The organism is Caldinitratiruptor microaerophilus (assembly GCF_025999835.1).
GTDB lineage: Bacteria > Bacillota > Sulfobacillia > Symbiobacteriales > ZC4RG38 > Caldinitratiruptor > Caldinitratiruptor microaerophilus.
On the sequence record NZ_AP025628.1, the window covers coordinates 3551348 to 3599694 of the forward strand.

55 protein-coding genes and 1 riboswitch (1 of these 56 cut by a window edge) are annotated in these 48347 nt (G+C 72.0%); of the genes, 39 read left to right on the plus strand and 16 right to left on the minus strand.

The genetic code is table 11. The features are described from left to right. From caldi_RS17325 to alr, 3 genes are all read left to right on the plus strand, one after another. Positions 1-107: the final stretch of a holo-ACP synthase gene (locus caldi_RS17325; RefSeq protein WP_264842988.1), read on the plus strand. The gene continues 274 nt to the left of window position 1, outside the view; the window shows 107 of its 381 coding nt (coding positions 275-381); its start codon lies off the left edge, out of view; its stop codon occupies positions 105-107. A gap of 384 nt (positions 108-491) precedes the next feature. Beyond that, positions 492-2216: an NAD(P)H-hydrate dehydratase gene (locus caldi_RS17330; protein WP_264842989.1), complete on the plus strand. Its 1725-nt coding sequence runs from the start codon at positions 492-494 to the stop codon at positions 2214-2216. Beyond that, entirely contained in the window at positions 2213-3394 is a 1182-nt protein-coding gene (gene alr / locus caldi_RS17335) for an alanine racemase (protein ID WP_319951829.1), read from the plus strand. Before caldi_RS17330 ends, alr begins: the two co-directional genes overlap by 4 nt. Positions 3395-3396: 2 nt before the next feature. On the opposite strand, the gene caldi_RS17340 is transcribed toward alr, so the two are convergent. Next, positions 3397-3993 (minus strand): Uma2 family endonuclease, encoded by a 597-nt coding sequence (locus caldi_RS17340; RefSeq protein WP_264842991.1) that lies wholly within the window; start codon positions 3991-3993, stop codon positions 3397-3399. A gap of 111 nt (positions 3994-4104) precedes the next feature. Beyond that, on the minus strand, positions 4105-5178 hold the full coding sequence (locus tag caldi_RS17345; protein ID WP_264842992.1) for a YkvA family protein: 1074 nt from the start codon (positions 5176-5178) through the stop codon (positions 4105-4107). Between the two features lie 174 nt (positions 5179-5352). Between caldi_RS17345 and caldi_RS17350 the strand changes: the two genes are divergently transcribed. Then, positions 5353-5718 carry a type II toxin-antitoxin system PemK/MazF family toxin gene (locus caldi_RS17350; protein ID WP_264842993.1) on the plus strand — a complete coding sequence of 122 codons (366 nt, stop codon included), beginning with the start codon at positions 5353-5355 and terminating at the stop codon, positions 5716-5718. Between the two features lie 63 nt (positions 5719-5781). Here caldi_RS17350 and gerQ read toward each other — a convergent pair whose 3' ends face one another. The 3 genes from gerQ to caldi_RS17365 all read right to left on the minus strand — a co-directional run bounded on the left by gerQ (position 5782) and on the right by caldi_RS17365 (position 7703). Continuing rightward, positions 5782-6156, minus strand: coding sequence for a spore coat protein GerQ (gerQ, locus tag caldi_RS17355; RefSeq protein ID WP_264842994.1), 375 nt, complete (start codon positions 6154-6156; stop codon positions 5782-5784). Positions 6157-6168: 12 nt separating this feature from the next. Continuing rightward, positions 6169-6600, minus strand: coding sequence for a cell wall hydrolase (locus caldi_RS17360; RefSeq protein ID WP_264842995.1), 432 nt, complete (start codon positions 6598-6600; stop codon positions 6169-6171). 95 nt (positions 6601-6695) lie between these two features. Then, positions 6696-7703 (minus strand): MBL fold metallo-hydrolase, encoded by a 1008-nt coding sequence (locus caldi_RS17365; protein ID WP_264842996.1) that lies wholly within the window; start codon positions 7701-7703, stop codon positions 6696-6698. A gap of 332 nt (positions 7704-8035) precedes the next feature. Between caldi_RS17365 and caldi_RS17370 the strand changes: the two genes are divergently transcribed. The 8 genes from caldi_RS17370 to caldi_RS17405 all read left to right on the plus strand — a co-directional run bounded on the left by caldi_RS17370 (position 8036) and on the right by caldi_RS17405 (position 15341). Continuing rightward, positions 8036-8551, plus strand: coding sequence for a type 1 glutamine amidotransferase domain-containing protein (locus caldi_RS17370; RefSeq protein WP_264842997.1), 516 nt, complete (start codon positions 8036-8038; stop codon positions 8549-8551). A gap of 69 nt (positions 8552-8620) precedes the next feature. After that, positions 8621-9709, plus strand: coding sequence for an NADH:flavin oxidoreductase/NADH oxidase (locus caldi_RS17375; protein ID WP_264842998.1), 1089 nt, complete (start codon positions 8621-8623; stop codon positions 9707-9709). Between the two features lie 32 nt (positions 9710-9741). Next, positions 9742-10692, plus strand: coding sequence for a P1 family peptidase (locus caldi_RS17380; protein ID WP_264842999.1), 951 nt, complete (start codon positions 9742-9744; stop codon positions 10690-10692). A gap of 96 nt (positions 10693-10788) precedes the next feature. Then, complete coding sequence (locus tag caldi_RS17385; RefSeq protein ID WP_264843000.1) at positions 10789-11955, plus strand: ABC transporter substrate-binding protein; 1167 nt, start codon at positions 10789-10791, stop codon at positions 11953-11955. A gap of 69 nt (positions 11956-12024) precedes the next feature. Continuing rightward, positions 12025-12903 carry a branched-chain amino acid ABC transporter permease gene (locus caldi_RS17390; protein ID WP_264843001.1) on the plus strand — a complete coding sequence of 293 codons (879 nt, stop codon included), beginning with the start codon at positions 12025-12027 and terminating at the stop codon, positions 12901-12903. A gap of 17 nt (positions 12904-12920) precedes the next feature. Further along, the gene (locus caldi_RS17395; protein ID WP_264843002.1) at positions 12921-13871 is read left to right on the plus strand and encodes a branched-chain amino acid ABC transporter permease; all 951 of its coding nucleotides are present in this window, start codon (positions 12921-12923) and stop codon (positions 13869-13871) included. Continuing rightward, positions 13858-14631: an ABC transporter ATP-binding protein gene (locus caldi_RS17400; RefSeq protein WP_264843003.1), complete on the plus strand. Its 774-nt coding sequence runs from the start codon at positions 13858-13860 to the stop codon at positions 14629-14631. The genes caldi_RS17395 and caldi_RS17400 overlap by 14 nt, the downstream gene beginning before the upstream one ends. Next, positions 14631-15341, plus strand: coding sequence for an ABC transporter ATP-binding protein (locus caldi_RS17405; protein WP_264843004.1), 711 nt, complete (start codon positions 14631-14633; stop codon positions 15339-15341). The genes caldi_RS17400 and caldi_RS17405 overlap by 1 nt, the downstream gene beginning before the upstream one ends. 136 nt (positions 15342-15477) lie before the next feature. On the opposite strand, the gene caldi_RS17410 is transcribed toward caldi_RS17405, so the two are convergent. Together caldi_RS17410 and caldi_RS17415 are read right to left on the minus strand one after the other, a co-directional pair. After that, the gene (locus tag caldi_RS17410; protein WP_264843005.1) at positions 15478-16119 is read right to left on the minus strand and encodes a ferredoxin-thioredoxin reductase catalytic domain-containing protein; all 642 of its coding nucleotides are present in this window, start codon (positions 16117-16119) and stop codon (positions 15478-15480) included. A 242-nt stretch (positions 16120-16361) separates the two neighbouring features. Next, positions 16362-16553, minus strand: a complete 192-nt coding sequence (locus tag caldi_RS17415; protein ID WP_264843006.1) for a hypothetical protein — start codon at positions 16551-16553, stop codon at positions 16362-16364. A gap of 240 nt (positions 16554-16793) precedes the next feature. Here caldi_RS17415 and caldi_RS17420 point away from each other — a divergent pair, with 240 nt between their 5' ends. The 12 genes from caldi_RS17420 to caldi_RS17480 all read left to right on the plus strand — a co-directional run bounded on the left by caldi_RS17420 (position 16794) and on the right by caldi_RS17480 (position 29536). Then, the gene (locus tag caldi_RS17420; RefSeq protein ID WP_264843007.1) at positions 16794-17036 is read left to right on the plus strand and encodes a MoaD/ThiS family protein; all 243 of its coding nucleotides are present in this window, start codon (positions 16794-16796) and stop codon (positions 17034-17036) included. An 83-nt stretch (positions 17037-17119) separates the two neighbouring features. Beyond that, positions 17120-18175: an ABC transporter ATP-binding protein gene (locus caldi_RS17425; protein WP_264843008.1), complete on the plus strand. Its 1056-nt coding sequence runs from the start codon at positions 17120-17122 to the stop codon at positions 18173-18175. Next, positions 18172-19044 (plus strand): ABC transporter permease, encoded by an 873-nt coding sequence (locus caldi_RS17430; RefSeq protein WP_264843009.1) that lies wholly within the window; start codon positions 18172-18174, stop codon positions 19042-19044. Before caldi_RS17425 ends, caldi_RS17430 begins: the two co-directional genes overlap by 4 nt. Beyond that, the gene (locus caldi_RS17435) at positions 19041-19868 is read left to right on the plus strand and encodes an ABC transporter permease (protein WP_264843010.1); all 828 of its coding nucleotides are present in this window, start codon (positions 19041-19043) and stop codon (positions 19866-19868) included. The genes caldi_RS17430 and caldi_RS17435 overlap by 4 nt, the downstream gene beginning before the upstream one ends. 49 nt (positions 19869-19917) lie before the next feature. Continuing rightward, positions 19918-21075 carry a polyamine ABC transporter substrate-binding protein gene (locus caldi_RS17440; protein WP_264843011.1) on the plus strand — a complete coding sequence of 386 codons (1158 nt, stop codon included), beginning with the start codon at positions 19918-19920 and terminating at the stop codon, positions 21073-21075. A gap of 110 nt (positions 21076-21185) precedes the next feature. Continuing rightward, on the plus strand, positions 21186-21980 hold the full coding sequence (locus caldi_RS17445; RefSeq protein WP_264843012.1) for a GNAT family N-acetyltransferase: 795 nt from the start codon (positions 21186-21188) through the stop codon (positions 21978-21980). Beyond that, positions 21977-23158: an NAD(P)/FAD-dependent oxidoreductase gene (locus tag caldi_RS17450; RefSeq protein WP_264843013.1), complete on the plus strand. Its 1182-nt coding sequence runs from the start codon at positions 21977-21979 to the stop codon at positions 23156-23158. Before caldi_RS17445 ends, caldi_RS17450 begins: the two co-directional genes overlap by 4 nt. A gap of 119 nt (positions 23159-23277) precedes the next feature. Further along, entirely contained in the window at positions 23278-24753 is a 1476-nt protein-coding gene (locus caldi_RS17690) for a sigma-54 interaction domain-containing protein (RefSeq protein ID WP_319951778.1), read from the plus strand. Between the two features lie 207 nt (positions 24754-24960). Further along, positions 24961-25716, plus strand: a complete 756-nt coding sequence (locus tag caldi_RS17465; protein ID WP_264843014.1) for a GNAT family N-acetyltransferase — start codon at positions 24961-24963, stop codon at positions 25714-25716. A 52-nt stretch (positions 25717-25768) separates the two neighbouring features. Next, a complete protein-coding gene (locus caldi_RS17470) occupies positions 25769-27148 on the plus strand; it encodes an aminotransferase family protein (RefSeq protein WP_264843015.1) in 1380 nt (459 codons plus the stop codon). Between the two features lie 15 nt (positions 27149-27163). Further along, positions 27164-28801: a gamma-glutamyltransferase gene (gene ggt, locus caldi_RS17475; RefSeq protein ID WP_264843016.1), complete on the plus strand. Its 1638-nt coding sequence runs from the start codon at positions 27164-27166 to the stop codon at positions 28799-28801. Between the two features lie 90 nt (positions 28802-28891). After that, the gene (locus tag caldi_RS17480; protein ID WP_264843017.1) at positions 28892-29536 is read left to right on the plus strand and encodes a Uma2 family endonuclease; all 645 of its coding nucleotides are present in this window, start codon (positions 28892-28894) and stop codon (positions 29534-29536) included. Positions 29537-29587: 51 nt separating this feature from the next. Here the strand turns inward: caldi_RS17480 and caldi_RS17485 are convergent, their stop codons facing one another. Then, positions 29588-31126: an MDR family MFS transporter gene (locus tag caldi_RS17485; RefSeq protein WP_264843018.1), complete on the minus strand. Its 1539-nt coding sequence runs from the start codon at positions 31124-31126 to the stop codon at positions 29588-29590. 182 nt (positions 31127-31308) lie between these two features. Here caldi_RS17485 and caldi_RS17490 point away from each other — a divergent pair, with 182 nt between their 5' ends. Genes caldi_RS17490 through caldi_RS17500 form a run of 3 tightly spaced genes read left to right on the plus strand, consistent with a single transcriptional unit; the run spans position 31309 to position 34092 of the window. Continuing rightward, positions 31309-32490: a coiled-coil domain-containing protein gene (locus caldi_RS17490; RefSeq protein ID WP_264843019.1), complete on the plus strand. Its 1182-nt coding sequence runs from the start codon at positions 31309-31311 to the stop codon at positions 32488-32490. Continuing rightward, positions 32487-33227, plus strand: coding sequence for a cell division ATP-binding protein FtsE (locus caldi_RS17495; RefSeq protein WP_264843020.1), 741 nt, complete (start codon positions 32487-32489; stop codon positions 33225-33227). The genes caldi_RS17490 and caldi_RS17495 overlap by 4 nt, the downstream gene beginning before the upstream one ends. Further along, positions 33217-34092, plus strand: coding sequence for a cell division protein FtsX (locus caldi_RS17500; protein ID WP_264843021.1), 876 nt, complete (start codon positions 33217-33219; stop codon positions 34090-34092). The genes caldi_RS17495 and caldi_RS17500 overlap by 11 nt, the downstream gene beginning before the upstream one ends. An 81-nt stretch (positions 34093-34173) precedes the next feature. On the opposite strand, the gene caldi_RS17505 is transcribed toward caldi_RS17500, so the two are convergent. From caldi_RS17505 to caldi_RS17520, 4 genes are all read right to left on the minus strand, one after another. After that, positions 34174-34656: an OsmC family protein gene (locus caldi_RS17505; protein WP_264843022.1), complete on the minus strand. Its 483-nt coding sequence runs from the start codon at positions 34654-34656 to the stop codon at positions 34174-34176. Between the two features lie 176 nt (positions 34657-34832). Continuing rightward, positions 34833-35777 (minus strand): hypothetical protein, encoded by a 945-nt coding sequence (locus tag caldi_RS17510; protein WP_264843023.1) that lies wholly within the window; start codon positions 35775-35777, stop codon positions 34833-34835. 67 nt (positions 35778-35844) lie between these two features. Further along, positions 35845-35934: riboswitch (cyclic di-GMP riboswitch) on the minus strand. A gap of 50 nt (positions 35935-35984) precedes the next feature. Next, positions 35985-37424, minus strand: coding sequence for an anti-sigma-I factor RsgI family protein (locus caldi_RS17515; protein WP_264843024.1), 1440 nt, complete (start codon positions 37422-37424; stop codon positions 35985-35987). Further along, positions 37421-38185: a sigma factor gene (locus caldi_RS17520; RefSeq protein ID WP_264843025.1), complete on the minus strand. Its 765-nt coding sequence runs from the start codon at positions 38183-38185 to the stop codon at positions 37421-37423. The genes caldi_RS17515 and caldi_RS17520 overlap by 4 nt, the downstream gene beginning before the upstream one ends. Before the next feature lie 248 nt (positions 38186-38433). Between caldi_RS17520 and galU the strand changes: the two genes are divergently transcribed. Further along, on the plus strand, positions 38434-39330 hold the full coding sequence (gene galU / locus caldi_RS17525; protein WP_406568095.1) for a UTP--glucose-1-phosphate uridylyltransferase GalU: 897 nt from the start codon (positions 38434-38436) through the stop codon (positions 39328-39330). Beyond that, complete coding sequence (locus caldi_RS17530; protein WP_264843026.1) at positions 39327-40271, plus strand: NAD-dependent epimerase/dehydratase family protein; 945 nt, start codon at positions 39327-39329, stop codon at positions 40269-40271. Before galU ends, caldi_RS17530 begins: the two co-directional genes overlap by 4 nt. Here caldi_RS17530 and caldi_RS17535 read toward each other — a convergent pair. After that, a complete protein-coding gene (locus caldi_RS17535; RefSeq protein WP_264843027.1) occupies positions 40241-41077 on the minus strand; it encodes a DODA-type extradiol aromatic ring-opening family dioxygenase in 837 nt (278 codons plus the stop codon). The genes caldi_RS17530 and caldi_RS17535 overlap by 31 nt on opposite strands. A 126-nt stretch (positions 41078-41203) precedes the next feature. On the opposite strand from caldi_RS17535, the gene caldi_RS17540 reads away from it, so the two are divergent. The 4 genes from caldi_RS17540 to caldi_RS17555 all read left to right on the plus strand — a co-directional run bounded on the left by caldi_RS17540 (position 41204) and on the right by caldi_RS17555 (position 42822). Further along, positions 41204-41875 (plus strand): uracil-DNA glycosylase, encoded by a 672-nt coding sequence (locus caldi_RS17540; protein ID WP_454464616.1) that lies wholly within the window; start codon positions 41204-41206, stop codon positions 41873-41875. 94 nt (positions 41876-41969) lie between these two features. Beyond that, entirely contained in the window at positions 41970-42107 is a 138-nt protein-coding gene (locus caldi_RS17545; protein WP_264844846.1) for a hypothetical protein, read from the plus strand. Between the two features lie 26 nt (positions 42108-42133). Beyond that, on the plus strand, positions 42134-42367 hold the full coding sequence (locus tag caldi_RS17550) for a P-loop NTPase family protein (RefSeq protein ID WP_319951779.1): 234 nt from the start codon (positions 42134-42136) through the stop codon (positions 42365-42367). 74 nt (positions 42368-42441) lie between these two features. Next, complete coding sequence (locus caldi_RS17555; RefSeq protein ID WP_264843028.1) at positions 42442-42822, plus strand: hypothetical protein; 381 nt, start codon at positions 42442-42444, stop codon at positions 42820-42822. A gap of 118 nt (positions 42823-42940) precedes the next feature. On the opposite strand, the gene caldi_RS17560 is transcribed toward caldi_RS17555, so the two are convergent. Next, positions 42941-43630, minus strand: a complete 690-nt coding sequence (locus caldi_RS17560; RefSeq protein ID WP_264843029.1) for a DUF3794 domain-containing protein — start codon at positions 43628-43630, stop codon at positions 42941-42943. A 133-nt stretch (positions 43631-43763) separates the two neighbouring features. Then, positions 43764-43976, minus strand: coding sequence for a hypothetical protein (locus caldi_RS17565; protein ID WP_264843030.1), 213 nt, complete (start codon positions 43974-43976; stop codon positions 43764-43766). A 73-nt stretch (positions 43977-44049) separates the two neighbouring features. Between caldi_RS17565 and caldi_RS17570 the strand changes: the two genes are divergently transcribed. After that, entirely contained in the window at positions 44050-44214 is a 165-nt protein-coding gene (locus tag caldi_RS17570; RefSeq protein ID WP_264843031.1) for a hypothetical protein, read from the plus strand. 147 nt (positions 44215-44361) lie between these two features. Continuing rightward, positions 44362-44934, plus strand: coding sequence for a DUF1444 family protein (locus caldi_RS17575; protein WP_264843032.1), 573 nt, complete (start codon positions 44362-44364; stop codon positions 44932-44934). 256 nt (positions 44935-45190) lie between these two features. Here caldi_RS17575 and caldi_RS17580 read toward each other — a convergent pair whose 3' ends face one another. Further along, complete coding sequence (locus caldi_RS17580) at positions 45191-45337, minus strand: hypothetical protein (protein WP_264843033.1); 147 nt, start codon at positions 45335-45337, stop codon at positions 45191-45193. A 180-nt stretch (positions 45338-45517) separates the two neighbouring features. Here caldi_RS17580 and caldi_RS17585 point away from each other — a divergent pair, with 180 nt between their 5' ends. The 4 genes from caldi_RS17585 to rimI all read left to right on the plus strand — a co-directional run bounded on the left by caldi_RS17585 (position 45518) and on the right by rimI (position 48079). Further along, on the plus strand, positions 45518-46303 hold the full coding sequence (locus tag caldi_RS17585) for an enoyl-ACP reductase FabI (RefSeq protein ID WP_264843034.1): 786 nt from the start codon (positions 45518-45520) through the stop codon (positions 46301-46303). Between the two features lie 51 nt (positions 46304-46354). Further along, positions 46355-46858 (plus strand): tRNA (adenosine(37)-N6)-threonylcarbamoyltransferase complex ATPase subunit type 1 TsaE, encoded by a 504-nt coding sequence (gene tsaE / locus caldi_RS17590; RefSeq protein ID WP_264843035.1) that lies wholly within the window; start codon positions 46355-46357, stop codon positions 46856-46858. Next, positions 46839-47516, plus strand: coding sequence for a tRNA (adenosine(37)-N6)-threonylcarbamoyltransferase complex dimerization subunit type 1 TsaB (gene tsaB / locus caldi_RS17595; RefSeq protein ID WP_264843036.1), 678 nt, complete (start codon positions 46839-46841; stop codon positions 47514-47516). The genes tsaE and tsaB overlap by 20 nt, the downstream gene beginning before the upstream one ends. A gap of 95 nt (positions 47517-47611) precedes the next feature. Next, positions 47612-48079, plus strand: a complete 468-nt coding sequence (rimI, locus tag caldi_RS17600; protein ID WP_264844843.1) for a ribosomal protein S18-alanine N-acetyltransferase — start codon at positions 47612-47614, stop codon at positions 48077-48079. Positions 48080-48347 lie beyond the last annotated feature (268 nt).

A 48347-nucleotide genomic window follows, 5' to 3' on the forward strand; every position in this document is an offset into this window, starting at 1 on the left:
GCTCGCTGGCCGAAAGGGCCGCCCGCCTGGGGGTGACGGCCTTGCACCTCAGCATCTCGCACTCACGCCACTACGCCGTCGCCCAGGTCCTGGCGCTGGGGGAGTGACGAGGGGCTTGTAACAGCTCGCCACTTTGATGAAAGGTCGGGTATCGGATCGTTTTCCTGAAGCCTCCCACAGGTTGGATCGCCGGCCGGCACGCCCGGCGGCTGTCGCACTTCGCCTACGCCTGCTTCCACGCCCCGCTCATCGCCTGCCCGCTACCTGCAAGGAATCGCGGGCGGCACGCCTGGGGCGACTGGCGCCGGGTTCTCCCCGGCGTGCGGGGGCGGAAGCCGATGCACGCTTTGTACCAGCGTCCCTCCGGGGGAGGCCCAGGCAGGGGGGTACCCCTATCCGCCGCGGCACCGGCAGGTACAGGCTCCGGTGTCGTCGGCGTGGATTTGGAGGGGATTTGCACAGGAATGCTTGCGATAGGAACGGTGAGGGTCATGTGGGCGGTCACGGCAGAGCAGATGCGGGCGATGGAGCAGGAGACGCAGGACCGCTACGGCATCCCGCCCCTCGCCCTCATGGAAAACGCCGGGCGGGCCGTGGCGGAAGTGGCCTGGCAGGTCCTCACGGGTGCAGGCCCTGCGGGCAGCCTTGACGACGGCCCCGCCTTCGCCGGTCTCCCCGGCTCGCCCTGGCTGGTGCGGGTTCGCCCCGCGCCGGGCCTTCCCGGCCCGGCGTCCGGGACGCCCGGCCCGCGTCCCCCTCTTGCCCCGGGCGGGCGCCCGCCCCGGGTCGTGGTCGTGGCCGGGCACGGCAACAACGGGGGCGACGGCCTGGCCGCTGCCCGGCACCTGCACGCCTGGGGCGCGGAAGTCCGGGTTCTCCTTTACGGCCATCCCGACCGGCTGACGCCCGATGCCCGCGTGAACTTCCGGGCCTGCCAGGAGGCGGGCCTGGTGACCCTGCCCCTGGCTGACGGCCGGGCCCCCGTGAGCGAGTGGCTCGCCCAGGCGGACCTCGTCATCGATGCCCTTCTCGGAACCGGCGTGCGCGGCGCGCCCCGCGAGCCGGTGGCGGGAGCCATCGGGGCGGTGATGGCCGCGGGCCGGCCGGTCCTGGCCGTCGACGTCCCGTCCGGCATCGATGCCGACGCCGGTGCGGTCCCCGGCCCCGCCGTGCGGGCGCAGTGGACGGTCACGTTCGGCGCCCCGAAGCTGGGCCTCTTCCTCTACCCGGCGGCCGGGCTCACGGGGGAGGTGTGGGTGGCCGGCATCGGCCTGCCGGCCGGCGTGGAGCCGCCGGGACCGGCCGTCTACCCGCTGGCCCTCCCGGCCCGGGCCGGCGCGCGCCTTCCCCGGCCCGGGGAGGACGCCCACAAGGGTACCCGGGGCCGGGTCCTGGTCGTCGGCGGCTCCCGGCCGATGCCGGGGGCCGTCGCCCTGGCCGCCCAGGCGGCCTTGCGGGCCGGGGCCGGCCTGGTGGTGGCGGCGGTGCCGGATCCGGCAGCGGGCCTCGTGGCAAGCCGCGCGGCGGAGATCATCACCCACGGACTGCCCGCCGCGGCGGATGGCGGCTTCGGCCCCGGGGCGGCCGAGGCCGTGCTCCCGCTCGTCGAGCGGTCCGTCGCCCTGGCGGTGGGGCCGGGCATCGGCCAGGGGGACTGGGCCATGGACCTCGTGCGAAGGCTCGTGCTCACGGCGGGCCGGCCCGTCGTCCTCGACGCCGACGGCCTCCGGGCCTTCGCCGCCCGCCCGGAGGACCTGCAGAGTGCCCCGGCCCCCGTGGTTCTCACGCCCCATGCGGGCGAACTCGCCCTGCTCCTGGGCACCACCCCCGAGGCCGTGCAGGCCGACCGCCCCGCCGCCGTCCGGGAGGCGGCCCGGCGCACGGGGCAGACGGTGGTGCTGAAGGGGCCGCACACGCTGGTGGCGACGGGCGGCGCGCCGCTGACGGTGTGGGTGAACCTCACTGGCAACCGCGCGCTGGCGACGGCCGGATCCGGCGACGTGCTGACCGGCATCATCCTGGGGCTGATCGGCCAGGGCATGGACCCGCGCGAGGCGGCCGTGACCGGGGTGGCGCTGCACGGCTTCGCCGCCGACCGGATCGCCGCCCGCATCGCTCCGGACGGGATCCTGGCCGGCGACCTGCTCGGCGAGCTGCCCGCCGCCCGGGCGGCGTTGGCCCGGCTCGGAGAGGAGGCGCCCGCTCATTGGAAGTGACACGCGCCCCGGGCCTGGAGACCCTGCGGCCCACCCGGGCCCTGATCGACCTGGACGCGATCGCCCACAACGTCCGGGAGCTCAGGCGCCACCTCCGGCCCGGAACGGCCCTGATGGCCGTCGTCAAGGCGGACGGGTACGGGCACGGCGCCGTGCCCGTCGCCCGGGAGGCACTGGCGGCGGGGGCGGAGTGGCTCGGGGTGGCCACCGTCGAGGAGGGCATCCAGCTGCGGCAGGCCGGCCTGACGGCGCCGGTGCTGGTCCTCGGCCCGGTCCTCCCCGAGCAGGCCGGGCAGGTCGTGGACCACGACCTCCGCGTGGCCGTCTACGACCCGCGCCTCGCCCGGGCGCTCGACGCCGTGGCGCGCGGCTCGGGTCGGCCCGCCCGAGTCCACGTGAAGGTCGAGACCGGCATGGGCCGGATCGGCGTGCGGCCGGAAGACGTGGAGCCCTTCGCCCGTCTCGTGGCGGGTCTGCCGGGGGTCGAGGTGGAGGGGGTCTTCACCCACTTCGCCGCCGCGGACGACCCCGACCCGGCCTACACCCGAGAGCAGATCGCCCGCTTCGAGGACGCCCTGGCTGCACTCGGCAACGCCGGCGTGCGCCCGCGCCTTCGCCACGCCGCCAACAGCGCGGCGATCCTCGCCCACCCCCGGGCCCACTACGACCTGGTGCGGGCGGGGATCGCCCTGTATGGCCTCGCCCCGGACGCGGCCCGCTCCTGGCCCGCCGACCTGCGGCCGGCGATGCGGCTGGTGAGCCGGATCGTCCACCTGAAGACGATGGCCCCCGGCGAGCACGTCTCCTACGGGGCCACCTGGACGGCCCGGGGGGGCGAGCGCGTGGCCACCGTGCCCGTCGGCTACGCCGACGGGTACCGGCGCCTGTTCAGCAACCGGGGCGCGATGCTGGTGGCCGGACAGCCGTGCCCCGTCGTGGGCCGGGTCTGCATGGATCAGACGATGATCCGGATCCCGCCCGGTGTCCCCGCCGAGGTCGGCGACGAGGTCGTCCTCATGGGCCCCGGCCTCACTGCCGACGACTGGGCGGAGCTTCTCGGGACGATCAACTACGAGGTCGTGTGCCTGATCGGCCGCCGCGTGCCCCGGGTGTACCTGCGGGGGAGCGAGGTGGTGGAGGTGGGGCCGCCATCCGTAGCGCTTCCACCCGCCAAGTGACGTCACTCAGCGAAGATCTCCGCCACGGAGAAGTCCGGCTCGCCCAGCACGGCGGAGCGCGGACGCTCGTCGCCCCGGTACGTCGTGCCCGACCCTTCCTCCTGCAGGGCCACCACCTCGAGGGTCTCGGCCCACGGGTCCACCACCCACGCCTCGCGCACGCGGGCTTCGGCGTAGATGCGCAGCTTCACGACCCGATCCCGCCGGTCCGTACCAGGGGAGAGCACCTCCACCACCAGGTCCGGCGCGCCCTGGACGTTCTTCGGCGTGACCACGCTCCGGCGGTCCGCCGAAACGAAGAGGATGTCCGGTTGCACGACGTCCTGGTCCGACAGGACCACGTCGAAGGGGGCGAGGTAGACCGTGCCGAGCCGGCGTGCACCCACCCAGCGGCGGAGGAGAACGTAGAGGTTGCCGATGGCGCGCTGGTGGCGTTCCGTCGGCGACGGTTCCCGAACCAGCCAGCCCCGCATCAGCTGGAAACGCGGCCCGTCCTCCGGCAGCTCCATGTAGTCGGCCACCCTGTACGGCCCTCGGGCGCCGCGCAGCAGTTCCGCTTCCACGCCGGCGCCCGGGATGTCGGCCCGCGTTTCGGTCATGCCGCCTGCGCTCCTCTGCCCCGGTTTCTCTCAAATCATTTCGCGTATTCTGCAGCATGTCAAGAAGTGGACACGAAAATGCGCCCCCGGTCTCGTGCGGGGGCGCCGCGGTTACCTGTCCGGCTTCTCTTTCTCTTGCAGCCACCGCCGGAGCCGGTCCGTGAACCGCCTCGGGAAGAACCGGGCCGTCCACGCCAGCCCCTGCCGGACCACCTCGAGCACGTCCTCGCTGCCCGGCCAGTGCCTCTGCACCACCTCCGGCGGGCTCATCCCCACGAGCGCCTCGAGGGCGAAGACCGCCAGGGCCACGTCGTCCAGGACGCCCAGTCCGGGGATGAAGTCCGGCAGGATGTCGGCCGGCAGCGCCAGGTACCCGAGCGCCGCGCCCGCCACCACCTTGGCCCGGGTCGAGACCGCCGGGTCCCGGACCAGCCGGGCGAGGAGCACCACGAAGTCCGGCAGGAGCAGCACCCAGGGAACCGCCGGCTGGAGCCACTCCGGCAGGCTGCGATCCAGGAAGCTGGCCACCCGGTCCCGAATGCGGCGGTAGGTGACCTCGTGGTCGCCCTCCACCGGCCGCTCCGGTGGCATCTGGGCGACGGCCCCCGACTCGTCCGGCGCTTCCGGCCCGGCGCCGGTCTCCGGCCGTGGGACCTGGAGATCCTCTCCGGCCGCCGCGGCCAGGTCCTCTTCCCCGGGCGCGGGGGGCGGCGCCGTCGCGGCGGCCGCCGGCTGGCTCACAGGCCCCTCCCGGATCTGCACGTCCTCCAGCCGGAGCCACAGGCGCCCGTCGCGGATGTCCGCGGCGCTCAGCCGGCACGCGGTGGCCAGCGGACCGGCGAGCGTGGCGGCGGCGATGTGGAGTTGCCCGTCGGTCAGCTTCACCCCGGGAGCGTCCAGGCGCTGTGACAGCAGGTCGAGGGCCCGGGTGCGCCAGGCGGCCGGCAGAAGACCCATCGCCCCGATGTCGAGCCCCAGCACGAGCTCGCCGGGGTCCACCCGGCGGATGTGGGCCTGCACCTCGATCGGGACCGGCAGTGCGGCCGGCCGCAGCCGGACCCGCAGGCGCGCGTCCTCGACGGCGACCGCTTCGATCGTGACCCGGGCCCCCGGCCCCACCAGGCTCTGCAGCAGCTGGCGGATGTCCGCGGGCGCCAGCCGTACTTCCAGTTCGGATACTCTCATCGCGATGCCCGGAGCGCGCCTCCGGACGTCCCCTCCCCTGAACCGACCGTCTCGAAGCTTAGACTGTCCACATGCCCGGTCTCGTTCGCAGTCGTGCTCCGGTTCCAGCCCCCGGGTCTGGCGATGACCCCGCGGACGGCCCGTGGATACAATGACGCAGGAGGCCGGATTGTCGTGACACGCCCGCCCCTTACGATCCGTCGCGGCGACGTGTTCTATGCCGATCTCAGCCCGGTGATCGGCTCGGAGCAGGGAGGGGTCCGGCCGGTGCTGGTGCTGCAGAACGACATCGGAAACCGGTACAGCCCGACCGTGATCGTGTCAGCCATCACCTCCCAGATCGAGAAGGCCAAGTTACCCATCCACGTGGAGCTGGACGGCGAGGCGTATGGCCTGGAGCGGGACTCCGTGATCCTGCTCGAGCAGATCCGCACCATCGACAAGCGGCGCCTGCGGGAACGGGTGACCCACCTCGGCGAGGATGTCATGGCCAGGGTGAACGAGGCGCTCATGATCAGCCTCGGCCTCAAGGAGATCTGAGCGGTGTCCGGGCCGACAGCGCGGGGAGGGCAAGGTGGCCGGTCACCTTGCCCTCCTCTCCGTTCAGCGGCGGAGCATGCGCACTCCCGGCGGCGGCACGTACTGCAGCGGTTCGTCGAAGATGACGTAGTCGACGTTCACCATGAGCAGGAGGTAGCGCTTGCCCGTCTCGGGATCGCTGAGGATGATGTGATCCCGCCCGGCCGCCTCCACGCGCCCCCGGAAGACGCGCGCCGGCCATTCCGGGTTGTTTTCGAAGGTCATGTACACCGATGCCATCTTGCCGAGGTTCATCCGGAGGATGTTTTCCACGTACGACTCCTCGAGCGGGAGCATGGGTGCCGGTGGGAACTCCTCGCCCTGCATCGGGGGCAGGGCAGGGCCGGTGTAGGGCATGGGGCCCAGCGGCGGACACCAGTCGGCAGGGAAGGGATACACGGCATCCACCCCTCACCAGGTTCGGTACACCCCGGGGCAGTCTTCGGCCGAGGGTGCGAAGAAGCAGTGGGACTTGAACCGCCCGGTGTGGCGCTGGCCGTACCAGGCGGGTGGGCACTCGGCCGGGGGCCGGTGGAACCAGAGGGCGAACGTGGCCGGGTGGTATCGCTCCCCGGCGACCACCTTCCGGGCCAGCCGGATCTCCCTCCCGCGGGCCCGCTGGTAGAAGTAGCCCTTGCGGACAGCCTCGAACCCCCCGGGGGTCTGGAACACCATCTGCGGGATCGTCCGGATGCCCCGGAAGTCCAGGCAGTTCCCCCGGATCCGGTTGACCCCCACATTTCCCACCATGAGCATCCCGAGGTCGCCCTCGCCCTCCGCCTCGGCCCGGATCAGCCGGGCGAGCAGCTGGAGGTCGCGACGGGTCGCCTTCACGACGGCCATGCGTGTCTCCTCTCCCGTCGTGTGGCGTGCACTCGCAGTGTATGACGCCCTCCCGGGGGGGTGACAATCGGGCCGGTGGGGAGCGGCAGCGCCTGTCAGCTCGCCCGGCGGTTCCGGAGAAGCCCGTCGACGAACGGAACGCCGGAGAAGACGACGGGGCTGCGGTCTTCGAGGGGCGCCACCCGGCCCTGGGCGGCCAGGAGGTCGAGGTAGCCGGCGGTGTTCGCCAGTGCGAAGATGAGATTCTCTTCCCCGACCTGCGGGAACAGGGCCGAGCACAGTTCCCATGCCGTGCGGGGTTCCAGCTCCAGTAACCGGCAAACCTCGTTGGCCTTGGCGTGCACCTGGGCGATGCGGGTCGCGACGAGTTCCCGCGTGACGGAGAAGGGCTCGCCGTGTCCCGGGAGGACGTGGCGGATGTCCAGCGCTGCAAGCCGCGCCAGGTGAGCCAGGTACAGGATCTGGGGCGCAGGCCGCGTGCGGCCGTCGACCGACGGCTCCGGCAGCGGGCTCGAGGGGATGCCGGGCAGGAGGTGGTCGCCGCTCAGGAGGGTCCCGTCCTCCTCCCGGAACAGGCAGATGTGCCCGGAGGAATGGCCCGGCGTGTGAAGCACCCGCCACACGCTGTCCCCGGCGACGAGCAGGTCTCCGGCCTCCAGCCAGGTGAAGACCTCCACCGGTTCGGTCAGGGCAGACCAGCGGGTGTAGCTGTGGATGATCCGGCCCAGGGTCGGCGTGGGCACGCCGTGCCGGCGACCCCACGCCTCCAGGTGACGGACCGTCCGGCGGATGGCGGCACCCGGGGCGGCCAGAGTGGGTCCGGCCTCCGGATGGGCCAGCACGGGTGCGCCCGACATGCGGGCGACCTCCGCGGCCAGCCCCGCGTGGTCGACGTGGGGGTGGGTGAGCACGACCTGGCGGATGGCAGAAGGATCGATCCCCGCCTCACCGAGGCCCTCCCAGAGAGCGGTGGCCGCCTCCACGGTCCACGGGCCGCAATCCACCAGAGTGGGGACCGCGCCCTCGATCAGGTAGACGTTGACATTCCCCACCGGCAGGGTCGTGGGGATCACGAGTCGGCGGATCCCGGCTGGTAGTGTCACGGGCGGGCCTCCCTTCGCTCGCGCCGTCCGCCTGGAGGGCAGCGGCGCTTTGCCCGATTCTAGGCCCTACGCCCTGACACGGGCAACAGATTGTCAGAAAGGATGTCATTCCTCTTTCTTCGGGTCGCTATTCTCACGCGGGGATCCTGACAACCTGACAGGAGGCGCTGCCGTGCATGCGATCCGGTTGAGCGTGCCCGCGTCCGCCGGCGGCAGGAACCAGCCGCCCTCCGCAGAACAAGGGGCCGGGTAAGTCGCTTCCGTTCACCCGGCGACCGATCATCCGGAAAGGGGGGAGGGCCGCCCCGGCCGCGGCCGGGTGCGGCAGAACAATGGAGATCCGAGGCAAGACGGTCGTCATCCTGCTCGAGGACCTCTACAACGAGTTCGAGTTCTGGTACCCGTACTACCGCATGAAGGAGGCCGGCGCCACGGTGGTGGTCGCCGGCACCGGCAGGGAGAGCTACACGAGCAAGCACGGGCTGGTCGCGAAGGCGGACCGGGCCGTCGACCAGATCGACCCGGCCGGCGTCGACGCCGTGATCATCCCCGGCGGCTACGCGCCCGACCTCATGCGGCGTTCCCCGGCCCTGGTCGACTTCGTTCGCCGCATGGACCAGCAGGGCAAGGTGGTGGCCGCCATCTGCCACGCAGGCTGGGTGCTCGCTTCGGCCGGCATCCTGAAGGGGCGCCGGGCCACCGGCTTCTCCTCCATCCGGGACGACATGGTGAACGCGGGCGCCGAGTACCTGGACCAGGAGGTCGTCCGCGACGGGAACCTGATCACCTCCCGGCAGCCGGCAGACCTCCCCGCCTTCTGCCGGACGATCATCGAGGCGCTGCGCTGACCGGGAGGTGGAAGAGTTCGACGGCGGCCACCTCATGGCCTGACTTTGCGCAAGGAGAGCGATGGGACGTTGCACCTGTTCGAGCGACTGAAGTTGCGTGATGTGACCTTCCGCAACCGGATCGCGGTGTCGCCGATGTGCCAGTACAGCGGCGAGGACGGGATGGCCACCGACTGGCACTTGGTGCACCTGGGTTCACGCGCGGTCGGCGGGGCGGCGCTCGTGATCACCGAGGCCACGGCCGTCGAGGCCCGGGGTCGCATCAGCCCCCAGGACCTCGGCATCTGGGACGACCGTCACGTGGAGCCGCTGGCCCGCATCACCCGGTTCATCCGGGGCCAGGGCGCCGTCCCCGGCATCCAGCTGGCCCACGCCGGGCGCAAGGCCAGCACCCGCCGGCCCTGGGAGGGCCTCGCGCCCGTGGGGCCGGAAGAAGGCGGGTGGCGGCCGGTGGTCGGCCCCAGCCCCATCCCCTTCGACGACGGCTATCCGGTGCCGGAGGCGCTGGACGAGGCGGCGATCGCGGAGATCGTCCGGGCGTTCCGCGACGGTGCCCGGCGGGCCCTGGAGGCAGGCTTCCAGGTCGTCGAGATCCACGCCGCCCACGGCTACCTCCTGCACGAGTTCCTCTCGCCTCTGTCCAATCACCGCACCGACCGGTACGGCGGGTCCTTCGAGAACCGCACGCGCCTCGTGCGCGAGGTGGTCGCGGCCATCCGGGAGGTCTGGCCCGAGCGGCTGCCGCTCTTCGTCCGGATCTCCGCCACCGACTGGGCGCCGGGCGGGTGGGACCCCGACCAGTCCGTCGAGCTGGCGCGGGGGCTCGGGGCGCTCGGCGTCGACCTCGTCGACTGCTCCTCCGGCGGCCTCGTCCCCGGCGTGTCGATTCCGACGGATCCGGGCTACCAGGTACCGTTCGCCGAGCGGGTCCGCCGGGAGGCCGGCATCGCGACCGGGGCCGTGGGCCTCATCACGACCCCGGCGCAGGCCGACGCCATCATCCGGGAGGGCAAGGCCGACCTCGTGCTCCTCGGCCGCCAGCTCCTGCGCGACCCGTACTGGCCGCTGCGGGCCGCCCACGAGCTGGGCCACGCGGACCGGGCGCCCTGGCCACCCCAGTACCTGCGGGCCCGACCGGCCGGCGCGGTGTGGCAGTAGTCGTAACGGTGCCGTGACTGGGGGGACCGGGCTTGGCGGGAGCGATCACGGACGTCCCGGGGATCCGCGTCGGACACGCCACCGACGTGGTGGGTCTGACGGGCTGCACCGTGGTGCTGTGCCCGGAGGGGGGCGTCGTGGCGGCCGACGTCCGGGGCGGCGCCCCCGGCACCCGGGAGACCGACCTCGCCCGGCCGGGGCAGCTGGTCGAGCGGGCGCACGCCGTGCTCCTCACGGGCGGGAGCGCCTACGGGCTCGACGCCGCCTCCGGGGTCATGCGTTACCTGGAGGAGCAGGGCAAGGGCTTCCCGACCCCCGCCGGGGTGGTGCCGATCGTGCCGGCGGCGGTTCTCTACGACCTGGCCCTCGGAGACCCCAGGGCCCGTCCGGACGCCGCCATGGGCTACGAGGCCTGCCGGGCGGCCACCGGCGGGTCTGTGGCCGAGGGGAACGTCGGCGCCGGGACGGGCGCTTCGGTGGGGAAGCTCCTCGGGCCGGCATTCGCGATGAAATCGGGTCTCGGGACGGCGTCCGTGCGCCTGCCGGGCAGCGGGGTGGTCGGGGCGGTCGTGGCCGTGAATGCGGCCGGCGACGTGCGCGATCCCCGGACGGGGCGCATCGTGGCCGGCGCGCGGGCCCCCGACGGCGCCTTCCTGGACGCGGCGCGCCGGCTTCTGGCGGGCGAGCCCCCGGCGGCCCTGCCCGGGCAGAACACGACCATCGGCTGCGTGGCCACCGACGTGCGGCTCACCAAGGAGCAGGCGGCGGTGGTGGCCCGCATGGCCCACGCCGGGCTCGCCCGGACCATCGAGCCGGCGTTCACTCCCTACGATGGGGACACCGTCTTCGTCCTGAGCTGCGGGGACAAGGATGGCGACGTGACCCTCGTCGGCCTCGCCGCCGCGCGGGCGGTGGAGGAGGCCATCCTGCGCGCCGTGCGCCTGGCCGCCTCCGCCGGGGGTCTGCCCGGGCTGGCCGGCTGAGCGGTGCGTCTTCCGTCGGAGCAGGAGATTGGGTCAGGTCCAAGAAAGAGCTATTGATCGCCAACTCATCGGGTGCAGTCAGAGAGGGGTGTCGTCGTGAGCAGAAGGTCTGCCCTCTGGGGGATCGCGGCCCTCCTCGCGTCGGCCGTGGCCGTGGCCGGCTGTGGCAAGACCGGCGGCGGTGCGGGCGGCGGCGAGGTGATCAAGATCGGCGTCTCGGCGCCGCTCACGGGCAACATCGCCGCGATCGGCCAGTCCACCAAGAACGCCGTGCTGATGGCCGAGGCCGAGATCAACGAGAAGGGCGGCATCGACATCGGCGGCAAGAAGATGAAGGTCCAGTTCGTGATCGAGGACGACGAGAACAAGCCGGAGTCGACCGCCAACGTCTTCCAGAAGCTGATCAACCAGGACAAGGTCATCGCCATCATCGGGTCCCAGTCCTCGAGCGCGACGAACGCCGGCGCCCCGATCGCCAACGACGCCAAGGTGCCCGCGATCACGCCCTGGGCGACCAACCCGAACGTGACCAAGGGCAAGAAGTACGTCTTCCGGGCCGCGTTCATTGACCCGTTCCAGGGTTACGTGAACGCCAAGTTCGCGTACGAGAACCTGAAGGCCCGGAAGGCGGCCGTCCTCTACGACGTCGCCCAGGACTACAACAAGGGCCTGGCCGAGGTCTTCCGGGACGAGTTCAAGAAGATGGGCGGCGAGATCACCGCGTTCGAGACGTACACGACCGGCGACAAGGACTTCTCCGCCCAGCTCACCAAGATCAAGGGCACGAACCCCGACGTGATCTTCCTCCCGAATTACTACAGCGAGGTCCCGCTGCAGATCCAGCAGGCCCGCAAGCTCGGGATCAACGCGATCTTCCTCGGCGGGGACGCCTGGGACTCGCCGAAGCTCCTCGAGATCGGCGGCAAGGACATGGAGGGCACGTACTTCAGTAACCACTACGTGGCGACGGCCGACGTGCCCAAGGTCAAGGAGTTCGTGACCAAGTACAAGCAGAAGTACAACGAGGTCCCCGACGCTGCGGCCGCGCTCACCTACGACGCCGCGTACATCATCTTCCAGGCGCTCGAGCGGGCGGGCTCGCTCGACCGGGACAAGCTGCGCGATGCGATGGCCGCCACGAAGGGCTTCGAGGGCGTCACGGGAACCATCTCGTACGGCGACACCGGGGACCCCGTGAAGCCGGCGGTGGTGCTCAAGATCGAGAACGGGGAGTTCAAGTACGAGACGACCGTGAACCCGTGACCGTTCGGCTCGGCGGGGGCCGGCCTCGAGCCGGCCCCCGCCCAGTCTCCAGCCGTGGGAGTGTTGCCGGTGCTCATCTTCATCCAGCAGCTCATGAACGCGCTCCAGCTCGGTGGGATCTACGCCCTCATCGCCCTCGGCTACACGATGGTCTACGGGGTCCTGCAGCTCATCAACTTCGCGCACGGCGACATCTTCATGGTCGGGGCGTTCATCGGCCTGTTCCTGGCCACGTACCTGAAGCTGCCCTTCGTGGCCGTGCTCCTGCTGACGATGGCGCTCACCGCCGTGGTCGGGGTGGCGGTGGAGCGGGTGGCCTATCGCCCCCTGCGGACCGCCCCCCGCATGTCGCTCATCATCACGGCCCTCGGGGTGAGCCTCTTCCTGGAGAACTTCACCCGGGCCACCGTGGGGGCGGCGCCGCGCGACTTCCCCGCCCTGGTGGCGGGGGCCACCTGGGACCTGGGCGGCGTGACCGTCGGCAGCGTGCAGGTCCTCATCATCGGCATCTCGGTGGGCCTCATGCTGATCCTGCGGTACGTGGTCCGCCGCACCCTCCTGGGGAAGGCCATGCGGGCGATCGCGGACAACCGCGAGGTCATCGGCCTCATGGGCATCAACCCTGACGCCGTGATCGCCGCCACATTCGCCATCGGGTCGGGGCTGGCGGCGGCGGGCGGCATCCTCGTCGCCCAGGCGTACCCGGTCATCGAGCCGTACATGGGGATCGTGGTCGGGTGGAAGGCGTTCATCGCCGCGGTGCTGGGCGGCATCGGGCTGATCGACGGCGCGATGCTCGGCGGATTCATCCTCGGGTTCACGGAGATCTTCGTCGCGGCGTACCTGCCGTCGACCTTCCGGGACGGCATCGCCTTCGCGATCCTGATCATCGTGCTCCTGTTCCGGCCGACGGGCCTGCTGGGCCGGCCGGTCTCGACCAAGGTGTAGGCGGAGGGAGGCGCCCGATGGCCGCGCGGTGGCAGTCACTCTTCCTCTGGACCCTCGCCACGGCCCTGGCGGTGGCCCTCCACCTGCTGGGTCGTGCCGGCGTCCTGAGCGGCTACACGGTCCAGGTGCTGTCGCTCATCTGCATCAACATCATCCTGACGGCGAGCCTCAACCTGGTGAACGGGTACCTCGGCGAGTTCGCCATCGGCCACGCCGGGTTCATGGCGGTCGGCGCGTACGTGGCCGGCGTGATGACGGTCAAGCTCGACCTGCCGTTCTGGCTGGCGTTCGTCGCGGCCGGGCTGGCGGCCGCCCTGGCGGCCTGGCTCGTCGGCATCCCGGCGTTCACCACGTTCGGCGACTACCTGGCCATCATCACGCTCGGATTCAACATGATCATCGTCAACGTCATCACGAACATCGACGCCGTCGGCGGGCCCCGGGGCATGGCCGGCCTGCCCAAGGCGACGAACCTGCTGTGGGTCTACGGCACCGTGGCGGCCACGCTGATCGTGCTGGGCAACCTCGTGCGCTCGAACTACGGGCGGCTGTGGACTGCCATCCGCCAGAACGAGATCGCCGCCACCCTGATGGGAGCCCGGGTGAAGCAGCTGAAGCTCACGGCCTTCGTGGTGGCCGGCCTCTTCGCCGGGCTGGCGGGGGCGCTGTGGGGGCACCTGATCCAGTACATCAACCCCTCATCGTTCACGTACATCAAGTCCACGGAGATCCTCGTCATGCTGTACCTGGGCGGGATGGGCAGCCTCAGCGGTTCGGTCGTGGGGGCCACCCTCATGACCGTGCTGCTGGAGAGCCTGCGCGGCCTGGGAGTCTGGCGCCTGGTGATCAGCCCGCTGATCCTGATCGTGATCATGCTCCGGATGCCGCGGGGCATCCTCGGGTTCCGCGAGCTGAGCCTGGGCGGGCTCTTCCGGCCAAGGGGGGTGTCCCGGCGTGCCGCTGCTTGAGATGGACCGCGTCACGATGGCCTTCGGCGGGCTGAGGGCCGTCGAGGACTTCACCCTCCGGCTCGAGCCCGGCGAGCTCGTGGGCCTCATCGGCCCGAACGGAGCCGGCAAGACGACCGTGTTCAACGTGATCACCGGCGTGTACCGGCCCACCGCCGGGCGCATCCGCTTCCAGGGCCAGGATATCGCCGGCCGGCCGCCCGCTGACATCACCCGCCTCGGGATCGCCCGGACCTTCCAGAACATCCGCCTCTTCGCCGACATGACGGTGCTGGAGAACATCCTCGTCGCCTACAACTTCCGGGTGGCGTACGGATTCTGGCGGGCGATCTTCCGGGGGCCGAGCTTCCACGCCGAGGAGCGGCGGCTGCGGGACGAGGCCATGGAGCTCCTGCGCCTGGTGCACCTCCACGACAAGGCCGGCTACCCGGCCGGGAGCCTTCCCTACGGCGAGCAGCGGCGGCTGGAGATCGCCCGGGCGCTGGCCACCCGGCCCCGTCTGCTCCTCCTGGACGAGCCGGCCGCGGGGATGAACCCCGCGGAGGGCCAGGAACTCATGGAGTTCATCCGCTGGGTCCGGAGCCGGTTCGACCTCACGATCCTCCTGATCGAGCACCACATGCCGATCGTCATGGGCGTCTGCGAGCGGGTCCTGGTGCTTGACTTCGGCCGGGTGATCGCAGAGGGCAAGCCGGCCGAGATCCAGAACAACCCCCGGGTGATCGAGGCCTACCTGGGCGAAGAGGAGGCGGCGGGTTAGTGGCACTCCTGGAAGTCGACGACCTCACCGTCACCTACGGCGCCATCCGGGGCGTGAGCGGCATCTCCCTGACGGTGGAGGAGGGGGAGGTCGTCGCCCTCATCGGGGCGAACGGCGCCGGCAAGACGACCACGCTGCGCGCCATCTCCCGCCTCGTGCCGTCCCGGGGGTCGATCCGGTTCGCCGGCCGGGACCTGACCCGCCTTCGCCCGCACGAGGTGACCGCCCTGGGCGTGGTCCACGTGCCTGAAGGGCGCGGCATCTTCCCCCGCCTGACCGTGATGGAGAACCTCGAGCTGGCCACGTGGACCCGGCGGCGGGACCGCGAGGGGATCCGGCGCGACCTCCGGCGCGTGTTCGACCTCTTCCCCCGCCTGGAGGAGCGGCGCGACCAGGTGGCCAACACGCTGAGCGGCGGCGAGCAGCAGATGCTCGCCCTCGGCCGGGCGCTCATGACCCGGGGCCGGCTCATGCTCCTTGACGAGCCCTCCATGGGCCTCGCGCCGGTCCTGGTCAAGGAGATCTTCTCCGTGATCCAGGAGATCAGCGCTTCCGGCACGACCATCCTCCTGGTCGAGCAGAACGCCCACTTCGCCCTCAAGATCGCCCGGCGCGGCTACGTGCTCGAGACGGGCTCCATCGTGCTCTCCGGCCCTGCCGGGGCCGTGGCGGCGAACCCGCGGGTGAAGGCGGCGTACCTGGGGGCGTAGCGGGCGGACCGCTCCTCCGGGACGCGCAGACCCGGCGCCTGTCTCCTGTCAGGTCGCCGGGTCTTTGCGCTGGCCGGTCCCTGATGACGCCTGCACGGGCGTCAACTGCCGGCGTTCACGCCGGCTTCCGTGCGCGTCAAGGCCGTCTCAGCGTCACCTCATAAGCCTCCGGGGCCAGTTGCCGGCTCTCGAAGCCGAAACCGCGCACGCGGGCAAGCCGCTTCAGGTTCTCGACCGACCCCGGCTGCCCCACCACCACGGTCAGGTCCCCCTTCACCGCGGTCAGCGCCTGCTTGACCTGGTGCATCGCGTCCGGGACGTCCAGGCCGCGGCGCGGGTCCTTCGGTTGCCCCCGGGTATCGAGCCGGTTTCCGACGAGATTGAGCCTCGGCCGGTACTCCCGCTTGAGCTCCGCCTCGGCCGCCGCCCACTCCGCTTCGGTCAGGCCGGCCCGGCCGAACAGCACGCAGTGGCAGGTGCCCTTCGCCTCGATGTCGGCCAGGGCGAAGTGGCACGGGCAGAGGAGCTTGCGGTCGAACGCCGGGTCGCCGGTCGGCTCGAAGCACGGGCAGTACTGGTTGCCGTACAGGTCCCGGTTCTCCTCGATCCAGATCTTCAGGTTCGTGTAGAACATCCGGTGGGGATTCACCTGCAGGCCCTTCGCCTGCGCATACCTGCGGATCCACTCGTCGTCCCTCTTCAGCCGGTGCCGGTACTTCCACCAGCCGGCGAGGAAGTCACGGTACATCCGCAGGTTGGCCACTAGCCTCCGAAACAACACAACACCTCCCCCTGTGGCTGTGGGACCGGCCGCCCACGATTTTACGGCTCGCACACCGGGGAGGCACTCCTTGTCAGGGCCCATGTGGCGAGCATATACCCCATGGGGTTTCTTCCTCGTGTGAAGGGCCCTCCGGACGCCGTCGGTCGGATTTCGGTCAAGGCCACCCCGCCCGCGGATTGACCACCCGTCTCGGCCACTACCCTGACGCGCAGTTCCAGGCGTGTAACCCGCCCCGATCAGCCAGCCCAGAATGCCACCCGCGTGGCCACCCCGGCCGGGTGAGCCCGCCGTTCTGTTACAATTACCAGAATCATCTGGATATACCGGCCGGAGTTCCCGGCTTCTCCTCGCAGGATCGCCAGGCGCCGGCCGGCGAGGCTCCTCCGGACCACGGGCGTGCAGAAGTTCCAGCCGCGCTCCTGATGCACGGAAGCATACCTCGATGCTTCGCGACATCGAGGCCACGCTCCCGACAGCAGCCATCTGCGATCGGGACGCCCGGAAGAAAAGGTCTGATGGGGGATGTGTCGAAAAGGTGGGTCGTATGGCACGGCCCTTGCGAATGTACCAATGTGATCCACCGAATCTTCGGGGTTCCACGGAGGAACGGTGAACGGCATGGGAAACGGACGGGCTGCCTCGGAGGCGACCGGGGGCAGGAGGTCGTGGTGATCCGGCTTCACGGCGACCTGGCACGTGCGGCGGGCGAACACACGGCGCGGTTGAGCCTCGAGAGCCCCCTGACGGTCCGGGAGGTGGTGACGGTGCTACGAGGTCTGTACCCCGGGCTGGGCGTCGGGCTGGACGGCCGCGCCGGCCGCGTGGTGGTCCTGCGCAACCGGCTCCCGTGCCTCCTGGACGATCCGGTGACCGACGGCGATCTCCTGGACCTCATTCCGGAAGAGCCCTGACGCCCAGGCGGCGGCGCACGAGCGGAGGAGGCTGATACGGCCAGCACACGCGGATGAAGCCCGCGATGGGGGAGAGGCTCGGGGTGAGCGACGTCAAGGTGCGCCTCGAAGGGGTGCGCAAGGAGTACGGACCGGTGCAGGCGGTCCGCGGCGTCGACCTGGAGGTGAGGCGAGGGGAGTTCCTCACCCTTCTGGGGCCGAGCGGCTGCGGCAAGACCACTACCCTGATGATGATCGCCGGATTCGAGCGGCCCACGGCCGGACGGATCTTCATCGACGGCGAGGACGTCACCGACCTCGCCCCCTTCGAGCGGAACGTCAACACCGTGTTTCAGAACTACGCCCTGTTCCCGCACATGCGGGTGTTCGACAACGTCGCCTTCGGGCTGAGGGTCCGCCGCCTCCCCGAGAAGGAGATCCGCGAGCGGGTCCACCGGGCCCTCGCCCTGGTGCAGCTTGACGGCTACGCGGCCCGCTGGCCCCGGATGCTCTCCGGCGGGCAGCAGCAGCGCGTCGCGCTCGCCCGGGCGATCGTGCTCGAGCCGCAGGTCCTGCTGCTGGACGAACCGCTCGGCGCCCTGGACCTCAAGCTCCGCAAGGAGATGCAGATCGAGCTGAAGCGGCTGCAGAAGCACCTGGGCATCACCTTCATCTACGTGACCCACGACCAGGAAGAAGCCCTGACCATGTCCGACCGCATCGTGGTGATGCACGACGGCCGGATCGAGCAGATCGGTCCCCCGCACGAGATCTACGAGCGGCCCCACACGCGCTTCGTGGCCGGCTTCATCGGGGAGACGAACCTCCTCGAGGCGGAGGTGGCGCCCGCAGGCGGCCTGCACCTCCTCGGGGTCCGGGTGCCCGTGCCGACGGAGTCGCTCGCCCCGGGCTCCCGCGTCGAGGTCTCACTGCGGCCGGAGCGCATCCGCCCGGCGAATGGCGAGTCGCCGTACGCGGTCGAGGTGCGGGTCACCGACCGGATCTACGTCGGGGCGTCGATCCGCCTCCTCGCCCGCGGACCCGGCGAGCGTCTACTTGTCATCAGCGGGCCGGCCGGCTCCTCGCTGAGCGACGCGCTTCCGGGCCAGGCGATCCGGGTGACCTGGGACCCGGCGGACTGCGTGGTGGTGACGTCATGATCCTGAGGCTCCTGCGGCGCAGCCCCGCGCTCCGGACGCTGGCGGCCGTGGGGCCGGCCGCGCTGTGGCTCGGGGTCTTCCAGCTCGTGCCCCTCGTGCTGGTGGTGGTCGTCTCGCTGGCGTCGCGCGGGGCCCACGGCGGCATCGAGTGGGAGTGGGGTCTGCACAACTACGCGCGGTTCCTCGAGCCCCTCTACCTGGGTGTCCTCGGCGAGTCGCTCCTGACCGGCACGCTCGTGACCCTGATCAGCCTCGTGGTCGGGTACCCGTTCGCCTACTACGTGGCGGGGCGGCCGCCCGAGACCCGCAACCTCCTCCTGGTGCTGGTCGTGATCCCCTTCTGGACCAACATGTTGCTGCGCACCTACGGCTGGATGGTCATCCTCCGCAGCAACGGAGTCCTCAACACGGCGCTGCAGGCCCTGGGGCTCACCGACCGCCCGCTGGAACTCCTGTACACCCGGGGCGCGTCGATCCTGGGGCTCGTCTACGTGCTCCTCCCCTTCATGGTCCTGCCCCTGTACGCCAGCATCGAGAAGTTCGACCGCTCGCTCCTGCGGGCCGCCTACGACCTGGGCGCGCGCCCGGCCCGGGCCTTCCTGCAGGTGACGCTGCCCATGACCCTGCCGGGGGTCGTGGCCGGCTCGATCCTGGTCTTCGTGCCGTCGACGGGCCTGTTCTACGTCAGCGACCTGATGGGCGGCGCCAAGACGGTGCTGATCGGGAACCTCATCCAGCGCCAGTTCACCCAGGCCCGCAACTGGCCGTTCGGGGCGGCCGCCGCGGTGGTGCTGATGGCGGTGAGCCTGGCGCTGATCCTCCTGTACCTGCGTCTGTTCGGCAGGCGGGAAGGGGAGTCGCTGCTGTGAGCGCCGTCCGCGCGGTCCGGAGGAGGCGGTGGGGCCACGGCCGGTCGGGCGAATGGCTCCTGAGGGTCCACGCCGGACTGGTGTACCTGTTCCTGTACGCGCCGATCGCCGTCCTCGTGGTCTTCTCCTTCAACAGGTCGCGGCTTGGCGTGAACCTGACCGGATTCACGCTTCAGTGGTACGCCGCCCTGGCGAAGAACGACCGCATCCTGGAGGCGGCGTGGAACAGCCTGGTCGTGGCCGTGGTGGCCACGCTCGCCTCCACGGCCCTCGGGACACTGACGGCCTTCGCGTTCGCCCGCCACCGCTTTGCCGGCAAGACCTTCCTGGAGGGCCTCATCTACGTGCCGATCATCCTGCCGGAGATCATCATGGGCATCTCGCTCCTGGTGCTCTTCAGCTCGATCGGCCTCCGGCTGGGGCTCCTGACGGTGGCGATCGCCCACATCACGTTCTCCATGTCCTTTGTCTTCGTGGTCGTGCAGGCGCGCCTTCACGACTTCGACCGCAATTTGGAGCGGGCGGCCATGGACCTCGGGGCGGACGAGTGGCAGACGTTCTGGAAGGTGACCTTCCCCCTGGTCTTCCCCGGCATCCTGGCAGGCGCACTGCTCGCCTTCACCCTCTCCGTGGACGACGTGATCGTCACCTTCTTCACCACGGGCCCCGGCGCCACGACCCTGCCGCTCCAGGTCTACTCGATGGTGAAGTTCGGGGTGAGCCCGGAGATCAACGCCCTCTCGACGGTCATGCTGGCGGTCACCATGAGCCTGATCGTCCTGGCCGAGCGGCTCCAGCGGCGCAAGATCAGTGGCGGGTTATGAGTTGTGCGTTGTGAGTGATGAGACCGGGGAAAGGAGCTGAGGGGGTCGTATGCGGAAACGGTTCGTAGGTGTGGCGGCGCTTCTCGTGCTCGCCCTTGCCCTGGCCGCCTGCGGCGGACAGGGAGGACAGGCTCCACAGCAGCAGGGCGGCGCGCCCGCCGCGCAGCAGCCGGCCGGCGAACAGAAGCCCGCGCAGGAAGGCGCCCAGCGGAGCGGGGCGGAGGTCGATCGGTCCAAGCTCTCGAAGGAACTGAACCTGTTCATCTGGACGGAATACATGCCGGATGAAGTGCTCCAGGAATTTGAAAAGGAGTACGGCGTTAAGGTAAACTATGATACGTACTCCAGCAACGAGGAGGCCCTGGCCAAGCTGCAAGCCGGGGGCGCGCTGTACGACGTCGTCGTGCCCAGCGACTACATGGTCCAGATCATGATCTCCCAGGGCCTGCTGGAGGAGCTGGACAAGTCCAACATCCCCAACCTCAAGAACGCCGGCAAGGAGTACCTCGATCCCCCCTATGATCCGGGCAACCGCTACAGCGTACCTTACATGTGGGGGACCGTAGGGATCGTTTACAACAAGAAGTACGTGAAGCCGGAGCCCACGTCGTGGGGCGACCTGTGGAAGCCGGAGTACAAGGGCCGGGTCGTCCTGCTCGACGACAGCCGTGAGGTCATGGGCATGGCCCTCCAGCTCCTGGGCTACTCGAAGAACGAGACCGACCGCGCGAAGCTGGAGGAGGCGAAGAAGAAGCTGATCGAGCTCCTGCCGAACGTCAAGGCGTTCGACAGCGACAGTCCCAAGACCCTCATCCTGAGCGAAGAGGTGTGGATCGGCCAGACGTGGAACGGCGAGGCGGCCCTGGCGATGCAGGAGAATCCGGACATCGGCTACGTGCTGCCCAAGGAGAAGGGGGGCCGCTGGCAGGATAACCTGGTCATCCCGAAGGGTGCGCCGCACAAGTACACGGCGGAGGTGTTCATCAACTACCTCTACCGTCCCGAAGTGGCCGCCAAGATCGCCAGCGCCTTCCCGTACGGTTCCCCGAACGTCGAGGCCGTGAAGCTCCTCGATGCCAAGATCCGCCAGAATGCCGCTTCCTATCCCCCCGCCGACAAGCTCGCACAGGCCGAGTGGATCACCGACGTCGGTGAAGCCACCGAGCTGTACGACCAGTTCTTCACCGAGGTGAAGAGCTCCAAGTAACCCGTTCCATCCCTCAGGGCGCGCAGGTCCGGGCGGGGGGGTGGCGCATCCCGCCCGGACCTTTCATCCTCACCCGGCGGCAAACCAATGCCAAAGGAGAGTTGGGTGTTGTGGAGGACAACAGACGCCAGCAGCTAGCCGTGCAGGCGGCACCGGTAACCCTGAAGGAGGTGAAGGATCCAGGGGACCCGGATATCCTGCGCTTCCGTGAGCTGATGGTCGGGGCGTTTGCCGACCCGAACATGATCGCGGACCCGGACCAGCTCACGGCGTGGGTTCGGGATCGGGACGGCGGCGGCCGGCGGTTCCACCTGCTCGTGGTGCGGGTGGGCGGCCAGGTCGCGGGCGGCACCCTGTTCAGCTACGTCCCCGAGACGAACGTCGGTTTCTCGGAGTACATCATCGTTGCACCGGCGTACCGGGGGCACGGGCTGGCCCGGCTTCTCTTCCAGCGCCGTCTCACGATCCTGGAGTGGGACGCCCGCCTGAAGGGAAAGCCTCCGATCCGCGGCATCTTCATCGAGGTGGCCCACCCCATGCGCCTGCCGCCCGAACTCTACGAGGCGGACCGGCGAATGGCGGTGGATCCCGTGGAGCGCCGGCGGATCATGCACCATTTCGGGTTCCGCCAGCTCGATCTCGAGTACAACCAGCCGCCGCTCACCCAAGACAGGGAGCCGGTCTCGTACCTGGACCTCCTGTTCCTGCCGCTGGACCCGGACCTGAAGGCGGCGGGTGCGCTGCCCGCCGAGATGATCCTCCGGAGCCTCCGGCCCATCTGGCGCGCCTGGGCCGTGCCCTCGTGGGAGGAGTACCTGCGGCGGATGCGCCGGGCACTCGACGGCAAGCCCGTCGCCATGCTGCCCTGCTGGACCCCCGAGATGGAAAGGGTTGCAGGCGCATGAGGTACGAGGCCATCGTCGTCGGGGGCGGGATTGTCGGCCTGAGCACGGCCTGGGGCCTCGCGAAGCGGGGTCTGGGCCCCGTGGCCGTGCTCGAGCGGGGGCCGGTGGCCGCCGGGGCCACCCTCCGCAGCGCCGGGGTCGTCACCGCCCAGCTCTGGACCCCGGAGGACATTCAGCTGGCCCTGCGCACCCAGAAGGTCCTGGCCGAGCTCGAGGCCGCCTCCGGCGGTCTCTTCCGCATCGAGCGGGATGGTTCCTTGACCATGGTCGGTCCGGGCCAGGAGGCCCACCTCCACCGGCAGGCCGGGATGATCCGCGCCGCCGGAGGGGAGGTGGAGCTGTGGGAGCCGGAGCGGGTGGCGGGCGAGTACCCGGCCATCCTCACCGAAGGGATCACCCTGGCGCTCTACACCCCCCGGGACGGGACCCTGCGTCCCGCGGAGGCCCTGGCCGCGCTGGGTGCGGCCGCCCGGGCTGCGGGCGTCCACACGTTCGAGTCGACGCCGGTCGAGCACGTGGCCATCGAAGGCGGGCGGGTGCGGGGCGTCTACGTGGCCGGGGAGGTGCTCGAGGCGCCCCGGGTGATCCTGGCGGCCGGCATCTGGACCCGGCAGATCGCCCGGAACTCCGGCTTCGACCTGCCGCTCAAGGCCTTCCGCACCCAGGTGTCGGCCGTGGTGGCGCCGGAGCCGATCGACCTGCCGGAGATGACGGACGCCGCCCGCGGCATCTACTGCTTCTCCCGCAGGCCCCGAACGGTCTTCTTCGGGTACGGCACGGAGATCGAGGGTATCGACCCCGACGCCTATCGTCAGGAGCGCGACGAGGCGGAAGAGGAAGCGGCGCTGGCCCGCCTGGCCGAGCGGATCCCGATCCTCCGCCGGGCCCGGCCGGCGGGCGGCTGGGCCGGGGTGTGCGACATCTCGGCCGACGTCCTGCCGCTCATCGGCGCCCAGGGCGAGATCGACGGGCTCTACCTCAACTGCGGCTTCGCCGGTTACGGCATCAGCCGGGGGCCCGGGGCGGGGGACGCGCTGGCGGCCGTGATCGCCGGCGAGGAGCCCGGCCTGGACCTGGGCCCGTACCGGGCGGACAGGCACAAGGGGTTCGAGGACTTCGAGATCCACTTCGGCGGGCCGTGGCAGGTATCCGTGCGGAGCGACCAGGTGGGGGCGTGATCCGCCCCCACCTCGGTTGTATCGGCAGAGCCTCTTTTCAGCTCTGTTATCCAATTGGCAGGAACCCCCGCGCAGGATCTCGAATCCCCCCACCATCTGGCACAAGGGCGGTGGTGGGCGTGACGGTGCCGGCCTCGGTGCGCGGGAGACGGCCCGCTTCCCGGGCGGATGCCTCCGCCCCGCTGGGACAGGCCGAACTGGAGGCCGTGCTGCAGTCCAGCTTCGACGAGATCTTCATCACTGACGGCGAGGGGATCACCCTGCGCGTCAACGCGGCGTGCGAGCGGCTGTACGGCCTCACCGAGGCCGAGCTGGTGGGCCGCCACGTCGCCGATCTCGAGCGGGAGGGGGTCTTCTCGCCCTCCATCACCAACCGGGTGCTGGCGACCGGGCGCCAGGAGACCGTCGTCCAGGTGACCCGGACCGGGCGACGGCTGGTCGTCACGGGAACGCCCGTGTTCGACGAGGCCGGACGCATCACGCGCGTCGTGAGCGTGGCCCGGGACATCACCGAGCTGAACCGGGTGGTGGAGGAGCTGGCGGCCGTCGAGAGCCTGGCGAACCGCTACCGGCAGGAGATCGCCGCCCTGCGGGCCCGTCAGGAGGAGGGGGAGGGCCTCGTCTTCCGGAGCGTGGCGATGGAGCGGGTCCTGAGCCTTGTCCGGCAGGTGGCCGAGGTCGACGCGACGGTCCTCATCACCGGCGAGTCCGGGGTCGGCAAGGAGCAGGTGGCGCGGCTCATCCACCGGGCCAGCCCCCGGGCGGACGGCCCCCTCATGACGATCGACTGCGGCGCGCTGCCGCAGAGCCTCATCGAGTCGGAGCTCTTCGGCTACGAGCGGGGCGCCTTCACCGGGGCGAACCGGGACGGCAAGCGCGGCCTCATCGAGATGGCGGACAAGGGGACGCTCTTCCTCGACGAGATCGGCGAACTGCCCCTGAGCCTGCAGGTGAAGCTCCTGCGCTTCTTGCAGGAACGGTCCGTCGTGCGGGTCGGAGGGCTGCGTCCCATCCCCGTGGACGTGCGGATCATCGCTGCCACCAACCGCGACCTGCGGCAGATGGTGCGTGAGGGCCGCTTCCGGGAGGACCTGTTCTGGCGCCTCAACGTGGTGCCGATCCACGTCCCGCCCCTGCGGGAGCGGCCGGAGGACATCCTGGCCCTGGCGGAGCACTTCCTGGCCCGGGCGGCGGTCCGGTACGGGCGGCAGCGGTCACTCTCCCGCGAGGTGGCGGACATCCTGATGCGCTACCCGTGGCCCGGCAACGTGCGGGAGCTCGAGAACCTGATCGAGCGCCTGGTGGTGACGTCCTCCGGGCCCGTGATCACCCCGGAGGACCTGCCGGATGGGTTCGCGCCGCCCGATCGGGGGCTCTCCACCACCGGGCCCGTGGAGGTCCGCGAGATCCTGCCCCTGGCCGACGCCGTGGCCGAGGTCGAGCGCCAGCTCCTGGCCCTGGCCCGCCGCCGCTACCGCAGCACCCACGAGATGGCCCGGGCGCTGCGGGTGAACCAGTCCACGGTTGTTCGCAAGCTCCGCCGGTACTTTCCCCCGGCACGGGACACCGGGGCCGGCGAGCCCGTGGACCCGTAGCATCGCCCCGATGCTCGAACGCATCAACGATCGGGACAGTCGCGCGAGTCCGCCGGACCCCGAAAGGCCGGCGGCTCTGGCTTTGCGGGCGGTTCCAACCTTGTTCCGGCCCTGTCCGTGGCACGAGCCTTGCATTCATGCGGTGGCATCCGGGTAGCCCCAGGGGCGCCGGAGAATCCGGTGGTCTGTACGGACGGAGGGATGGCCATGGAGCAGGACCCGGGCGTGACCATCCGCGAGGTCTCGGACCCCGCCGACCCCGAGGTGGAGGCGGTCGCCGGCCTCCTGCTGGAGACGTTCGCCGACCCGAACATCGTCCTCCCCGCCGCCCGGATGCGGGAGTTCCTGGAAGCCACGCGGGCGGGAAGCCGGGCCGCGGGCCGGACCTTCCACGTCCTGGCGGCGCGGGCGGGCGGCAGGCTTGCGGGTGCGACCGTCTTCAGCTACGTGGCCGCCGCCGGCGTCGGGTTCTCCGAGTACATGGTGGTGGCGCCGGGGTTCCGGGGGCAGGGCGTGGCGCGGCGCCTCTTCGACGCCCGCCGGGCCGTGCTCGACCGGCAGGCCCGGACGGCCGGCCGGCAGGGGGCTGCAGGCCTCTTCATCGAAGTGGAGAACCCGGAGCGTACACCGGCGGAGTTCCTGGAACGGGAGCGGGCCACCGCCATGGACGCGTGGGCCCGGCTGCGCTTCTTCCATCACCTGGGCTTCCGCCGCTGCGACCTCACCTACGTGCAACCGCCGCTGGCGCCGGGCCGTGAGCCGGTGGACTACCTGGACCTGCTGTTCCTCCCCTGGGACGAGTCGATCCGGCGGGCAGGGGTCCTCCCCCCGCAGGTCCTCCTGGACGCGGTGAAACCGATCTGGGTGGGCTGGGCGCCGGACACCTACGAGGACGAGCTCAGGCGGCTGGGCAGCCGCATCGGCGGGCGGCCCGTCCGGCTCGTGCCGCTGTTCCCCCAGTGACATCTGCCGGGCGGCCTGCGCCGGGCCCGGACCGAGGAGCGTGATGCGACCCATGCAGCGGTCGGCGGAAGAGATCAAGGCGCTCGACCGGCGCCACGTCCTGCACCCGAACGTTGTGCTGGCGGACCACGCCCGGGGCCTGCCGATGCCGATCATGGTCGAGGGCCAGGGCGCCGTCCTGCGGGACATCGACGGGAAGGAGTACATCGACGCCATCGGGGCGCTGTGGCTCGCCAACATCGGCTACGGCCGCAAGGAGCTGGCCGAGGTCGCCCGGCGCCAGATGGAGAAGCTCTCGTTCTGGTCCCTCTTCTGGGGCTACGGCAACGTGCCGGCAGTCGAACTCGCGGCCCGGCTGGCGGAGATCGCCCCGCCCGGCCTGAGCCACGTGTTCTTCACCAGCGGCGGCTCCGAGGCCAACGAGACCAGCATCAAGATCGCCCGCCTGTACCACGTCCGGCGCGGCGAGCCGTCCCGCCGGCACATCATCGGGCTCGCCAGGGCGTACCACGGCGTCTCCTACGGCGCCATGACCGCCACGGGGCTCGAGACGGTGCGGCAGAACTACGAGCCTTACGTCGGCGCCTTCGACCACATCCCGTCCGCCTACTGCTACCGGTGCCCGCTGGGCAAGGCCTACCCGGCGTGCGGGGTGGCCTGTGCCGGCGAGCTCGAGCGCAAGATCCTGGACCTCGGGCCCCAGAACGTTGCCGCCTTCATCGCCGAGCCCATCCACGGGGTCGGCGGCGTGATCACGCCCCCGCCGGAGTACTTCCCCCGCATCCGGGAGATCTGCGACCGGTACGGCGTGCTCTTCATCGCCGACGAGGTGATCTGCGGCTTCGGCCGCACCGGCACGTGGTTCGGGATCGAGCACTGGGGCGTCGTCCCCGACCTCATCTCGGCGGCCAAGGGGCTGTCGAGCGGCTACCTGCCCATCGGCGCGACCCTGGTGCACGACCGGGTCTACGAGGCGCTCGGCCAGCCGGAGGGGCCCGGCGCCTACTTCAACCACGGGTTCACGTACTCGGGGCACCCGGTCGCCGCCGCCGTGGCGCTGGAGAACATCCGCATCCTCGCCGAGGAGCGCCTGGGCGAGCGCGCGGTCGAGATGGGCCGGTACCTCACCGAGCGCCTGCGCAGGGCGGAGAATCCCTACATCGGCGACATCCGCGGCAAGGGCCTGATGCTCGGGGTGGAGCTCGTCGCCGACCCGGCCACCGGCGAGATGCCGGCCGACCCCAACGTGGGCCGCTACGCCGAGGCGCGCTGCCGGGAGCACGGCGTGATCGTCCGGGCCCTGGCGCCGGGGAACATCATCGCCCTGTCGCCGCCCCTCGTCGTCACCCGGGAGCAGGTCGACCGGATCGTCGAGGTGCTCGACGAGGCCGTCCGGTACGTGTTCGAGCATCCGCCGGCCCCGGCCCGCTGAGGAGGAGAGTTCACGTTGCGATATCCGCCCGTTCACGAGGCCACCGGGACCCGGGGGGTGGTGGCGGCCAAGCACGGGCTCGCGGCCGAAGCAGGACTGGAGATGCTCCGCCGCGGGGGGAATGCGGTCGACGCCGCCGTGGCCGCCGCCTTCGCCAGCGGCGTGGTCGAGCCCTGGATGAGCGGCATCGGCGGCGGGGGGTACATGGTGATTCGCCGGGGGGACACGGGCGAGGCCGTGGTCGTCGATTACAGCCTGCGGGCCCCCCTGGCCGCCCGTGAGGACATGTTCGAGATCGTGCCCGGCCGGTCGTCGGGGCTGTTCCCGTGGCCCCTCGTGAGGGACGACGCGAACCACCAGGGCTGGCTCTCGGTCGCCGTGCCGGGCACCGTGGCCGGGCTGGCGCTGGCGCTGGAGCGGTTCGGCCGGCTCGACCTGGCGACGGTGATGGAGCCCGCCATCCGCCTGGCGGCCGAGGGGTTCCCCGTCACCTGGTACGCCACCCTGCGGATCGCGGTCGAGGCGCCGTTACTGGCCCGTTACCCCGAGACCGCCCGGATCTTCCTGCCCGGTGGCCTGCCGGCCCGCCCGGCGGCGGGCGAGGACCTGCCGCCCGAGCGGATCGTGCAGCCCGACCTGGCCGAGACGCTCCGGCGGATCGCCCGGGGCGGTGCCGACGAGTTCTACCGGGGCGAGACGGCCCGCCGCATCGCCGCGGCCATGAAGGCGGCGGGGGGCCTCATCACCGAGGAGGACCTCGCCCGCTACCGCGCTGAGGTCGTGCCGGCGCTGGTCACCCCGTACCGGGGATGGCAGGTGGCCACCCCGCCGGGGCCGGCGGGCGGCGTCTCTCTGGCCCAGATGCTGCGGATCCTGGAGGGTACGGACCTGACCGCCCTCGGCCACAACTCCGTCCTCTACCTGCACCGGGTGGCCACGGCGATGCGGCTGGCCTTCGAGGACCGCTACGCCCGGCTGGCGGACGGCGCCGACTGGGAGGCGCTGCTGTCGGGCGACCACGTCGCCACGCTGCAGGCCCGCCTGGAGGCCGGCCGGGCCCCGGCGGCGGGCGCACCGGGGGAGCCCGGCGGCACCTCCACGACCCACCTCGCCGCCGCCGACGCGCAGGGGAACGTGGTCTCCTGCACGCAGACGCTCCTGAGCCTGTTCGGGTCCCGGGTCACCGTGCCCGGGACGGGGATCCTCCTCAACAACGGGATGTTCTGGTTCGATCCGGAGCCCGGGAAGCCCAACTCGCCGGGCCCCGGCAAGCGCCCGCTCAGCAACATGGCGCCGCTGGTGGCCGTCGGCCCCGGCGGCTGGCCCCGGGTGGGCCTGGGGTCGTCCGGCGGACGGCGGATCCTCGGCGCCAACCTGCAGATCTTGCTGGCGATCGTTGACGGCGGGCTCGGGCTCGGCGCCGCGATCGGCGCCCCCCGGATCGACATCTCCACCGGCCGGCTCCTCGCCGACCGGCGCCTCGGCGACCGGACGCTCGCCGCGCTGGCCGCCCTCGGTCACGACGTGGTGCCGGTCTCCGAGGCGCCCTACCCGCAGCACTTCGCCAGCCCCGCCGGGGTCATGGCGACGGAGGCGGGGCTCTTGGTGGGCGCCGTGGACCCGATCATGCCGGCGGAGGCGCTAGCGTTCTGAGGGGTGCACGGGGCGGGGTCCGCCGTGCGGTATCATGGACCCGGTGGAGATGTGGTAGTCTCGCTCCGGATTCGAAAGAGGTGCGCCGTGATGGCCAGTCCGCCTCGTGCGCAGCAGTCCGCCACCCGTCGCCACGAGAACCCGACGCGCGTCCCGTTCGAGGAGTTTCTCGCGTCCCTGCAGGAAGGTTCGTGGGCCGAGTGGGTGGACGGAGCGGTGGTCCCGTTGGCGCCCGCTTCCGCGCGACACCAGCGAATCGCCCTGTTCCTGGCCTCAGTCCTTTCCGAGTACGTCCGGGCCCGTGATCTGGACGAGGTGTTCCAGGCCCCCTTCGTGGTCCGCCCGCCTGACCCGCTCGCGCGAGCCAGGGAACCCGATCTGGTGTTCGTGCGGAAGGATCGCCTTTCTCTCTTGCGGGATACCTACCTCGAGGGTGCGCCCGACCTGGCTGTCGAGATCACCTCACCCGAGAGCCTGAGCCGGGACCGGGGTGAGAAGTTCGTGGAGTACGAAGCGGCCGGCATCCCGGAGTACTGGCTGATCGACCCGGACCGGACGCAATCGGAGTTCTACCAGCTGCAGCGGGATGGCCGCTACCGCTCGGTTCCCGCCGGCCCCGAGGGGATCTACCGGTCCAGCGTGGTCTCGGGCTTCTGGCTCCGTGTCGAATGGCTGTGGCGCGATCCGCTTCCCTCTGCACTCCAGGTGGCGAGAGAACTCGGTGTCGACCTTTGAGCCGAACAGTCCCGGCGACCCATCCCATGGACCGGCGCGGGCGCGGAGGACCTACCCCGCCATGTGACCGGCCGGCTCCTCCTTTTTCGTAGCTGTGGCCGCCCGGTCGAAGTGCCGGTTGGGGAGGAAGACGGCCACCGCCAGCGTGCACACGGCGGCGACCAGCACCACCCAGTGCACGCCGCGCAGGGCCTCCGCCAGGGCCGCGCGGGCGGCGGCGAGCGTCTCCGGCGGCAGCTGCGACCCGTGGGCGGGGCTGAGGAGGTTGTTGGCGAAGGCGGCGGCCTCCGTCGCGGTGCGCACGCCCAGTTCGGGGAGCGCCCGCAGCCGGGCGGCCAGGGTCAGGTTCATCACGGCGCCCATGACAGACACCCAGATGAGCCCGCCGAGGGTGCGGATGAACTGCAGGGACGCGGTTGCGACCCCCCGCCGCTCCCAGCCCACCGCCGACTGGACCCCCAGGATGAAGGACAGGGTGGCGAAGCCCATTCCGGCGCCCACGACGAACGTCACCGCCGCCAGGCCCACCTCCGGGATGCCGCCGGGCCGGCGGTCGAGGACGAGCAGCCCCGCCGCCGCCAGGGCGTTCAGCGCCAGCCCCAGGAGGGCGGCCGGCCGCATACCCACCTTGAGGATGTAGCGCCCGCCGTAGATGGACGCCAGCGGCCAGCCGACGGACAGCCACAGGAGCGAGGCGCCGGACCGCGTCGCCGAGAAGCCCTGCACGCCCTGGGCCCAGAGGGGAAGGTACACGGTGGTCCCGTAGAACACGCCGCCGATCATGAGCGAGGCCAGGTTCGCCACCCCGATCGTCGGGTCCCGGAAGAGGTCGAGCGGCAGCATCGGGTCGGGGTGCCGGAGTTCCTGGAGAACGAAGAGCGCCAGGAGCGCGGCGCCGCTGGCCAGGAGGCCGAGGATGAACGGAGAGCCCCACGGGTAGTGGACGCCACCCTCCAGGAGGGCGAGGAGGATCGCCGACGTGCCGGCCGTCAGGAGCGCCGACCCCAGGTAGTCGACCGGGGCCCGGCGCCGGCCGAGGCGCTCGTCGAGGTTCGTGAGCAGCATGGCGATGGCCAGCCCGCCGAGCGGCAGGTTGATGTAGAAGAGCCAGCGCCACGAGAAGTGGTCGACGATGAAGCCGCCCACCAGCGGCCCGGTCAGCGCGGACAGGCCCCAGACGGAGGAGAACCAGCCCTGAACCCGGGCCCGCTCGGCGGGCGTGAAGATGTCGCCGATGATGGTCTGCACCACCGGCAGGATCGCCCCGGCGCCCAGGCCCTGGACGCCGCGGAAGAGGATGAGCTGGACCATGCTCTGCGCCTGCCCGCACAGCGCCGAGCCCAGCAGGAAGATCAGGGCGCCGGCCGTGAAGGTGCGCTTGCGGCCGAAGATGTCCGCGAGCTTGCCGTACACCGGGACCGTGGCCGTGGAGGTGAGCAGGTAGGCGGAGACGAGCCACGTGAGCAGGGAGAAACCGCCGAGGGCGCCGACGATCCGGGGCATGGCGGTGTCCACGATCGTGGCGTCGACGGCGGTGAGGAAGGTCGCCAGCATGACGGAGATGACAACCCGCACGCGCCTGTCGCGCACTCGCTCTGCTCCCTTCGAAGCGCCTGCCGCGGCCGAGCCGCGGCGTTCACGACAAGAGGAATTCGGAGTCACGGGGTTGGCCCCCTGCCGGAGCCGGACGAGCCCTTCGGCGCCGGACCAGGAGATCCGCGTGCCGGGAGCGTAGAGCAGTTTGGACGCGCACGTTGGGGGGCGGTCTTCGCGTGGGACCACAGCGGCGGATTCTGCCCCGGGGGCTCGCCCTCGCGATCCTGGCGGCCATCCTCCTCCAGGTCCCGGCGGTCGGTGGCGCGCCCTCGCCTCAGCCGGTTTCCGGAGCCGCGGAGTGGCGCCGCCTGCAGGAAGCCCTCGCCGGACTCGAGGTACAGGAGAAGGCGATCCTGGCTGACCTGTTCCGCCTGCAGCGCGCGGCGGAGGAGGCGAAGGCCCGCCTCGGCGACCTGGAGACGCGCCGCCAGTCCGCCGAGGCGGCCCTGGCAGCCGCCCGGGACGAGCTGGACCGGGCACGGGTGCTTCACGCCCGCCGCCGGGACGAGGCGGCGCGGCTCCTGCGCCTGGTGCAGCACCTGGGCCCTGCCTCCTACCTCGGCGTGCTCCTGGGGGCGGAGAGCTGGACCGATTTCACGGCGCGCCTCGGGGCGGTCACCGTCGCGGTTCGCTCCGTGCGGCAGGGCCTCCGGCGGCTTCGCGAAGCGGAGGCGGAGCTCCGGCGGCGGGAGGGCGAGCTGGCTGCCCGGGAGGCGCAGCTGGCGGCCGCCGTAGAGGCCGAGCGCGCCGGGCTGGCCCGTCTCGTGGATGCCCGGGCCGAACGGGAAGCGGCGCTGGCCGCGCTGGGGTCGGAGCGCGAGCGCTATCTCGACCGGCTCGCGGCGCTCGAGCGCGGCTGGCTCGACTTCGTGCAGCCTCTCGTGCAGCGCATGGGCACGGCGTTCCGCCGGCTCGCCGGGGAGGTGCGGGAGATCCCCGGAGCGCGCGTGGCGCTTGGTGGCGGCGGGGTGCGGCTCCGGGTGCCCGAGGCGGGCCTCAACCAGCTCCTGGCCGCCGACCCGGACCTCCGGGGGTTCCGGTTCCGCCTGGAGGACGGCGGGGCCCGCCTGGAGGCGCCCGAGCTGGCGCTCACCCTGCGCGGGCGCTTCGCCATCGACGGCGGCGCGGTGCTGGTGTACGAGGTCGAAGGGGCCGAGCTGGCGGGGGTCGCGCTCGACTCCGGCGCGGTCCGGGAAGCCCTGGGCGGGCGGGGCCTTGCGGTCGACCTGTCGCCGGTGCTGGGTCCGTGGCGGCTGCACGCGGTCCGCGTGGACGGCGGGGAGCTCGAGTTCACGGTCGGGATCGGACTGGGCCGGGACCCCAGACCGCCGGCCGTGGCGGGGGGGATGGCGGCGTGATCCGGGCCAGGGCGCTGCGTGCCGTCTACCCCGGCGGGGTGGTGGCCCTCGACGGGGTGGACCTGGACGTGGCGCCGGGGGAGCTGGTCTTCCTCACGGGCCGCAGCGGGGCGGGCAAGACGACCCTCCTGCGGCTCCTCCTGGGCGCCGCCGTGCCGGCGGCGGGTTCGCTGACGGTCCTGGGCGTCGACATGACCCGGGCAGCCCCGGAAGACGTGCAGCGCGTGCGGCGCAGGATCGGCATGGTGTTCCAGGAATTCCGCCTCTTCCGGGGCCGCAGCGCGTACGACAACGTGGCGATCGCCCTGCGGGTGGCGGGCGTCGGGGGCGCGGAGCTGCGCCGCCGGACCCTGGAGGCGCTGGCGGCGGTGGGGCTGGCCGATCTCGCCGGGCGGCGGGTGGAGACCCTCTCGTGGGGCCAGCAGCAGCGGGTGGCCGTGGCCCGGGCCCTGGTGCGCCGGCCCGCTCTCGTCCTCGCCGACGAGCCCACCGGTAACCTCGACGCCGAGACGGCCGGCGCCGTGGTCGACCTGCTGGCGGCGGCGCGGCAGGCCGGGGCGACGGTGCTGGTCGCCACCCACGACCGGGGCGCGATCGAGCGCGCCGGCGGGCGGATCGTGCAGCTCGAAGGGGGACGGATCGTCGCCGACACGGGGGCGCCCGCCCCGGCTGCGGCGGCCCTGGAGCCCGGCGGGGGCACCGCCTCACGGAGGGAGGGCCCTGACGGTGCGCGGTGACCTCACCTTTCCCGTGCGCGAGGCGTTGCTCTCGATCCGCCTGGGCGGCGCGGTCCACGCGCTGTCCGTGGCCAGCATCGCGCTGTCGCTCTTCCTGGTGGGGCTTTTCACGGCCGCCTGGCTGAACCTCGACCACCTGGTGGGGCTCGTCCGGGCCCGGGCGGAGATCACGGTCTACCTGAAGGATGGCGCTCCGGAGTCCGCGGTCGAGTCCGTCCGGGCGACCCTCGCCACGCGCCCGGGCGTCCGGGGTGTCCGGCGGGTCAGCCGGGAGGAAGCCCTGGCGGAGATGCGGGAAGTGCTGGGGCCCGAGGCGGCCATCCTGGCAGAGCTCGAGGGCGCTAACCCCTTCGCCGCCTACCTCGCCGTGCGGGTCGAGCCGGAGGCGGCGCCGGCAGTGGCCGCCGCCGCGGCCGGCCTGCCGGCGGTCGAGTACGTGCAGGACAACCGGGAGCTGATCGGCCGCCTGGCTTCACTCAGCCGGGTCGCCACGACGGCCGGTCTCGGACTGGTGGCCGCGGCGGGGGTCGTGGCCCTCGTGGTCGTGTCCCACGTGGTGCGGCTGAGCATCCACGCCCGCCGGGACGAGATCGAGACCCTACGGCTCATCGGGGCTTCGGAGGGATTCGTGGCCCTGCCGTTCCTGCTGGAGGGCGTCCTCACCGGCGGCGCCGGCGGCGCGCTCGCCGCGCTGGGGCTCGCCGGCCTTCTCCCCCTCGTGGGAGCGGCCCTGGCCCGCACGCTGCCGTTCCTCCCCCTGGTGCCCTGGGCGCCGGTCTGGGTGGCCTCGGCGGCGGTGACGGTCGCCCTCGGGCTCCTCTGCGGCGGCCTCGGGAGCGGGATCGCCCTCAGACATAGGTCGTGAGGAGACAACCGGCCGGCCTTCCCATGCGGTCGTCGCCGCGGGGAAAGCCGGCCTCTGTGGCCTGCGCACGGGATGCACCAGTCAGGCGTCCCGGGATGGAATCGCCCGCCAGTCAGCCCGCAACTCGACCCCGGCATCCTTGAGGAGGTTGATGGCAGGGCAGCGGTCGTGGACCTTCTCCCGGAGTTCGGCCACGCGCTCCGGCGGCTCGTCGGTCTCGAGCGTGACGGTCAGGTTCACGGTCTGGAAGTGGCGCCGCACGCCCGGGGTGCCCAGGAGACCCCGCACGTCGAGCACGCCGTCCGCATGGATGTCCGCGCCGGCGTAGCGAAAGCCCATCTCGCCCGCGATGAGGCGGATCATGACCGAGACGCAACCGCCCAGCGCGCCCATCACGTACTCCATGGGGTTGGGGCCGCGGTCGGTCCCGCCCAGGCTTTCCGGCTCGTCCATCACGACAGGCCCGAAATCCCGCATGCGGACGGAACTCCGCATCCCTTCCTCCGCCCGGGCGGTGGCGGACGTGGTCACGAGGAGGGGTTCGGTCCCCTCTACGGCTGCCATGGCGCCTCCTCCTCCCGTCAGGTGGTCCTCTTGCCAAGACCGTAGCACGGGCGGATCGATACGGTCAACCAAGTGTTCCATAAGAGTAGACCACTTTTTCGCTGCGCGAGCGGCCGACGCGCGAGGCGGGCGGAATCCGGCCGGATTCCGCCCGCCCCCACTGCCGGGTGCCGCCGTCAGTCGTCTCCCTCTTCGTCCTCGTGGTCGTCAGAGGGGTTTCCCCGGTCGTTTCCCTTGCCCTTGTCCGACTTGCCGTGACCGCCCTTGTCCGAGTCGTTCTCGTCTTCCTCGTCCCCGACCGCCTGGTCGTCCACGTTGTTGAGTTGGGCGTCCTCATCGTCGATCTCCGGCTCGTCCGGGCCGTCCGCCCCGTCCTCGAACTCGGTTTCGTCCTCGCCGTCCGCCTGCCCGACCTTGCGCTCCGGACCGCCCTTCTTGAGCTCGAAGGAGACCTCCGTTCCCTGCTCGGTCTTCACCTTGGCCTTGAAGACCAGGTTGCCGGCCGACTTCAGCTCCAGCTTGTACCCGGCCTGGAGGCTGTCGGCCAGCCCCGCCAGGGCGCCCGTGAGCGGGACGGTGACCTCCGTGCCGTCCACCAGGACCGTGACGGAACCGGGGTCGGTCTCCGAGGGCGGCGTCACGGCCGTGATCGTGCCTTCCATTTGCTGGACGGTGCGCCGCACCCGCAGCTGGATCCCCAGGCCCGTGTTGTTCAGGCGCAGGGCGTCACCCGGCTGCAGGCTGCTGACCGGTACCTCCCAGGCCCGGAACTCGGCTCCCGCGTCCGGAGCGACCACGACGTTCTGGATCGTCCCGTCGGGCTGCAGCACGTTCAGCGAATAGGCCAGGACCTGGCCGTCGGGGGAGAGCACCGGCACCACCGAGACGACGGTACCCCACGGGCCGTCGTCTTCCTCTTCCGGATCCTCCGCCACAGGGTCGACCGGAGTTCCCGTGGGGTCACCCGTGCCGGGGTCGGTCGGGGTCAGCATGGGATCGGTGGGCGCCGTGACCACGCCCGTGGAGTCGGCCGGTGCCGTCTCTGCCGCCGTCGCGAGGGACGGCAACAGCAGGAGCAGGCCCGTCACGATCGCCAGGAGACTGCGTGGACGCATCGACATTCGCCTTCGCTCCCTTCGGAGAGGTCTTGCCAAGGGCGACCGGCAGCCCCTCGGAAGGGGACCTGCCTGCGGCAGCCCGGCTGCCCTGGCCCGCGGTGCGGGCGGTAGGCCCGTGGCTTTGCGGCCCCGCCTTTCGGCGGGTGTGCCCTTGTCGCCGGCTACCATCTCATTCGGAGATTCCGTTCGAGTTTCGGGGGGTCGGGGAGATCAGTCACCCGACGGTTTGCCGCCCCCACTGCGAATGTCGCCGTCATCCTTCTCGTGACTCCCGCCGCCGTCGGAGTCCTTCTCGTCCCCGGAGTCCTCCCGGGTGTCCGACTTCTTCCCGTCGGGTTCGGGCTCCGCGCGCGCCTCGTCGCCGCCGGACAGCTCGTCCGCCGGCTCGTCCCCGGCCTCGTCCCGGGACGGCGGGCCATCCGGATCGGCCGCGGGGGATCGCCCGTCGTGGTCACGCGGTCCCCCGGCGGAGTCGTCCGCTTCGTCTGCCTGCGGTACCTCGCCCTGCGTGAGGCCGGAAGGCTCGTCCTCCTGCGCCTCGCCGCGACCGACAGGCGGTGTGAGGGACCCTGGCGTACTCTCACTGCCCGGCTGGCTGGCCTGCCCGGCCCCCGGCGGGGCTGCCGGGCTACCGGCCCGTGAGTTCCCGCTCCGGCGCCCTGCGCCGCCCGGGGCGGCGGCCGCGGGCGATCCGTGCGGCGTGCGGTCGCCACGGCTGCTTTCATCATCGCCGCGGCCTGTGTCCGGCGCCGGCGCGGGGCCGGCACCGGTCCGCAGCACGAGGGGCGCCTGCGGGTCCCCGCCGGGTGCGGAGGTCTCGTACAGGGAACCGACGCTGGCACCGGCAGCCGCCAGCGCCCTACGCAGGCCCCCTGCCTTCACCGCGGCCGGGTCGACGGGCAGGGACAGGCCCCGGGCTCGCTCGACGGCCGTGTACACGCCCACGGGGAGGCCGCTGCGGTGTGCCGCGTCCAGCACGCCCTTTGGCACTCGCTGGACCACCACCAGTGCGGGACCGGGAGGACCGGCGCGGAGTCCGGCTTCCACCGCGCCGGCGAGCTCTGCGGGATCGAGCGAAGGGCCACCGGCCGCGCCGCCGTTCCGGGGCTTCAGGTCGACCACCGTCACCAGCACCGCGGGATCCGGTCCGCCCAGGTAGCCGAGTTCGGCCGCCCGCCGTACGACCGCCGCGGCGGCGGCGGGCGCCGGCAGGCCCACGAGGTCGAGTTCTGTCAGGACCCGCTCCCCGTCGGGGTTCTGTGGGCTGGCCCGGAGCACGGTGCCCGCGTCCCCGACCCAGAGCTCGACGCTCGGGTTGATGTCGACGGCCACCACGGCCAGGGCGGGAAGGGCCGGCCTGCTGCGACCGGGCCCCAGCCACCAGGCCAGGGGCACGAGGGCGGCGGCCGCGGCGGCGACCAGGACGCGCCGGACGCGGCGGACCGGGTGCCGGGCCCCAGGCGCCGGGCGGGCCGGGACCGTGCCCGGGTCGCCGGACCCGGCCTCGGCGCCGGCGGGCCCGACGACCACCGCGCCGACTTGCGGCGGATCGCCGGACCAGGGAACGGACCGCAGCTCGCCCGCGTCGGTGAGGAGGAGAACGGTGCCGTCGCCGGCGTCGAGCACGACTCCCCGGATGGTCGGGTTCACGGAGCGTCCCCCCTCTCGCGGCGGGATGGATCGGGCCGGTCCAGTCCGGCGAAGCTGCGGAGCCCGTCGAGGTCCTCGGCCAGGAGCAGGAGGGCCACGCCGGTGATGTAGCGGCGGCCGGAGTCGAGCACCTTCCGGCTCGCCCCCGTGGCCGCCGCCAGGTCGGCCAGGGGCAGCCGTCGCTGGGTCAGGAAGCGGGCGGAGAGCTCGGGGTCGGCGGCGAGGTGGCGGGCGATGGCCACCAGACGCTCGCGGGTGTCGCGGTGCTGGGGGGCGGCGCGCCGGAGGTCGGCCAGGGTGAGCCCGAAACGGGCGAGGTGGGCCGCATAGCGGCGGATCTCGTCCGCGCGCTCCGCGATGGCCTCGGCGCTGTTCGCGAGCGGATCCGGCGTCCAGCCGCCGGACGGCAGCCGCTCCGCGGCGGCAGCCAGCGGGGCGGGTGTTCCGGTTGAGCCCGCCTCCCCGGCCCGCGGGGCATCCAGCGAGAGCACACGGCGATGCGGGGCCTCCTGGCGGAAGTAGTCGACGAGCCGGTGGCGGATCACGGCGGCCGCATACGTCTCGAACCGGGCCCCGCGGCCGACGGCGTACGTGTCCACCGCCTCGTTGAAGGCGATGAGCGCCACGCTCAGCTCGTCGTCGTTCTCCCACTCCAGGCGCCGCCGGCACGCCGCCTCGGCCACGCGCCGGACGAACGGCCGGGCGGCTTCCAGGAGGGCCCGGCGGCTTTCCTCGTTCCCGGCCTGCGCGGCCTTGACCAAGCTGGCCAGATCCTCCCCTGCCATACTGCCTCCGAGGGAGTGCTTTCCATATCCATTCCCCGTCCGGGCTCCCGATTCCTGGCAGCGGCGGATGCCCGGCTCCGGCGGAGGGCCTGGCCCGTCTCTGCCTTTTCTTGCGGACCCGTGGGGCGGTTTCGGGGGGTCGGAGGCGCGGGCGCAGGATTTCGGCGGCCCCAGGCTCGAAGTGTACAAGGCACCTGCACTGTGTTCCGGGGGGAGGGATTGCCGTGCGCGTGCGCAAGGCGGTCATCCCGGCGGCGGGATACGGGACCCGCTTCCTGCCGGCCACGAAGGCCCAACCCAAGGAGATGCTGCCGGTCGTCGACAAGCCGATCATCCAGTACGTCGTGGAAGAGGCCGCCCAGGCCGGGATCGAGGACATCCTCATCATCACCGGGCGGGGCAAGCGGGCGATCGAGGACCACTTCGACCGCACGCTGGAACTGGAGTACCACCTGCAGCAGCAGCAGAAGGACGACCTGCTCGACCGGGTCCGGGAGATCGCCGACCTGGTGGACATCCACTTCATCCGCCAGAAGCAGCCGCTCGGCCTGGGCCACGCGATCCTCCAGGCGTGGCGCCACGTGGGGGACGAGCCCTTCGCGATCCTCCTGGGCGACGAGATCTTCACCGGCGCAGAGCCCTGCCTCGTCGAGCTGATCCGCCAGCACGAGCGCCACGGCGGCAGCGTGGTGGCGGTGCGCGAGGTCCCCCGGGAACAGGTCAGCCGTTACGGCATCGTCCGGGCAGAGCCCATGGGCGGGCGCCTTCACCGCGTCCTGGACCTGGTGGAGAAGCCCGATCCCGCCCACGCGCCCTCGACGATGGCCGTGGTCGGCCGCTACATCGTCGACCCGGGCATCTTCCCGATCCTGGCCGACCTGCCGCCGGGCCACAGCGGCGAGATCCAGCTGACGGACGGCCTCCGCACGCTGCTCCGGCGCTCGCCCGTCTTCGCTTACGAGGTCGAGTCCGAACGCTACGACGTGGGGGAGAAGCTCGGTTATCTCCGGGCCACGGTCGAGTTCGCGCTGGCCCGCGAGGACATCGGCCCGGCCTTCCGGGAGTACCTGCGGAGCCTGAACCTCGAGCCGGCCCGGGAGCCGGACGGACCCGGGCGATGAGGGTGCTGGTGACGGGCGGCGCCGGGTTCATCGGCTCGCACGTGGTGGAGGCCCTGGTGGGCGCCGGCCACCGGGTGGAGGTCCTCGACGACCTCTCGACCGGCGACCTCCGGCACCTGCCGGCCGGCGTCCCTCTCCACAGGGCCGACGTCGCCTCCCCCGAGGCCGCTGCCCTGGTGGAGGCCCTGCGGCCCGACGCCGTGCTGCACCTGGCCGCCCAGGTGTCGGCGGCCGCGTCGGTGCGGGACCCGGTGGCCGACCTGCGCGCCAACGCCCTGGGCACCCTGAACGTCCTGGAAGCCTGCCGCCGCGCGGGGGTGCGGCGGTTCGTCTACGCCTCATCGGCTGCCGTTTACGGGCAGCCCGAGCGACTGCCGCTCTCCGAGGACGCGCCGCTCCGCCCCCTCAGGCCGTACGGGGCCTCCAAGCTGGCCGGGGAGGTGTACGTCCGCCTTTACGGCGACCTGTACGGTCTGGACTTCGTGATCCTCCGCTTCGCCAACGTCTACGGTCCCCGTCAGGCCGTGACCGGCGAGGGGGCGGTGGTGCCCGCGTTCGCCACCGCCATGCTGGCGGGAACCGGCGGACGAGGCCCCGGGCCGGTCGTCCACGGCGACGGGCGCCAGACCCGGGACTTCGTCCACGTCCGCGACGTGGCCCGGGCGCACCTTCTGGCGCTGTGGGCCGGGTCGGGCGCCATCCTCAACCTGGCCACCGGGCGTGCGGTGACGGTTCTCGACCTCTGGCGCCGGATCGCGGCGCTGACCGGCTGGGACCGGCCGCCGGTGTTCGGGCCGCCCCGGCCGGGCGACATCCCGCACTCCGTCCTCGACCCCTCCCGGGCGCGGCAGGCGCTCGGGTGGGAGCCGGCCACGGGCCTCGACGAGGGGCTGCGGGAGACGGTCGCCTACTACCGCGAGGTCGCGGGGGAACCGTCCTGAGGCTCGTACATCGCGCAGGCCATGCCGAAGTAAGTCGGGACCTCGTAGGAGAGGAGGCGGCCCTGCATCGGCCGCCGCTGGAGCGCGCCGTGGAGGATGAGCGCCTGCCACAGGCTGTCCGGCTTGCCCCGCTCGACCAGTTCTCCGTCCACGTTCAGGAGCCGGCCGAGGTCCTGCGCCTCGACGGCCTCGCAGAACAGCCGGTCGTACTCCGCCGACTTCTCGTCGTACCCGTAGGGTCCGTCGGGGTGGTGGCAGTGCCCCTGGTCGGCGCTGGCGATGAAGGCCACCCGCCGGCCTGAGGCCTCCGCCACCTCGGCCAGGGCCTCGCCGAACTTCACGTGCAGGGACAAGGGCAGGTCGGGAGAAGGGGTCACCAGCACGACCTCGGGCCGGGGCCGGTAGGACCGGCCCATGTAGTAGAGGGGAATCAGCGCCCCCCAGTCGAGGGGCGCGGTGAAGCCCTGGGGAAAGAAGGAAGGCGCCACCGGCACCCCCGCGCGGGCCCCGTGGGCGGCCAGGGTCCAGGCCAGGGGGCCGTCGATGGCGAACCCGGCCTCCACGCGCTGGCCACCGCCCTCGAGGTGGCCCCGCGCCTCGGCGGCGATGGGCAGGGCCATCGCCCCGGGCACGGCCAGCCCGTGGGGCGTGGCCACCACGACGACGTCCGGCTCGAGCTCGGCGAGCCGCTCCCCCATCCGGGCCATGGCCGCCCGGGTGCGGGCGGCGCGCTCCGGGGCGTGTACGGCGAACTCCGGCAGGCACTCGCCCCCGTGCGGGGCGATCGCTGCGAAGATGAGCCCCATCCGGATCTCCTGTCCTCCGTTCCGTCCTTCCGTGTGTGCCGGCGGGGCGGCTCCGGTGACCTGGCAGGAATCCGCCCCGCAGGGGCCGAAACCGGGTGTGGCGACCCTTGTCCAGGGGGGATGGTGGTGGCCACGCAGCCCCGGTTCCTGCCGGCGGGCGGCTCCCCGCAGCCGGGCGACATCTTTGGCGAACCGCCGACCGAGCTCGACCAGCTGCCCGACATGGAGGCGCTGAAGTCGAGGGTCCTCGGCTGCCGCGCCTGCCCGCTCCGGGACGGCTGCCAGGGCGTCGTCTTCGGCGAGGGCAACCCGTCGGCCCGGCTGATGCTCATCGGGGAGGGCCCGGGTGCAGACGAGGACCGCCTCGGCCGCCCGTTCGTGGGCCGGGCGGGCCAGCTGCTGGACCGGATCCTGGCCGCCGGCGGGTTCGAGCGCTTCACGCACACCTACATCGCCAACGTGGTGAAGTGCCGGCCGCCCGGCAACCGGGTGCCCGTGTGGGAGGAGCGCGCTGCCTGCTGGCCCAACCTGCGGGCGCAGATCCGCTTGGTCCGCCCCAAGATCGTGATCCTCCTCGGGGCCACCGCCGTGCAGACGCTCCTGGACCCCCGGGCCAGCATCACCCGGCTGCGGGGTCAGTGGGTGCAGAAGGACGGCATCTGGTTCCTCCCGACCTACCACCCCGCCGCGCTCCTCCGCGACCCGGAGAAGAAGCGGCCGGTGTGGGAGGACGTCAAGGCGGTCGTCCGCAAGTACCGGGAGCTGGTGGACCCCAACCACGTCTGCAAGTACGTATAGGGTTTCGGCGCCTCCTGGGCCGCCCCTGCCGCCCCCGACCAGGCACCGGCGGGGTTCGCCGGGGGCGCCGTGCGGTTTTCCGGGAGTGGCGAACGTGCGCATCCTCCCCACGGCCGACTGGCACCTCGGCGGGACGCTCGAGGGCCGCAGCCGCCTGGACGAGCAGGCGAAGGTGCTGGACGAGATCGGCGAGGTCGCCGAGGCGAAGGGGCCCACCTCCGCCAGCCGGTGACCAGCCTCTCCGGCGGCGAGACGTTCTTGACGTCCTTGTCGCTCGCCCTGGCGTTGCCGGCCCAGATTCAGCTGCGGGGGTGGTATCCGCTCGAGCTGGAGACGGTGATCGGGGTGCTGGAGCGGCTGCAGTTCGAGAACATGCCCATCGGGAGGACCGGCCACGTGCCGGAGCTTCGGGCCCGCCCCCGGCGCGGCGTGCTCGTCGACCCGGCGCAGCCCGGCGGCCGGGGCAGTCGCGTGCGGCTCGAGATGGCCTGATGGGGCACGGTGCTGCGGTGCGGCGGCGTCCCGGCCTCCCCCGGCGTACGATGACAGCGGGGGAGGTGGTGCCCGTGTTCCTGGGCGGGCAGCCCGATGCGGCAGGGGCGCGCAGCGCGCTCTTCTGGCTCCTTCTCGGTTTCAGCCTGGGCGCAGGCAGCCGCTGGCCGGACGGGGCCGGCCTCACACCGCCGGGTCGGTCGGGGCGGGATTCCGCCGGCTCGCGCGGCGGCGCGTTCTCCGTCTCGGTTGCCGACGAGACCGCGGCGGACCGCGCGCCCGCACCCCGCGGCCCGTCCTTTGCGTCGTGGCCCGGGGGGTCCGGTCCGGGGGCCGTCCAGGTCCGGGTGTTCCAGGAAGTACCCGGCCCGGACGGCCCGACGTATGTACAGACCACAGGCCAGGTGGTATCGGTCTACACGGGTCGGGGCGGGGCGGGACCAGCCGGCCCCTGAGGCGCGTGTTCCTAGCGGGCGGGTCCCGCGGTCCCGGACGGTGCAGGCCCCGGCAACTGGGCAGAACATCCAGCCGGGGCCTGCACGGGCGTTCCGGCCCGGACACGGTGCGCCGGGGTCAGACACCGGGAGCCTGGGGGCCGGGAAACACGACGGTGGGGCCGATTGCGGTGCCCACGGTCGGTCCGGGCACCGCGCTGCCGGGGAAGGTGACCACGTTCCCGCTCTGCGGGACTCCGGAGGTGATGGCGGGCGGGCAGGGCTCGACCGGGGCGACAGGCGTGGTGACGGTGACGACCCCCGGACGGGTGACCTTGGCGCAGACGAGGACAAGGCTCTTGTCGACCAGCGTGGTGAACGTCCCGTGGGTGGTGACGTTGGCCGGTTCCTCGGATTCGCCCTCGACGACCGCCTGAAGTACCGTGCATGTGTCGCCCGGACGGGCCCCGGGGATCGTGATGAAGAGGTTGAAAGCCACGTCCACGGTGGTGTGCAGCACGGCCCCGCTGGCCGTGTTCACGATCCCGGAGCACGCCGTGAACACGCCGGGCTTCGGGGGCACGGTCCCGGCCGTGAGAGTCTTGAAGTTTACATCTTTTCGGAGCCGGCCGTCAATGATCACGCGGTCCGGAATGACCTTGCAGGAGTCGATGATCACCTTCTTGCGGATGTCCTTGACCTCGAGGGCCGGACTGGGGAGCGGGATGGTGGTGCAGACGAGCGAACGTGCCTGTCCTGACCCTACCAGGACGGGCACCTCGACCTGGACTTCCTGCTGTCCACCCTGGATGGGCATCAGGGTTGTCACGGATAGGTTCCTCCCCCGGTGCACGGGTTCTACGGCAGTGTATGCGCATGCCCCGCAGGGTTGACATAAGAGGTGCAAGGTCACCGCGCTGTCACAGCCGGGGACCCGGCGTGCACCGGAGGGACACCGTGCGCTAGCGTCCGCCCCTGTCGGGGTCGCGCACGTCCTTGGTCTCCCAGGGCTCCGGGCGCTGCCGCTCCTTGTCGTCCTCCTGCACCGCAGGCTCGGGGTCGACCGGGAGGGCGAGGCGGCCGCCGCCCCGGGCCACTGAGGGCAGGTAGCCGCCGTAGCCGCGTTCGGCCTTGCCCTGCTGAAGGTCCTGGTTGCGCTCGCTCTTCTTGGACATCGGTTCCCCACCTCACCGTAGGGTAGTGTGCCCGTGCTGCGTGTGGGGGCACCGGGCCACGGGGGTGGGCTGCATGCACGCCCCGGCTGCATGCACGCCCCGACTGCCCGGGCCGGAGCGGGTCGACCGCCTGCGGGACGTGGAGGACCGCCTGACCCGGCACCGCCACGTGCGGGTCGACCACTTCCTGCCGGAGCGTAGCGACCCGGCGTGCGACTTCCTGCTGCGCTGCGAGTAACCCATCGCGCCTTGTTTGACGTCCGAGGCCCGTGCCCGGTGTGGCCGTGGCCGCTCCGCCGGGCGCAGGTACGGGATACTGGCGTTTGCGGGCGCGTCGTGGTAGCCTGAATCCGTGCCCCACGGCATGGGCGAACGGAGGTGCCACGTGGCCCAATCCCTGCTGTCCCTGGAAGCCATCCGTGACCGGCTGTTCCCGATGCTCCTGCCCCCGAAGCGGGTGGAATCCCTCGGCGAGGGCCACATGGTCGCGCGCCTTCTCGCCGAGGACCTGGCCGTCGTGTATGTCGAGGACGTGGGCCCCAACGAGATCCGCTACGTCACCTGGGAGGAGCTGCAGGCCTGGGGAATCGGGCCGGACGGGCTGCACCAGATCGCCCTGTGGAACCTCGATGAGAAGTCCCGGCCCCTCTTCCCGATCGTCATGAACCCGCCCGGGAAGCGGGACCCCATGTTCATCTGGAACGTGCAGGACGGGTACGACGCCGCCCGCATCCTCCTTCACCGGTGGCTGGCAGAGGCCGCGTCCCAGGTCGACGGCCGGCTCCTGCTCGCCGTTCCGGACCGGCACTGGCTGGCGGCCACGGGCGACCGGGACCCGCAGAAGCGAGCCGCCTTCCACCGGCTCACCCGCGAGCGGTTCCAGACCACCATCTTCCCCGTGAGTCCCCACGTGTACGTCTGGACAGGCCACCGCCTGGTGGTCGACCGCCTCGAGTAGGGCCGGGGCGAACGCCGGGGCCCCACACGCGGCACGAACCCGGGCGCTGGGCGCCCGGGTGGGTACGGCGGACGAACCGGGACCACGTGTAGCCGCGGGCGTCACCGGGTCGGGAACACGCCCGTGGCGAGGAGGAGCACCAGCACGAGCACGATCAGGAGCTCGGGGCTGATCTGCTGCTGGGTGCGCACGTCGCTCACCTCCTTATGTCAACGCTACGCCCGGCCAGCCCGCGGTGTGCGTGGAAAACCGAGGTTCAGTTGGACGGGCGCCCCGGGATGACCACCACCCGGCGCCTGCGCGGCGGCCGGACGATGACGACCGGGCGCAGGAACAGGAGCAGCACGAGCACGAGGATCACGGCCAGCTCGGCGGAGATCGGATCCCGCTGCTGAACCTGCACGGCGCTCACCTCCTTATGTCAACCTATGCGCGCCGTGCGTCGGTTGACTGAGGCCGCGGCAACGGGCCATGTTTACACCCGCCCACCGGTGCGTTAAGGTAACACTGAGCCGGGCGTTCCGTCCGGGGCACCCTGCCCCACCGCCCGGCCGCACAAGCTGAACCGGGAAGGGGAGCGGAGATGCCGGCAGCGGGGCTGGTCGCAGGGAAGAAGGCGCTCATCCTGGGGGTGGCCAACAAGCGGTCCATTGCCTGGGGCATCGCCCAGGCCCTCCACGCAGGGGGAGCCGAGCTGGCCTTCAACTACCAGAACGAGCGACTGCGCGAGAACGTCGAGGAGCTCGCGCGGAGCCTCGGCCCCGACGTCCCGATCTACCCTTGCGACGTGACCCGGCCGGCCGAGATCGACGCCCTGTTCGCCTCGCTCGAGGAGCGGTGGGGGCGGCTCGACGTCCTTGTGCACTCCCTGGCGTACGCGCCGCGGGAGGCGCTGGACGGGGCGTTCGTCGACACCCGGCCGGAGGACTGGGACACGGCACTTCAGATCAGCGCGTACTCGCTGGTGGCCGTCGCCCGGCGGGCGCGGCCCCTCATGCAGAGGGCCGGTGGCGGCAGCATCTTCACCATGACGTACCTGGGCTCCGAACGGGCCGTGCAAGGGTACAACGTGATGGGGGTCGCCAAGGCGGCTCTGGAGGCCACGGTGCGCTACCTCGCGGCCGACCTGGGCCCGGACGGCATTCGCGTCAACGCCATCTCGGCCGGCCCGATCAAGACGCTGGCAGCGATGGGCGTGAAAGGTTTCTCGAACATCCTCAAGGTGATGGAGGAACGGGCCCCGCTGCGCCGCAACGTGACCCAGGAGGACATCGGCGGCGCCGGACTTTTCCTTGCCAGCGACCTCTCCCGGGGCATCACCGGCACCGTTCTGTTCGTCGATGCCGGGTACCATATCATGGGCGTGTGACCTCCGCTCCGCGCCCCGATCTTCTCGCACCGGCGGTGGCGGCGCTTGGTCGTGGAACTGGTGTCCCACTCTCCCGAGGAGACTGCCGCGCTGGGGCGCTGGCTCGGCGAGCGCCTCTGGCCCGGGAGCTTCGTCGCCCTGGTCGGCGACCTGGGCGCCGGCAAGAGCGTGCTGGCGGCCGGCATCCTGTCGGGGCTCGGAGTCGTCCGCAGCGGCGGCAGCCCCACCTTCACGCTCCTGTGGGAGTACCGCCGGGGCCGGGTCCCCGCGTTCCACTGGGACCTGTACCGCCTGGACCCGGCAGGCGATCTCGCGGCGCTCGGCTACGAGGACTCGTTCTACGGCGACGGGGTGTGCATCGTGGAGTGGGCCGACCGCGCCCGCGACCTGTGGCCGCCGGAGCACCTCGAGGTGCAGCTGGCCGCGGTGAGGGGAGGCGCCGGCGGGCCAGGTCCTGACGCCGGAGCGGCGGAGCGGCGGCTGACTTTCCGTCCCGCCGGAGCGCGTTACGAACGGCTCGTGGAGGAACTGCGGCGTGCTCACGCTGGGCTTTGACACGGCAACACCGGCGTGCACGGTGGCGCTGGTCGAGGACGGGAACCTCCTCGTCGAGCTCACCGTGATTCACCCGCGGGTACACGGAGTCCGGCTCATGCCCCTGATCGCCCAGGCGCTGGCCGAGGCCGGCCGGCCGCGGTCCGACCTCACCGGGGTCGCGGTGGGGATCGGTCCCGGATCGTTCACGGGGCTGCGGGTGGGCCTGGCGACCGCCAAGGGGCTGGCCTTCGCGCTCGGGCTGCCGGTTGCCCCGGTGGGGACCCTGGACGCGATGGCCCACGGTCTGGCGGGGGCGGGGCTGCCTGTTGCCCCGATGCTCGACGCCCGTCGGGCCGCCGTTTACGCCGCCTTCTTCGATGGGGGGCGGCGGCTCATCGGGCCGCGGGTCGTGCCGGTGTCCGAGTGGCTCGAGGAGGTCGACCGCCTGCGAGATGGCCGTCCGGTCCTCTCGCCCGGCGAGTGGCCCGCCGGTATCGACCCCGCCGTCCGGCCGGGCTGGCTGCTTCCGGCCCCGGCCGGGGACCGGTGGCCCCGCGGCTGGGCGGTGGCGGCCCTCGGAGAGGTCATACTGCGCGAGGGGCGCGGGGTGACGGCCGATGCCGTCGTGCCGGTGTACCTGCGTCCCGGACCGGCTCTGCAGGTCGGCCCGGAGTGATGCCACGGGCGGGCCCGCTCGCCGGCGGAAGTCGGACCGCGGCGCGGGCCCCGGGGGGCGGTGGGGTGAAGGACGAGGGCGTGGAGATCGTCCCGATGAGCCTGGCGGACATCGACGGCGTGATGGTCGTCGAGCGCCTCTCGTTTCCCACGACCTGGTCCCGCCAGGCGTTCGTCCACGAGGTCACCGCGAACACCCACGCCCGGTACTTCGTGGCCCGGGCAGGGCGGCAGGTCGTGGGGTACGGCGGGATGTGGCTCATCCTGGACGAGGCGCACGTCACGAACATCGCCGTTCACCCCGACTGGCGGGGGCGCGGGATCGGCGAGGCGCTGATGCGCCGGCTCATGGACTGCGCCCGCTCGTACGGCATCACGCGCATGACGCTCGAGGTGCGGGTTTCCAACCACGCGGCCCAGAATCTCTACGTCAAGCTCGGCTTCCGCCCCGCCGGCATCCGCAAGGGGTACTACACGGACACGCACGAGGACGCGCTGATCATGTGGCTCGACCCGATCCCCGGCGGCCCGGCGGATGCCGGCGGCGAGGATCCGTGCCCGTGAAGGTGCCTTCGACCCGCTGGCGATGGCCGCGCGGGCACGTGGCCGGCGTCATGCGGCGGCGGGTGCGCCCGCCCGGGCGGGCGAAGCGAACGCCGCCTGCGGCCGCGGCGGTCAGGCGCAGCCGGCGAACGGCGGCGCCGCCGCGGAGCCGCTTGACACGGATTCGGGGCCTGGTATAATAGCGGACGTCGGCGCCGCTCCTGGAGCGGGCTCCAGGCCCGGCCGGGGGCAGCGGCCACGGGCGGCAGAAACTACCGGTTGCAACCGG

What these genes read in the sequence shown, in the direction of transcription:
- caldi_RS17330 (WP_264842989.1), top strand. Translation starts at nt 492, where the DNA reads ATGTGGGCGGTCACGGCAGAGCAGATGCGGGCGATGGAGCAGGAGACG.
- caldi_RS17340 (WP_264842991.1), bottom strand. Translation starts at nt 3,993, where the DNA reads ATGACCGAAACGCGGGCCGACATCCCGGGCGCCGGCGTGGAAGCGGAA.
- caldi_RS17345 (WP_264842992.1), bottom strand. Translation starts at nt 5,178, where the DNA reads ATGAGAGTATCCGAACTGGAAGTACGGCTGGCGCCCGCGGACATCCGC.
- caldi_RS17360 (WP_264842995.1), bottom strand. Translation starts at nt 6,600, where the DNA reads ATGGCCGTCGTGAAGGCGACCCGTCGCGACCTCCAGCTGCTCGCCCGG.
- caldi_RS17370 (WP_264842997.1), top strand. Translation starts at nt 8,036, where the DNA reads ATGGAGATCCGAGGCAAGACGGTCGTCATCCTGCTCGAGGACCTCTAC.
- caldi_RS17395 (WP_264843002.1), top strand. Translation starts at nt 12,921, where the DNA reads ATGGCCGCGCGGTGGCAGTCACTCTTCCTCTGGACCCTCGCCACGGCC.
- caldi_RS17430 (WP_264843009.1), top strand. Translation starts at nt 18,172, where the DNA reads ATGATCCTGAGGCTCCTGCGGCGCAGCCCCGCGCTCCGGACGCTGGCG.
- caldi_RS17440 (WP_264843011.1), top strand. Translation starts at nt 19,918, where the DNA reads ATGCGGAAACGGTTCGTAGGTGTGGCGGCGCTTCTCGTGCTCGCCCTT.
- caldi_RS17450 (WP_264843013.1), top strand. Translation starts at nt 21,977, where the DNA reads ATGAGGTACGAGGCCATCGTCGTCGGGGGCGGGATTGTCGGCCTGAGC.
- caldi_RS17465 (WP_264843014.1), top strand. Translation starts at nt 24,961, where the DNA reads ATGGAGCAGGACCCGGGCGTGACCATCCGCGAGGTCTCGGACCCCGCC.
- caldi_RS17470 (WP_264843015.1), top strand. Translation starts at nt 25,769, where the DNA reads ATGCAGCGGTCGGCGGAAGAGATCAAGGCGCTCGACCGGCGCCACGTC.
- caldi_RS17480 (WP_264843017.1), top strand. Translation starts at nt 28,892, where the DNA reads ATGGCCAGTCCGCCTCGTGCGCAGCAGTCCGCCACCCGTCGCCACGAG.
- caldi_RS17505 (WP_264843022.1), bottom strand. Translation starts at nt 34,656, where the DNA reads ATGGCAGCCGTAGAGGGGACCGAACCCCTCCTCGTGACCACGTCCGCC.
- caldi_RS17510 (WP_264843023.1), bottom strand. Translation starts at nt 35,777, where the DNA reads ATGTCGATGCGTCCACGCAGTCTCCTGGCGATCGTGACGGGCCTGCTC.
- caldi_RS17530 (WP_264843026.1), top strand. Translation starts at nt 39,327, where the DNA reads ATGAGGGTGCTGGTGACGGGCGGCGCCGGGTTCATCGGCTCGCACGTG.
- caldi_RS17535 (WP_264843027.1), bottom strand. Translation starts at nt 41,077, where the DNA reads ATGGGGCTCATCTTCGCAGCGATCGCCCCGCACGGGGGCGAGTGCCTG.
- caldi_RS17565 (WP_264843030.1), bottom strand. Translation starts at nt 43,976, where the DNA reads ATGTCCAAGAAGAGCGAGCGCAACCAGGACCTTCAGCAGGGCAAGGCC.
- caldi_RS17570 (WP_264843031.1), top strand. Translation starts at nt 44,050, where the DNA reads ATGCACGCCCCGGCTGCATGCACGCCCCGACTGCCCGGGCCGGAGCGG.
- caldi_RS17585 (WP_264843034.1), top strand. Translation starts at nt 45,518, where the DNA reads ATGCCGGCAGCGGGGCTGGTCGCAGGGAAGAAGGCGCTCATCCTGGGG.
- rimI (WP_264844843.1), top strand. Translation starts at nt 47,612, where the DNA reads ATGAGCCTGGCGGACATCGACGGCGTGATGGTCGTCGAGCGCCTCTCG.